Annotated in this window: 45 protein-coding genes (1 of these 45 running past the window's edge); 12 read left to right on the top strand and 33 right to left on the bottom strand. The window is 42.0% G+C overall.

The window, feature by feature from the left end; genetic code table 11:
- Positions 1-1,014, top strand: the 3' portion of a protein-coding gene (locus tag V5804_RS16370) for a cupin domain-containing protein (protein ID WP_369592482.1). The gene continues 171 nt to the left of window position 1, outside the view; the window shows 1,014 of its 1,185 coding nt (coding positions 172-1,185); its start codon lies off the left edge, out of view; its stop codon occupies positions 1,012-1,014.
- Positions 1,015-1,939: 925 nt separating this feature from the next.
- Here the strand turns inward: V5804_RS16370 and V5804_RS16365 are convergent.
- Together V5804_RS16365 and gcvH are read right to left on the bottom strand one after the other, a co-directional pair.
- Positions 1,940-2,335, bottom strand: a complete 396-nt coding sequence (locus tag V5804_RS16365) for a VanZ family protein (RefSeq protein WP_369592481.1) — start codon at positions 2,333-2,335, stop codon at positions 1,940-1,942.
- Positions 2,335-2,715 carry a glycine cleavage system protein GcvH gene (gcvH, locus tag V5804_RS16360; protein WP_369592480.1) on the bottom strand — a complete coding sequence of 127 codons (381 nt, stop codon included), beginning with the start codon at positions 2,713-2,715 and terminating at the stop codon, positions 2,335-2,337. The genes V5804_RS16365 and gcvH overlap by 1 nt, the downstream gene beginning before the upstream one ends.
- Before the next feature lie 494 nt (positions 2,716-3,209).
- Here gcvH and V5804_RS16355 point away from each other — a divergent pair, with 494 nt between their 5' ends.
- Positions 3,210-3,926 (top strand): YoaK family protein, encoded by a 717-nt coding sequence (locus V5804_RS16355; protein ID WP_369592479.1) that lies wholly within the window; start codon positions 3,210-3,212, stop codon positions 3,924-3,926.
- A gap of 270 nt (positions 3,927-4,196) precedes the next feature.
- The gene (locus V5804_RS16350; protein WP_369592478.1) at positions 4,197-4,775 is read left to right on the top strand and encodes a hypothetical protein; all 579 of its coding nucleotides are present in this window, start codon (positions 4,197-4,199) and stop codon (positions 4,773-4,775) included.
- 259 nt (positions 4,776-5,034) lie between these two features.
- Here V5804_RS16350 and sprA read toward each other — a convergent pair whose 3' ends face one another.
- The 14 genes from sprA to V5804_RS16280 form a co-directional block, all read right to left on the bottom strand.
- Entirely contained in the window at positions 5,035-11,952 is a 6,918-nt protein-coding gene (gene sprA, locus V5804_RS16345) for a cell surface protein SprA (protein ID WP_369592477.1), read from the bottom strand.
- Positions 11,953-12,109: 157 nt separating this feature from the next.
- Positions 12,110-12,697, bottom strand: coding sequence for a Holliday junction branch migration protein RuvA (gene ruvA / locus V5804_RS16340; protein WP_369592476.1), 588 nt, complete (start codon positions 12,695-12,697; stop codon positions 12,110-12,112).
- Between the two features lie 329 nt (positions 12,698-13,026).
- On the bottom strand, positions 13,027-15,315 hold the full coding sequence (locus tag V5804_RS16335) for an NADP-dependent malic enzyme (protein ID WP_369592475.1): 2,289 nt from the start codon (positions 15,313-15,315) through the stop codon (positions 13,027-13,029).
- Positions 15,316-15,403: 88 nt separating this feature from the next.
- Positions 15,404-16,861 (bottom strand): transglycosylase SLT domain-containing protein, encoded by a 1,458-nt coding sequence (locus V5804_RS16330; RefSeq protein ID WP_369592474.1) that lies wholly within the window; start codon positions 16,859-16,861, stop codon positions 15,404-15,406.
- A gap of 23 nt (positions 16,862-16,884) precedes the next feature.
- Positions 16,885-18,315, bottom strand: coding sequence for an Asp-tRNA(Asn)/Glu-tRNA(Gln) amidotransferase subunit GatA (gene gatA, locus V5804_RS16325; protein ID WP_369592473.1), 1,431 nt, complete (start codon positions 18,313-18,315; stop codon positions 16,885-16,887).
- 113 nt (positions 18,316-18,428) lie between these two features.
- A complete protein-coding gene (locus V5804_RS16320) occupies positions 18,429-18,653 on the bottom strand; it encodes a twin-arginine translocase TatA/TatE family subunit (protein WP_369592472.1) in 225 nt (74 codons plus the stop codon).
- A gap of 30 nt (positions 18,654-18,683) precedes the next feature.
- Positions 18,684-19,028, bottom strand: coding sequence for a twin-arginine translocase TatA/TatE family subunit (locus V5804_RS16315; RefSeq protein WP_369592471.1), 345 nt, complete (start codon positions 19,026-19,028; stop codon positions 18,684-18,686).
- Positions 19,029-19,083: 55 nt separating this feature from the next.
- Positions 19,084-20,349: a murein hydrolase activator EnvC gene (locus V5804_RS16310; RefSeq protein WP_369592470.1), complete on the bottom strand. Its 1,266-nt coding sequence runs from the start codon at positions 20,347-20,349 to the stop codon at positions 19,084-19,086.
- A 20-nt stretch (positions 20,350-20,369) separates the two neighbouring features.
- Positions 20,370-21,185, bottom strand: a complete 816-nt coding sequence (locus V5804_RS16305; protein WP_369592469.1) for a DUF4292 domain-containing protein — start codon at positions 21,183-21,185, stop codon at positions 20,370-20,372.
- Entirely contained in the window at positions 21,163-22,905 is a 1,743-nt protein-coding gene (locus V5804_RS16300) for a tetratricopeptide repeat protein (RefSeq protein ID WP_369592468.1), read from the bottom strand. Before V5804_RS16300 ends, V5804_RS16305 begins: the two co-directional genes overlap by 23 nt.
- Before the next feature lie 4 nt (positions 22,906-22,909).
- On the bottom strand, positions 22,910-23,344 hold the full coding sequence (dut, locus tag V5804_RS16295; RefSeq protein ID WP_369592467.1) for a dUTP diphosphatase: 435 nt from the start codon (positions 23,342-23,344) through the stop codon (positions 22,910-22,912).
- Positions 23,341-24,846 carry a lipopolysaccharide biosynthesis protein gene (locus V5804_RS16290; protein ID WP_369592466.1) on the bottom strand — a complete coding sequence of 502 codons (1,506 nt, stop codon included), beginning with the start codon at positions 24,844-24,846 and terminating at the stop codon, positions 23,341-23,343. The genes dut and V5804_RS16290 overlap by 4 nt, the downstream gene beginning before the upstream one ends.
- A 42-nt stretch (positions 24,847-24,888) precedes the next feature.
- On the bottom strand, positions 24,889-25,179 hold the full coding sequence (locus V5804_RS16285) for an acylphosphatase (RefSeq protein WP_369592465.1): 291 nt from the start codon (positions 25,177-25,179) through the stop codon (positions 24,889-24,891).
- Between the two features lie 67 nt (positions 25,180-25,246).
- Complete coding sequence (locus tag V5804_RS16280) at positions 25,247-26,440, bottom strand: amidohydrolase family protein (RefSeq protein WP_369592464.1); 1,194 nt, start codon at positions 26,438-26,440, stop codon at positions 25,247-25,249.
- A gap of 119 nt (positions 26,441-26,559) precedes the next feature.
- Here V5804_RS16280 and rlmN point away from each other — a divergent pair, with 119 nt between their 5' ends.
- Both rlmN and V5804_RS16270 read left to right on the top strand, forming a co-directional pair.
- Complete coding sequence (rlmN, locus tag V5804_RS16275; RefSeq protein ID WP_369592542.1) at positions 26,560-27,606, top strand: 23S rRNA (adenine(2503)-C(2))-methyltransferase RlmN; 1,047 nt, start codon at positions 26,560-26,562, stop codon at positions 27,604-27,606.
- A gap of 37 nt (positions 27,607-27,643) precedes the next feature.
- The gene (locus tag V5804_RS16270) at positions 27,644-28,342 is read left to right on the top strand and encodes a ComF family protein (protein ID WP_369592463.1); all 699 of its coding nucleotides are present in this window, start codon (positions 27,644-27,646) and stop codon (positions 28,340-28,342) included.
- Between the two features lie 448 nt (positions 28,343-28,790).
- On the opposite strand, the gene glyA is transcribed toward V5804_RS16270, so the two are convergent.
- The gene (glyA, locus tag V5804_RS16265) at positions 28,791-30,062 is read right to left on the bottom strand and encodes a serine hydroxymethyltransferase (protein ID WP_369592462.1); all 1,272 of its coding nucleotides are present in this window, start codon (positions 30,060-30,062) and stop codon (positions 28,791-28,793) included.
- Positions 30,063-30,367: 305 nt separating this feature from the next.
- Here glyA and dxs point away from each other — a divergent pair, with 305 nt between their 5' ends.
- Positions 30,368-32,296, top strand: coding sequence for a 1-deoxy-D-xylulose-5-phosphate synthase (dxs, locus tag V5804_RS16260; RefSeq protein WP_369592461.1), 1,929 nt, complete (start codon positions 30,368-30,370; stop codon positions 32,294-32,296).
- Between the two features lie 292 nt (positions 32,297-32,588).
- On the opposite strand, the gene V5804_RS16255 is transcribed toward dxs, so the two are convergent.
- Both V5804_RS16255 and V5804_RS16250 read right to left on the bottom strand, forming a co-directional pair.
- A complete protein-coding gene (locus V5804_RS16255; RefSeq protein ID WP_369592460.1) occupies positions 32,589-33,656 on the bottom strand; it encodes a hypothetical protein in 1,068 nt (355 codons plus the stop codon).
- An 89-nt stretch (positions 33,657-33,745) separates the two neighbouring features.
- Positions 33,746-34,912, bottom strand: coding sequence for a helix-turn-helix domain-containing protein (locus V5804_RS16250; protein WP_369592459.1), 1,167 nt, complete (start codon positions 34,910-34,912; stop codon positions 33,746-33,748).
- Positions 34,913-35,321: 409 nt separating this feature from the next.
- On the opposite strand from V5804_RS16250, the gene V5804_RS16245 reads away from it, so the two are divergent.
- Positions 35,322-36,305 carry a nucleotide kinase domain-containing protein gene (locus V5804_RS16245; protein WP_369592458.1) on the top strand — a complete coding sequence of 328 codons (984 nt, stop codon included), beginning with the start codon at positions 35,322-35,324 and terminating at the stop codon, positions 36,303-36,305.
- 5 nt (positions 36,306-36,310) lie between these two features.
- Here the strand turns inward: V5804_RS16245 and V5804_RS16240 are convergent, their stop codons facing one another.
- Complete coding sequence (locus V5804_RS16240; RefSeq protein ID WP_369592457.1) at positions 36,311-36,958, bottom strand: alpha-ketoglutarate-dependent dioxygenase AlkB; 648 nt, start codon at positions 36,956-36,958, stop codon at positions 36,311-36,313.
- 701 nt (positions 36,959-37,659) lie between these two features.
- Here V5804_RS16240 and V5804_RS16235 point away from each other — a divergent pair.
- The 4 genes from V5804_RS16235 to V5804_RS16220 all read left to right on the top strand — a co-directional run bounded on the left by V5804_RS16235 (position 37,660) and on the right by V5804_RS16220 (position 40,763).
- A complete protein-coding gene (locus V5804_RS16235; RefSeq protein ID WP_369592456.1) occupies positions 37,660-38,286 on the top strand; it encodes a hypothetical protein in 627 nt (208 codons plus the stop codon).
- Positions 38,267-38,569, top strand: coding sequence for a winged helix-turn-helix domain-containing protein (locus V5804_RS16230; RefSeq protein ID WP_369592455.1), 303 nt, complete (start codon positions 38,267-38,269; stop codon positions 38,567-38,569). Before V5804_RS16235 ends, V5804_RS16230 begins: the two co-directional genes overlap by 20 nt.
- Positions 38,570-38,990: 421 nt before the next feature.
- Positions 38,991-39,320: a DUF2809 domain-containing protein gene (locus V5804_RS16225; protein WP_369592454.1), complete on the top strand. Its 330-nt coding sequence runs from the start codon at positions 38,991-38,993 to the stop codon at positions 39,318-39,320.
- A gap of 345 nt (positions 39,321-39,665) precedes the next feature.
- Positions 39,666-40,763 (top strand): DUF6688 family protein, encoded by a 1,098-nt coding sequence (locus V5804_RS16220; protein WP_369592453.1) that lies wholly within the window; start codon positions 39,666-39,668, stop codon positions 40,761-40,763.
- A 355-nt stretch (positions 40,764-41,118) separates the two neighbouring features.
- Here V5804_RS16220 and V5804_RS16215 read toward each other — a convergent pair whose 3' ends face one another.
- The 13 genes from V5804_RS16215 to upp all read right to left on the bottom strand — a co-directional run bounded on the left by V5804_RS16215 (position 41,119) and on the right by upp (position 54,848).
- Positions 41,119-42,741 carry a gliding motility protein RemB gene (locus tag V5804_RS16215; protein ID WP_369592452.1) on the bottom strand — a complete coding sequence of 541 codons (1,623 nt, stop codon included), beginning with the start codon at positions 42,739-42,741 and terminating at the stop codon, positions 41,119-41,121.
- Positions 42,742-42,960: 219 nt separating this feature from the next.
- A complete protein-coding gene (locus V5804_RS16210) occupies positions 42,961-43,527 on the bottom strand; it encodes a DUF3109 family protein (protein ID WP_369592451.1) in 567 nt (188 codons plus the stop codon).
- 10 nt (positions 43,528-43,537) lie between these two features.
- A complete protein-coding gene (locus tag V5804_RS16205) occupies positions 43,538-44,323 on the bottom strand; it encodes a DUF3108 domain-containing protein (RefSeq protein WP_369592450.1) in 786 nt (261 codons plus the stop codon).
- Positions 44,324-44,347: 24 nt separating this feature from the next.
- Complete coding sequence (locus V5804_RS16200; RefSeq protein WP_369592449.1) at positions 44,348-44,869, bottom strand: DUF2480 family protein; 522 nt, start codon at positions 44,867-44,869, stop codon at positions 44,348-44,350.
- Between the two features lie 320 nt (positions 44,870-45,189).
- Positions 45,190-47,289 (bottom strand): SurA N-terminal domain-containing protein, encoded by a 2,100-nt coding sequence (locus V5804_RS16195; protein WP_369592448.1) that lies wholly within the window; start codon positions 47,287-47,289, stop codon positions 45,190-45,192.
- Positions 47,290-47,700: 411 nt separating this feature from the next.
- Positions 47,701-48,288, bottom strand: coding sequence for an LPS export ABC transporter periplasmic protein LptC (gene lptC, locus V5804_RS16190; protein ID WP_369592447.1), 588 nt, complete (start codon positions 48,286-48,288; stop codon positions 47,701-47,703).
- Positions 48,289-48,292: 4 nt separating this feature from the next.
- Positions 48,293-49,594, bottom strand: a complete 1,302-nt coding sequence (locus V5804_RS16185) for a hypothetical protein (RefSeq protein ID WP_369592446.1) — start codon at positions 49,592-49,594, stop codon at positions 48,293-48,295.
- Positions 49,591-50,331, bottom strand: coding sequence for a type III pantothenate kinase (locus V5804_RS16180; protein ID WP_369592541.1), 741 nt, complete (start codon positions 50,329-50,331; stop codon positions 49,591-49,593). The genes V5804_RS16185 and V5804_RS16180 overlap by 4 nt, the downstream gene beginning before the upstream one ends.
- A complete protein-coding gene (gene purQ, locus V5804_RS16175) occupies positions 50,331-51,023 on the bottom strand; it encodes a phosphoribosylformylglycinamidine synthase subunit PurQ (RefSeq protein ID WP_369592445.1) in 693 nt (230 codons plus the stop codon). Before purQ ends, V5804_RS16180 begins: the two co-directional genes overlap by 1 nt.
- Before the next feature lie 45 nt (positions 51,024-51,068).
- Positions 51,069-52,052 carry a DUF6427 family protein gene (locus tag V5804_RS16170; RefSeq protein ID WP_369592444.1) on the bottom strand — a complete coding sequence of 328 codons (984 nt, stop codon included), beginning with the start codon at positions 52,050-52,052 and terminating at the stop codon, positions 51,069-51,071.
- Positions 52,053-52,101: 49 nt separating this feature from the next.
- Positions 52,102-53,094: a glycosyltransferase family protein gene (locus tag V5804_RS16165; RefSeq protein ID WP_369592443.1), complete on the bottom strand. Its 993-nt coding sequence runs from the start codon at positions 53,092-53,094 to the stop codon at positions 52,102-52,104.
- A gap of 330 nt (positions 53,095-53,424) precedes the next feature.
- Complete coding sequence (locus V5804_RS16160) at positions 53,425-54,165, bottom strand: YjjG family noncanonical pyrimidine nucleotidase (RefSeq protein WP_369592442.1); 741 nt, start codon at positions 54,163-54,165, stop codon at positions 53,425-53,427.
- A gap of 38 nt (positions 54,166-54,203) precedes the next feature.
- Entirely contained in the window at positions 54,204-54,848 is a 645-nt protein-coding gene (gene upp, locus V5804_RS16155) for a uracil phosphoribosyltransferase (protein WP_369592441.1), read from the bottom strand.
- A 457-nt stretch (positions 54,849-55,305) separates the two neighbouring features.
- Here upp and uvrB point away from each other — a divergent pair, with 457 nt between their 5' ends.
- Positions 55,306-57,333, top strand: coding sequence for an excinuclease ABC subunit UvrB (gene uvrB / locus V5804_RS16150; RefSeq protein ID WP_369592440.1), 2,028 nt, complete (start codon positions 55,306-55,308; stop codon positions 57,331-57,333).
- Positions 57,334-57,671 lie beyond the last annotated feature (338 nt).

Raw genomic sequence — 57,671 nt, 5'->3', positions numbered from 1 at the left:
GTCCCCAACTTTCGCTGGTCGTTCGCCGACAGCCACAACCACCTTGAACAGGGCGGCTGGGGACGCCAGACCACCATCCGTGAATTGCCCGCCGCCACCACCATCGCGGGTGTCAATATGCGCCTCACGCCCGGCGGCGCAAGAGAAATGCACTGGCACACATCGGCGGAATGGGCTTACATGATCGCGGGCCAGGCGCGCATCACCGCCATAGACGAGAACGGCTGCACTTTTCAAGACGACGTGAAGGCAGGCGACCTGTGGAACTTCCCCGCTGGGATTCCGCACTCGATTCAGGGGCTTGAACCTGAAGGCTGTGAGTTTTTGCTTGTCTTTGACGACGGCAACTTTACCGAAGAAGGCACCTTTTTGCTCACCGATTGGCTCATCCACACGCCTAAATCGGTGCTTGCTAAAAACTTTGGTGTGTCCGAAAGCGTGTTCGATTCGCTTCCGGCCAAGCCCTTGTGGATTTTCCAAGCGCCTGTTCCAGGCACGCTCGAATCAGATCGGGTGGCAGGTGCCGGCCCGGTGCCCACAAGCTTTAGCTTTCACATGGAAGGGCAGGAACCGATTCGCACCCATAGCGGTTCTGTTCGCATCGTGGACTCAAAGAACTTTCCGGCCGCCACCACCATCGCCACCGCAATTGTGGAAGTGGAGCCGGGTGGAATGCGCGAAATGCACTGGCACCCCAATGCGCAGGAATGGCAGTTTTACCTTGAAGGCCAGGCGCGCATGACGGTGTTTGCTGCCGATGGTAGGGCGCGCACCTTCGACTATCAGGCGGGCGATGTTGGCTGCGTTCCGGTTCCGATGGGTCACTATGTCGAAAATACCGGCACCACCACGCTGCGCTTCCTCGAATGTTTCCGCTCAGACCACTATGAAGATGTGTCGCTTCGCCAGTGGCTGGCGTTTTCGCCCGCCGAACTGGTCAAAGCTCACCTGGGCTTCGACGCTTCGCAATTCGCGCCCGTCTCGACACACAAAACACCTGTCGTGCCTGCGTAAAATCGGGGACTTTTCCACCACATTGCTCTGGGCCTTTGTCATCAACACAAGCCCCCGTTCGTTCACCGAGTGGTGCTATGTGGAGAGCACAAGGCCGACCAGCTTTTACAAATAAAAAACCCAAGCCAAACCAAGAGACCGTATCATAAGTTATGAACGGCCTCTTTTTTTTCATCTATTCGGATACCATGTAGAATTTGTTTTTTTTAGACAATTCTTAAGATGTTTATCTTATTTTTGATACAGCCTCCCGGATTTTTTAAAATTAAAAGCTGTTTAACTTTTATCCTAAATATTTTTGATGCTTCTTTTATCCTATAAAAATGTATTTTTTCTATACCAATAAAATACAACGCAAATTTTTTAGGGATAAAAGAAGCATTGTTATTTTATTAAATATTAAATAGGGTTAATTACACTAAATATAACTGCTGAATATTGTGGGATAAGTTCTAAACATCAGTTGTTTAAAAATTTGAATGGTGCCCCGCTTAGTACTTTACCCAAACGAAGTGTTTATAATAAGAGAAAGAGAAAATTGTTCCCGTTTATAGATGGGTCGAGAAAAAAACTTGTTCAAAAACCAAATTTTGTCCAGGGTTATTTCATTATCAATTCTATGCCTTAGAGGTTTGTAAAAATGCCCATGCGGCAAGGAGTAAAATTTGTAAAGGGCGGGAAAATGCTTTTCCAAACCATGGGTTTAGTGCAGTGCAAAACTCCTAATGCACTACGGGTTATATTAATGTAAAAGAAGCATGCTTCTTTTATCGGCATAAAATTGTTGACCCAAAAATTTTAGCCAAAAAAGAATTAGGAATGCTGATAGGAATTGTAGCGAAAATGCGGACAATTGCATTTTTTGTGGAACAATCCGCAGGAAGAAAATAATGTTGCTGCCAAAAAAAATGCAGCTAAAATTCGCTTATTGTTTTTGAGCTTGTATGGCATGTGTAGTTACTAAAATACTGAAAATACCCATTAAAGAACCCAGCATATCGCAAAAAAGGTCGTCCCACTCGGCACTGCGGTAAGTAAAGACCTTCCATTGCAGAAGTTCTATCGCGCCACCAAACAAAAACATGCAAAACAGCACGACTACAAAAACCGGCCCGCTGAGGTTAACGCTTCTTTGTTTACGAAACAAACCGTAAAAAGTAAGCACCGTAAGCACAAAAAATAATCCGGTATGCGTTAATTTGTCAAACCCTTTAAAAAACAAGTGCGACTGCCCAACTTTGCCTAAAGAAACGCAACAGATGACTAAAATAAACAAAGCCCAAAGCAAAGTCAGGCTTTGATATTTTAAAAATTTTTGCATCAGGCGCCGATTAAAGCTTTGTAGTTTTCGGCTGATAACAATTCGTCCAGTTCTGCTGCATCTGTAATCGTGATTTTTACCATCCAGCCATCGCCAAAAGGATCAGAATTAACCAGCTCCGGGCTGGCATCCAGCGCAGCGTTAACTTCTAAAACCTGTCCGCTTACCGGCATAAATAGGTCAGAAACAGTTTTTACTGCTTCTACCGTTCCAAAAATACCTTCTTTGGCTACTTGTTCGCCAACGGTGTTGATATCTATGTAAACAATATCGCCCAATTCGTGCTGTGCAAAATCGGTAATGCCGATGTAAGCCGTATCGCCATCTATCCTCACCCACTCATGATCTTTGGTGTATTTCAATTCGGAAGGAAAATTCATGTTCTTATTTTTTTCTCCAAAAATAAATAAAAACATGGTTAGAAACTGAACAATGATTAAATGCGGGGATATTTATTTGAAAATGTTTTTGAGTTGTGGCCGATGCTTCTTTTACAGCATAAAAAACAAAACACAAATAACAGGAAAGCGCTTATACTATATAAAACTTGTTTAAACTTTTTTTCTGACCTTCTTTTTTAGGGGTTGATGCTTTTTTTACCCTATAAAAATTAGTGCCTGTATCGGCCTAAACAAATCAAAAACCGGGCAACACAAATTTTTATAGGGTAAAAGAAGCATTGTGTAAAGCACAAAAGAATAAGTTTAAACAAGTTCATACTTAATAAAATTAACCGCTACCAAAACCTTTAAAATAATGATTAAGAGGTATTAGCCTGTTTAAATGACGTTACCTCTTTTAAACCAAATCGTAACATTACTTTTATTTTTACTTATCAAGCAATAGCTTTTTAACTACAAAAAATAGATCCAAAATGGAAACACATAACAAAGTTGAAACTTCCAGTAAGGAGCAAGCTGCCTTACTTACGGCAAAAACGCAGGAAAGGCTGATTATCTGCCTTGCCATGATCGCTGGATTTATAGACGCCTACGGTTTTTTTCATTTCAAAACCTATCTGTCGTTCATGAGCGGCAATACAACACAAACAGGGTTTTCGTTAGGCCAAGCCAGATTTGCCAATGCGTTGATTTCTTTTGTAGCTATCCTGTTTTTCGTCATTGGTGTTTTTACAGGTTCTGTATTGTCAAAATTTAATTGGTACAAATCCCGTTGGGCACCTTTTACTGTTGTGGCATCGGTATTGGCGTTTTATGGAATCGCATCGTTTTTTTTCACGATAAACAATTATTGCAGTGTAGGTATCCTTAGCTTTTCTATGGGCTATATGAACACTATCCTATCCCATATTGGCAAACAATCTGTAAACCCTGACTTTGTTACCGGCACTTTAAATAACATAGCCCAACACTTTGCATCAATTATAAAAGACACACCTTTGCCGGATTCTCAAGGCACTTGGGACAGCCACCAACGACGCGCCATCGTATTATTGGTTATTTGGTTTTCCTTTTTAGCCGGTGCCTTGTTCTGTATAATAGCCACATCTTGGTTTGGAAAATGGAACCTGGCATTTCCTGTTGCTTTATTGCTGATTTCTCCTTTGTTAAGTTCAGGGAAAGTTCGTTAAATTTTTTGCAAAAAGATGCGTCATCTTGAAATACCACAGGTATTTAAAACAGGCAGAGAACAAAAATTTTTAATACTTTTTGTAAGATTAAAAAACATAAATAAAAGTTTTTAGGGATTAAAAGAAACATTCCTTTTTATGGAATAAGAACTTAAACCGCTTTCCTTATATGGCTGCAACAACGCTACTTTAAACAATTACATAATAATTAAAACTATACGCTTTCAAGTATTGTTAAAAGATTATTGTTTAACTATAATAACTACTACAATGAAAAAAATTACTTTAGCAGCAATTGCAATTTTGGGCCTCGTATTTTCTGCAAATGCACAGATTCAAAAAGGCAATGTTTTGATTGGCAGCGATTTGGCCAACTTACAATTAGGCTTAAGCAAGCCAACAAGTTTTACTGGTACTATTATGCCAAAAGCAGCATGGTTTATCAAGGATAACGTTGCTTTGGGCGGTTACGGAAGTTTTAGTGTGGCAACTTTAAAAGGAAACGGATCTGATATTACCTATGGCATAGGCGCATTAGGACGGGTTTACAGTGGTGCCGGAACAGAAATTGTTAGGCATGGCCGCTTTTTTGGCGAAGCAAACATTGGTATTGAAGGCCAAAATTATTCTGCAACCGGTGGTTCTACCAATGGTTTAGGTTTTGGCGTTGGCCCTGGTTTTGCTTATTTTATTACACCAAGTATTGGTTTGGAAACGTTGCTTAAATACAATGGCATCGTAGGTTTCGGCAGCAGCCCTTATGCAAACAATGTTAACCTGCAATTTGGCTTTCAGGTTTATTTGCCAGGAAGGGCTACAGCAAGAAAAGTTATCAGAGATGTAAAGTAACATTTCTGGTTTAATTATTACAAAAAGCATGTTTAGCTATAAACTGAACATGCTTTTTTTATGCCCCTAAATTTAGTGTCTTTTATTTTTATACAATGCACTTTGGTATTCTCAGGATTGATGCCAATGCTTCTTTTACCCTATAAAAATTGGTCTCTTTATCAACCTTAACAAATCTAAAAAAACATAGCATTTACCAATTTTAGGGTGATAAAAGAAGCATGGAAAATTTGATCAATAAAAGTTGAACAAGCTTTTTTTACTGAAACAACAGTTTTAAATTGATGCCAAAATTGGTAAATGCCGTGTTAAAGGATTGCGATGTATAAGGTTTGGTGATGTTGGAATCATAAAACAACTGCAGGTTAAAGCGTTCGTTAATTATATAATTTACCGAAGGCCGAACTGTAATATTTTTTGCGCCCGATGAAACATCCGCTTCCTGCACATCCGGCCTGAAAACAACTGTTTTGTTATCCGCGATAGCAAAATCAAGCTTAAAGTTCATGTCGTTTTTAAGCTGTAGGTTTTGAAACAAGCCAAACGGGAAACGGAAATTATTGGTGTGGTAGCCAAAACCAAAAACGACAGCGGTTTCATTTTGCTGCGTCAATTGGCTGTTGGACAAACTTAAACTCAAAGCCCGACTTTTACGGTATTCAAAATTGCCCGTCATGCTGTTTTTAAACCGCGCGCTAAAACCCAGCAATGGCACAAACTGCTCAAAAATAGTGATTTGTGCATATTGGTAATAAGGCAGAAAGTCGTTGTTGGCATCGCGCACATTTACGGCCCCGTTTGCTTCTGAATAACGCAGCAAAGTGTTGAAACCATTGACACTGTACGACGAACGGTAGCCATGCTGCATATCAAAAGAATCAAAAATATCTGCCAAAAAAGGCAATTTGTTTAAGCCATTATAAGTAATCTGCCAGTTTGGGATCGGTATTTTAGGAAAACTATTTGTGCCGATGCTTTTTGCATCTTTACCAGAATAAGCAGCCAGAAATGATGAAACCAGCACCTCCTGGTCGTTAGCACTGTAACCATCGGCAAAACCATTGGTTACATTGGTTGAATTTGGGTTTTGCCTGCCCAAACGTTGTGAAATAATGCTTCGGTTGTCTAAAAACTTTTGGAAAACAGCCGAAGTATTGTTGATGCCTGTAGTTTTTGAAAAAGCAGTAGGCAGGGTAAAATACGAAATGCTGTAATCGCCGGAAGTGATCGGACTCAAATTTTCAATGTCGTTGGTAACAGTTGAATATTTAAAGTTGGTTTGGTAGTTGAGGTTGCGTGTACGAAAAGCAGAAAGTTCAATCCGAAGGTCAGGGATTGGCTCCAACACGCCCCGAAAGCGCATGTCTTCATTTAGCGTTTTTGTAAACAATTGGTTTTGCAAAGTGTCTGTCGTAATCCATCCGTTGGCAAGTGCACGGCTTCGGATATCGGCCTGACTTCCCAGCAAAAACCCGATGCCGGGCGCATTGTAGTTTAAGTCTTCGCCAAAAAACTTGGTTTTGGGCAGATAGCCCGGCAAAAATGTTCCTTCGGTTCGCGTATAAGTTCCGCTTACGTTTTTTACACTGGTTAAAATTTGTAAAAATAAGTTGCCCAAACCGCCTTTGCCTGCTTCATTGGCATTGCGCAAAACCCCAAATTTATTATACAAACCAACAAAGTTTAAAACCGGGTTTAATTGAATGGTGCGGGAGTTTTGGATGGTATTGCCCACATTAAAAGCAGGGTTGCTTAAAGAAAATTGTGCTTGTGAATTCCAGTTAAACTGTGTGCTGTAACGTACCGTCATGTTCGTCCAGTCAAAACCAGGGATTTTATTGATTGGCGTAGTATAGTTAAAGTTGATGGTGTGCGTGTAATTAACCGTTCGGCCCAGCTTTTTCAGGTTGTTCCATAAAGTGTCTTGTTTTAAACCGTTGATACGCCCGGCAGGTTCGTCTATCACGCCCAGGTTGGTCGCATCAAAATCCATTTGTAAAGATTTGGTCAAAGTCCAGCCGATGCCATAAACACGGTTGATCAAAAAGTTTTTGTTATACGTTGTTGGTATCGCGATAAAATTTTCCGGGTCATTGTTGCGCAAGGTATTTTCAGAATAAAAACGGTTTACGCCAATACTAAAGTTTAACCGGGAAGGCAAAATGCTAAAGTTGATGTCTTTAAATAATTTAAGCCAGTTGCTTTTAACCAGTTTCTGAAAAGGGCTGTAAAACTTAGGCTGGTTGTTGTAAATGTAGTTTATGTTGGCTACATAAGTTTTTTGAAAGGCATTTTCTGTAATAAAATCATGGTGCTCGTATTGCGTGTAGATAAAAGTTGCGCTCAGGTTCTCCACATCCCAAAGGTGGCTTTTGGCGTTTGGTACTGTTTTTACCTTACGAATATTGGTGAGGTTGATGCTTTTTCTAACGGTATAATCTTCGGCTTCGTTCAGGATAGAGTCCTTTTTGGCTTTTGATACCTGTTGCAGTTCTGTTTTCAGTTCGATATCAGGAGATTTCGGGTCATACTGCGGCATGATAACCTGGTTGGAATAGTTGACATAAACAGGCAATTTTATGCCGGAACTTGTCGGGAAAAACTTGCCGAGTTCTACGTTAGCTGAAACATCAACCGATTGGTTATCGCTTCGGCTGCGGTCATTAATCCTGGAATCCAGCGTACCAAAACCGATGGTACTTTTACTGCCCGAAACACTGATATCGGCCAGATCGGCCAGTTTTGCATTAAACCTTCCGGTTGCCGCGATGCCGCCTTGCTCTTTAAAACCCGTCAAACGGAGTTCGTTAAACCAAACAATGGCAGATTTATCCAAGCCGTCATCCTTCCCCGGAGGGGAATTTCCTTTGTACGGGTTGCGAACGCCAAGCATGATGGTGCGAAGTCGGCTCAAATCCGGTTGCCCTTTGATGGTTACCCGGTTTGCGCCGTCCCTAAAAGTGTAAGGCAGGTTCAAAGGCCACGATACTCCGTTTAGCAGTGCATTGTTTCGGGCTGTTTTTGCACGGGTAAGCAGGTCAAGCTGCAAAGCAATACGGTTTGAAACCGGCCAAATGGCATCCGGGTCGCGGGTGCCGGGCTGTGTTATCTGTAAAGGGATTTCGTACTCGTAATAATTATCTACATAATCAGCACCCAAACGGATAAAAGCATTTACATCGCCGTTTATCAATTGCGGCCCTTCTGCATGGACAAACATATCTAACTGTTTGTACTGGCGCAAATCATTGCCAAAAGTTTTAAAAGTAGCTTTTGAGTAACCGTCGCGCAGGTTTTTGACCGTAACTTGCAATGCCTGCTCGTTCAGTTGCGTATTGGTAGTATAGTTGTTGTAATCGCGCTGGCGGGTAATGCCTGGCGGAACGACGTAAGGAATTGGCGTGCGGTTTCCGTTTTCTTCAATATTTACGGTTGATACATCAATGGTCGAATTATCCAGCGTTGGGTTAACGATGGCCGGATCAGCAATAATATTAGCGGTACTGTTTTCGGTGTTGAAAGCGCGCCATTCACCGCGGATCAGTTGCAGCCTTGCAAAACGCAGGATGGAGGTATCGGCAAAATTGGTCATGAACATCCGGATAAAACGGATGGCTTTAAAATCCTGGATGTTGCCAACTTTAGATTGGTAACTTTTTATCGGAACCCGAAACTGGTACCAGTTAACCGACTGTGTGTTTCCGTTGGCCAGTTTAACCTGAGAAGTTACTTTATCAGCAATAAAATTTTGTCCAACCACCATGTCCCGCGGCCGGATAGAAACTTTGTACTGAAAATATTCATCGGCCTGGCTCATGTTGTTGTCGCGGTTTACGTCTTCGCCATCAGGCAAAGAAGTAGAAGCCGAGTTGTCTAAACCCAACTCCGCTTTGGATTGCTCGGTTGTTTTGGAGTTGCCTTCTGTTCCGTTGTACTGACTGTAACGGCGCAAAATCCCGGAGTTCCCTTCATCGTATTGCGGCCCGCGGAAATACAAATAATCATCCGAAGAAGGGTCGCTGATAACTTGCGAAGCGGCCGAAGCATTTAAAACACCACGGATTTGCTGGATAAAAGGAGCATATTTCTGGCGTTCATCGGCATCGGCCAAACCATCCAAACCAACATCCTGTAAAGTGCGGGCTGAAGGATCATTATCAAAAGATTGCACCACGGGTTGTAGTTTTGGTATCCTTCCCCAAACCGTTTGATCTACTTTTGACGTATCACCATCAGCAGGCAAACCGTTTTCCAAACTCTTGCGCCCGTCTTTCAAAATATCTTCAGAGATACTGCCGAGGTTGAAATAAAGGTCTCCGCCGGGAGAAGCTGGTTTATAAATAAACGGATCTAAAACCCAAAACTCAATGTACTGCACATTCAGCGATTCAAAATCATTGCTGTCCATCCTTCTAAAAATACCGCCCCAGCGGCTTTGCGGGTTTTGCAAAGTACCATCCGCATTGATGCCGCTTGTGGTAAAATTATACGGGCCGCGCACTTTCGGATAAAAAGCCAAATCGAGCGTAGGCAAACTTAGCGGCTGACCGGTAGTGCTTTGTTTATAGGGGAAAACTTCTTGCTCTAAAACTTCGCGCACATAATGGTTGGAAAGCTCATTCCGCGAATCGGGCAAAGCCGGCGCTTGAGAATTGCTGCGGTTATAAAAAATCGGGTCAATGTTGTAAAAAGCCAAACGCGCGCGATTGTATCCATAAGACAAATCGTTGTCCAACTGCGATTCTGGGAACAATTGCGGTGTGCCCGAAAGCTGCCAATTGATCGCACTTTTTATATCAATCAATGAGCTGCTGTTTTCAAAATCGTCAAGATAAGCGGTTCCGTTTGAACCGGCAAAGTTTAAAGCAGCCGGATGGCCGGGCAACAATTGTGCAAACTCGCCGCTAAAGTTTACGGAGGAAGGTGCTTTGGTAGAGATAAAAGGCAACTTATCCACCAGCCGTGTCAGCAACCTGGAAGAGGAACTGTACGTTCCATCGAAACCGTAAATGGTGTTGGAGATGGATTCATCACCAATACTTACTTTTTGCGTAATGGGCTGCTCGGTCAAGTGCATCACGGTTGCGCCCAGGTTCAATTTGTTGTTCAGCTTATAATCAAACCTGGAACCGTACAATGATTTTTGCTGGATCCCGTACAGCTCGTTGCTTTCTAACTTAATGTTGATCGGCTGGCCGGAAGTTAACAAAGCCTGATTGATAATCCTGATCCGGCCAATGTTGTAATCCACCGTGTAGTCTGATCCTTCTGTCAAACGCAAAGTACCAGCCGTAACCACCACAGAACCTTGCGGAATATTGATGGCATTTAACTGAAACTCAGAACCGGATTGAGAAGAATACGTTCCGCGGATAACATAGCGGTTTAGCTGCGGGAAAAACTGCTGTGCAATCGTTTTGGTAGAATCATACAACGGCTGGTAAACGTAACGGTTGATCAGATCCTGCTCGGTTGCCGGGTTAAACTGCTTTGCCAAATCCGAACCAAAAGGCTCGACCACCGGAAACGTAATGCGGCCGTTTTGCGAATCTATCGTAATCCCTTCCAAAAAATCGAAATAACCATCGGGCTGTTTGGCACTTTGCTGGTTTAAATTATCCAGTCCGGTTAATTGCAGCCAAAGTTTACCGGTTGTCCGCTGCCCCTCGCCCATAATCGGTTTTTCGATGTTTGATTTATCGTCTAAACGCGCAATCGTCAACTTAAAATCGTTCGGACTGATTTGATAGGCACCCAACGTATAAATATTCTTCATCATTAAATTCCAAGTTGGCAATGCTGTTTTTAGCAGCTCATTTTTCAGCAACTTGGTGTATAAAACTTTCGGCGTGTTTGGGTCAACCGGAATATCGGTAGAAAACTCTCCAACCTGATATTCAGTCCCGTTGTAAGTATAACGGTAAGCAACGGCCAGCACTTCATCGTTGTTTAAAGGATAATTTAAGGAGATGTAACCCAATTGCGGATGCAGCACAAACTCTTTGTCGGACAGTTTTCGGGCATAAGTCAGCTTGCCGTAATTATCGTTTCTACCTGTGGATTGAAAGTAATTGGCCACATCGTTGGAGTTGGTCAAACGGGCATTGGCCGGCAAATTTTGTAATAAATTGTTGGATTGCTGTGTAAAACCAGGCCCTTGAAAACCGGCCGGTAAAGCAGAAAAACCAGGGCCGCCGCGAACCAAAGAAGTATTGTAAGGATTATACTCGCCCAAATCCAGGAAACCCAAAATATCCCTCGAATCTTTGGTGTTATTGCTCCGGTTGGTTACCCAAACTTCTATTTTGGTAATGTTAACGTTCGAGCTGATGATCGGGATATTGGCCAACGCACGGTTGTAGTTGTTGCGAAAATATTGCGACAAAAAATAATGCCGGTTGGCTTCGTAATCAGCAGGCGAAAGGTTAAAAGCGCCTTGCTGCGAACCATTTGAAATCGTAATCTGCCTGCTTTGGGATTGCTGCTGCGAAAAAATACTGGTTACGTTCAGCTTGCCAAACTGCAGCTTTGTTTTTATGCCGAACAATGCCTGGCTCCCGTTAATCAATGAAGTTGGCAAAGGCATGCTCACTGTTCCGGCTTCTATTTTTTGGATGATTTCGTCCGGTTTGCCGGTATAATCCAGCTTGATCTGGTTTTCAAACTGAAACTGGGCTTCGGTATTGTAATTGGTCGAGATTTTTAACTTATCGCCAATTGTACCGGTAACGTTCATTTGGATACGCTGATCGAAATTAAAACTGCCCTGGTTACGCTGCCTTGTGTTAAAAAGCGGGTTTTCGTTTTTGTTCAATTGCCCGGCAAAAATTACTTCTGCCGATCCTTGCGGACGGATGTCAATATTCGGGCTGCCAAAAATCTGTTCAAAAGTTTTGCTTCTGATCTTAATTTGCGGGATGAAACCGGGCTGCTGCGAATCTTTGGCGTACTGATCAGACAAATGCTTCCAGTTTTCCTTGATCTCGCCGCTTTGTTTTAAACGGAGGTATTCTGAATAAGTGAGGTAACGCGGCGGCCGGTAATTGTAATTGCCCACGCGTTCTGTTAAAATATAGCGGTTTGTTGCCGGGTCATATTCTACCGATTTAACCAAATTTGGCGGATCGGGAAGCAAATAACCTTGCCGCAACTGGTTGTTCCTGGATTGCTTATCCACAACCGGCGATTTGACTTTAACAGTATCGTTTTTACCCGAACCCACCTGGGCCTGCTGCCCATAAACTTTTATGTTACAACCAAAGGCTATAACATAACACACTCCGCACAACACCGTTCTGGTAAATATTTTCACCCTTTAAGCAAAAAAGTAGTAATTATAAGTTTTTCAAAGCAAATTTTATCAATTTTTCTACTGTTAAATTTTCTTCTTCTTTTTTAACAACCTGGTCAATCACTTTTTCGGCAGCATTTTTTGCGAAACCCAGCATCACCAACGCAGACAAAGCTTCCTCTTTAACAGTATGGTTTACCGGAACGGTTATTAAAGAATCTGGCCCTTCTTTTTTTAATTTGTCCTGCAGCTCCAAAATTATCCTTTGTGCAGATTTCGGCCCTATTCCCTTAATCCGCTGTATCAAAGGCACATCGCCCTTGATAATGGCTTGCTGTATTTCGGCAGGTGTGATGGAAGAAAGCATCATGCGGCCAGTGCTGGCACCAATCCCTGATACGGATATCAGGTGCAAAAACAGCCTTCTTTCGCCTTCATCTGCAAAACCGTACAGCGTATGTGCGTCTTCTTTTACGTGAAGCCAGGTAAAGAGTTTACAATTATTTTCGTTTACCGAAAGTGCAGCATAAGTATGAAGGGAAATATTGATGTGATAGCCCACGCCGCAGGCATCAATCACCACATAGGCCGGGCATTTAAACGCCAGTTTTCCCTGGATATAATCGTACATCTGTTGATCGCTTTTTTAAATTTTGCTGATAATATTCCTATGCTTCTTTTATCGCCTAAAAATTGGTGTGTTTCTGTTTTTGTCATGCCGAACTTGTTTCGGCATCCCACAAGATTAGTTTACTTTTCACGAGGGATCCTGAAAAAATTCCAGGATGACAAGTTCAATACTTCTTTTACCACCTAAAAATCAGCAAGTATTTAAGTTGATCCAACCACCAATTTTTAGGTGGTAAAAGAAGCATTGGTTTTTTCTTGTGTTGATTTCAAACAAACCCTAACTGTTTCTCGGGAAGCAAAAAAGCTGATACTGTTTTTACCGATATAAATTTAGTCTTGCGCCGCTTTTGTTTGTGCATCCACCACGGCAATGGTAACCACGTTTACAATCTCGCGTACCGAACTGCCCAACTGCAACACATGCACCGGTTTGTTCATGCCCAGCAAAATCGGCCCAACAGCTTCGGCACCGCCAATTTCCTGCAACAACTTGTAAGCAATGTTGCCCGATTCAAGGTTTGGAAAAATCAGCGTATTTGCCGGCGCGCCGTTTAAACTCGAAAAACCGTAGTTGTCTTTCAGCAAAGTCGGGTTCATAGCAAAGTTGGCCTGCATTTCGCCGTCAACCACCATTTCCGGATATTGCTCGTGTAAAAGCCGTACCGCTTCACGTGTTTTTTCCGGAACAATGCCTTCGTTTGAACCAAAGTTGGAGTAAGAAAGCATGGCCACACGCGGCTTTACATTAAACTGGCGAACGGAACGCTCGATCAGCACCGTAATATCCACCAATTGCTGCGCATCGGGATTGACGTTTACCGTGGTATCGCCAAAAAAGACCGGTCCTCTTTTCGTAATCATCATGTACATTCCAGCCACTATTTTTACGCCGGGTTCTGTGCCGATGACTTGCAAAGCCGGTTTTACCGTTGCCGCATAGTTTCGTGTCAGGCCGGAAATCAGCACATCGGCATCGCCAAACTGAACCATAGATGCGCCGTAATAATTTCGGTTCAACATCAATTTTCGGGCATCAAACAAAGTAATGCCCCTTCGCTGCCGTTTCTTGAACAAAAAGTTGGCGTACTTTTCAGATTTTTCTGTAATTAATAACGGGTTGATGATTTCCACGCCTTCCAAATCCAAATCATTGGCCAGCATAATTTCCCTGATCTTTTCTTTATTGCCCAACAAAATTGGCGTGGCAATACCTTCGTCGCGTACTATTTGTGCCGATTTTAAAATCTTGTAATTATCAGCTTCTGCAAAAACCACACGCTTCGGTTCTAATTTTGCCTTGCCCGAAATACTGCGCATGATTTTGTCTTCTTTTCCCAAACGGCTGATCAGTTCTTCGTGGTAAGCGTCCCAATCCAGAATATGCTTTCCGGCAATCCCCGAATCCATCGCTGCTTTAGCAACTGCTGTAGAAACAGTTGTAATCAGCCTCGAATCCACAGGTTTTGGGATGATGTAATCTTTGCCAAATTTAAAATTACGCGCGTTGTAAGCTAAATTTACTTCTTCCGGAACCGGCATTTTGGCCAGTTCGGCAATCGCTTTTACGGCTGCCAGTTTCATTTCTTCGTTGATGCCGGTTGCCCGAACGTCCAACGCGCCCCGAAAAATATACGGGAAACCCAATACGTTGTTTACCTGGTTCGGGTAATCGGAACGGCCGGTTGCCATGATCAGATCTTTTCGGGTTTCGGTAGCCAGTTCATAAGAAATTTCGGGAACCGGGTTGGCCATCGCAAAAACGATTGGGTTTTCGGCCATCGTTAGCAGCATTTCCGGCGTAACTACGTTTCCTGCCGAAAGTCCGATAAAAACATCAGCGCCTTTCATCGCATCGGCCAAAGTATTTACATCGGTTCGATCGGTAAAAAACTGTTTTCGGATATCGTCCAAATCGGTGCGGCCGTGGTGCAGCAATCCGTCTTTGTCAAACATCACCAAATTTTCTTTTTTTACACCGATGGCGAGGTACAGTTTTGAACAAGAAATAGCCGCCGCGCCTGCGCCATTGATCACGATCTTAATTTCCTCCAGTTTTTTATGCTGGATTTCAACTGCATTCATCAACGCCGCACCTGAAATAATGGCCGTTCCGTGCTGGTCGTCGTGCATCACCGGGATTTTCATTTCCTCTTTCAGCCGCCGCTCAATTTCAAAACACAACGGTGCAGCAATATCTTCAAGGTTTACGCCGCCAAAAGTTGGTTCCAGCGCTTTTACAATTTGTACAAATTCGTCAACATTCTTCGTATTTAGTTCCAGGTCGAACACATCAATATCTGCAAAAATCTTAAACAACAAGCCTTTGCCTTCCATCACCGGTTTGCTGGCCGCCGGGCCAATATCGCCCAAACCCAAAACCGCCGTACCGTTGCTGATGACGGCCACCAAATTGCCTTTGGCCGTGTATTTATAAGCATCTTCCTGGTTTTCGGCAATGCGCAAACAAGGCTCGGCAACGCCCGGCGAATAAGCCAAAGAAAGGTCGCGCTGAGATTGCGTAGGTTTGGTTGGGATCACCTGGATTTTTCCGGGCCTGCCCGAAGAATGATAATCCAGCGCATCCTGTTTACGGTTATCTACCTTGCTTCTTTTACTCATTGTTTTTTAGGTTTATCAATTTTTACAGGTAAAAAAAGTCCCGGTAAAAGAAGTACCGGGACTTTTTGACAGGCTTTGGTTTGAAAAATTAACTGCGGTTAATCCTAAGCGTCATGCCGGTATGCAAGCGGTTGCTCCTCAGCGTGTTTAATGCTTTAATGCTTTCAACCGAAGCATCGTATTTATCGGCAATCACATTCAAAGTATCGCCCCTTCTAACCTTGTAAGTATAGTAACTTTTTATTGGTTTTTTTTCGGGAGTAGCAATTTCTTTTCCCGATGCTTCTTTTACCAGCAACTTTTGGCCGGGCACAATCCCGCGGCGGTGCAAATGGTTCCAAACTTTTAAATCCTGCACTTCCAAGCCGTAACGGTTAGCAATGGAGGATAACGTTTCGCCCCTTCTAATCCGGTGGTATTTTATGCTGACGTCATTTGTTGCATCTTCCGGATTGGAAGCAAAAGATGGTTTTACCTCATCGTCCAAATCATTCAAAGCCGCATAAACATTGTTAAAATCAGAAGCTACCGTTTTAGGAAGGATCAAGCGTTTTGGTTTAGCGGCCGTGCCGTTTACAATGCGTTTTTTGTAAGATGGATTGAGGATTGCCATTTCCGAAAGTTCGATATTTAAGGCTTTGGATAAATTCCCCAGCGAAACAAATTTATTAACCAACACCGAATCTGTTTTGATAGAAAAATTGCATTCTTCAGGAATGATTTGGTGTTTGCCGTAAAAATTCATCACATAAGCGATGGCAATAAAAGCCGGAACATAACCGCGCGTTTCTGCCGGTAGATAATTTCTAATTGACCAAAAATCATTTCCGCCGGAACGTTGCATAGCGCGGATCACGTTCCCTTTTCCGCAATTGTAGGAAGCAATCGCCAGCAGCCAGTCGCCAAAATCATTGTAGGCATCCCGCAAGTATTTGGCGGTTGCGTAACTGGCCTGGATTGGGTCTTTACGTTCATCCACATAATTATCCATTTTCAAACCGTACAAACGTGCTGTTGCAAACATAAATTGCCAGGGGCCGGTTGCCCCAACCCTGGATACCGCGTTTGGGTTTAAAGCTGATTCTACCACCGACAAAAATTTTAACTCTTCAGGCATATTGGCATCGCGAAAAGCTTTTTCATAAATCGGGAAGTAGTATTTGGCCAGGCCAATGATTTTTGCCATCGAAGCTTTTCGCCGTTGTGCCGTATAAATATCAATATAGCTTTGAACGTACTCATTATAGTCCAACGGAATCTTTTTTTGTATAGAATCCAGGCGGTGTTTGTACACCATGTTTTGGTAAGAAGTCATCAAAAGCTCATCAACAACCGGAACAGGAACCAAAGTATCGCTGCGCAGAATAGTTGGAATAGTTTTTGTGGCCCGGGTAACAGAAGTCAGGTTGACTACCTGTTTAACTTTTAAGTTTATAGTTGTGTCTCTTTGCGGCAGGTTTATTTGCTGTGGGTTATTCTTTTTGCGTTGTGCCTGGGTTAAACCAGCAATCAATACACAACACGTAAGCACTATAAATTTCTTCATCCAAAAAAATTTTTGCGAGGCTTTTATGCCGATGCAAGTTTTAAAAAATATTCCGAAAATTCCAACAACTTGGCTTCAGCAAAAGCGGGAGCAAGTAATTGCAAACCTAACGGCAAATTTTGGGCATTGTTGCCTACAGGTAAAGAAATTGCTGGAATTCCAGCCAAAGATGCCTGGACTGTAAAAATATCTTCCAGGTACATCACAATCGGATCTTTTACAATTTCCCCGATTTTGAACGCTGCGGTTGGTGTTGTCGGCGTGAGGATGAAATCGTATTTGTTTAAAATCTCTTCTGTTTTTTCTTTGATTAAACGCCTCACTTTCTGGGCTTTGGCATAATAAGCATCGTAATAGCCCGAACTCAGCACAAACGTTCCGAGCATGATGCGGCGTTTTACTTCCTCGCCGAAACCTTCTGTCCGTGTTTTGGTGTAAGTGGATTCTGTATCAGTTGCATTTGGGCTGCGGTAACCGTAATGCACACCATCAAAACGGGAAAGGTTGGAAGATGCTTCGGCCGTAGTCAACACATAATATGTTGGAACCACATAATCCAAATACTCAAAAGAAACAGGCTCAACGGTGTGGCCATCAGCTTTTAACTGTGTGATCTTCTGGCGCATCAAATCTTTGATTGCCGGTTCAACGCCTTCATTTTCTAAAATTTCCTCGATGTAGGCAATGCTTCTTTTATCGGTACTTTTTAAGTGTTCGGTATATTTTGGAACGGGATTTAAAGCGGTGGTGCTGTCGTAATCATCGCTTCCGGCCATAATCTCCATCAATAAAGCAGCATCAGCAATGGAACGCGTGATCGGCCCAACCTGATCAAAAGAAGAAGCATAAGCAATAATGCCATGCCGCGAAACACGGCCGTAAGTTGGTTTTAAACCGATGACGCCGCAAAAAGAAGCCGGTTGCCGGACAGAACCGCCGGTATCTGTACCCAAAGCGGCCAGACAAAGATCAGCCTGAACAGCCACAGCCGCGCCGCCGGACGAGCCGCCCGATACTCTTTTTACATCCCTAAAATTTTTAACGGGGCCGAAATACGAAGTTTCGTTCGAGCCGCCCATCGCAAACTCATCGCAATTGCAGCGGCCGATGATGATTGCATCTTCTGCCAATAACCTTTCTAAAACGGTTGCCGAAAAAACGGAAACAAAGCCTTCTATGATGCGGGAAGAAGCGGTAACCTGATGGCCTTTGTAACAAATATTATCTTTGATGGAAATCACCATTCCGGCCAGGCGGCCAGCGGTTTTGCTGACTAATTTTTGGTCGATAAAAGAAGCATTGCGCAAAGCTTCTTCAGCAAAAACCTCATTAAAAGCGTTTAAATCCTGATGCTGGTTTATTCTGTCCAGATAGTATCGAACCAAAGCAACAACCGAGGTTTGGCCGCTGCTTAAATCCTCCTGAACTTCTTTGAGGGAAGCATAAAATTTCATAAGGTGCCAATATAAAAAAACTTACTGTAAATAAACCCAGGCTTATTGACAGTAAGTTAAATACACAGCTTGCGCTTATGCTAAATGTATGATGTTGGAAGAGAAAAAATGAACTACAAGGTAGTTCTCTCGTCCCTGTGTTCTGCGGTAGTTGTTGTTGCAGAAGGATTAACCGTAGTAGTTGTGGTAGATTTGGTTTCAGGTTCGTTGGAAGCGTCTTTAAACTCTTTTACGCCTTTTCCCAAGCCTTTCATCAGTTCAGGGATTTTCTTTCCGCCAAACAACAATAAAACTACTGCTAATATTAAAATGATTTCTGGTGCACCTAATCCACCCATGATATTTATGATTTAATGGTTAATAAACAATTATTTAATTTCGGTAGAAGTTGAATGCGGATGGTTTTCTGAAGGATAGGTTTGATGCGGCGTTATTTCAGGCTGATCAAGCGGCGTAACCTCAGCAACAGAAGTTGAAGTAGCGTTGGAAACAGGTGTATCATGGTTAATCTTCACCTCGTCAAAACTGTTGATCTGGTTGTGGATTTCACGCTTTACACCATCCGAAGCTTCTTTAAACTCACGGATCCCTTTTCCCAGCCCGCGTGCCAGTTCGGGCAATTTGTTACCGCCAAAAAGAAGCAGGGCAACACCCAGGATCAGAATCAATTCGGGCGTACCGATATTCAAAAACAAATACATTGAACTTAACATAACCGTTATTTTTTAATGAACAAATATAAACAATAATTAATATAACAATGCGGAGTTAATTTTCTGCAATCCAGCTTTGCGGGTTTTGCGGCGTAAAGCCTTTCCACAATTCAAAATGCACTTGTGTGTCTCCGCTTTCCGGGTCAACCCCTGCCGCGCCAATGCTTTGTTTCAAACTTACTTTCTGTCCTTTTGATACGCTGGCCGACCTTAAATTCATATAAGCCGTAAAGTACTCGCCGTGCCTGATCACCACCAAATAAGAACCATCTACATTTTCAACCTTGCTCACTTCCCCCGAAAAAACCGATCTGACCGAAGCCCCCGGGTTTGTTTTAATATCAACGCCTGTATTATCGGTTTTGATACCTTGTATAAAAGTTATTCCGAAACGTGCAACAATCGCACCATTTGCAACCGGCCAGGGCAAACGTCCGCGGTTCCCTAAAAAATCATTCGACATTTTTGCCGCTTCCGGTGTTGCCGACAACGCATCCGTTCCTTTTAACACCGGTTTTGCAGCCGCAGTCGGTTTATTTTCAGCCCTGGCTTTTGCCGCTGCAATCCGTGCTTCTTCGGCTGCTTTTCGTCTTTCTTCTTCAATTTCCCGGCGGATAGCTGCTGAAATTGACCTTGAAATTTGTGCAAGCAGTTTTTTCTGTTTTCCAATCTGGCTTTTGGTCAGCTTTTCCTGTTTGCTTAACGTGTTTACAACCTGCGCCTCGTTCTCTTTTTGTTTGCCTAACTTTTCTTTTTCCTTTTCCTGATCGAGCAAAATACTGTGCTTTTCCTGCTTATTGTGGTCAAGCTCCACTATTTTTACATGCAGCTCTTTTTGCGTCCCCTGTATATAATTGGCCTGCCGCTGCCGGTAATCGCCAAACTGCTGCATATATTTCAACCGTTTGTAAGCCTGGTTAAAATTGTTTGCCGCAAAAATAAACATCAACTTATTATAAGAACTCTGGTTACGAAAAGCAAACAAAACCATCGCCGCATACTCTTTTTTTAGCTGGTCTAACTGCGATTGCAAACTACGTACGTTATTACTGTTGTCGGAGATTTGATGATCCAGCAATCTAATTTCAGAATTGGCCGTTTTTATTTTTTCTTCCCGCAGATCAATCTGTGCTTTCAGCAGGCTCAATTGTTTTAACGAAGTCCTTTTGTCCCGCGAAATCCGGTCGTACTCATCGTTCAGCTTGTCCAGTTCGTTGGTAATTTTATCCCTGCGGCGTTTCAGTTCGGCACTGCTTTGTGAAAAACCGTGTATGGCAAAAACCACAAAAAACAAAAGCAGTACAATTTTTTTAAACGGCATAAATGCTTTGAGGTTGGTTTTTAATTGATCAAAGTATAATTTTTTGGCTCTTTAAACGGTGCATCAACCGTTTGGTCGAATTCTGTTTTGATGTAATGCAGATCCGCCTTGAAACTGTTTTGGCCAGCCGCAGAACTGATTGCAATAACCGAAGGCAAAATACGGTTATCAGCCTGAATAAAACTACTGTTGTTTACATCTAACTTTTGCGCAGAACGTTGGTTGCTCAGCCTCAAACTGGCAACTTTTAACTCGGCACTGAAAGTAGTCTGGTAAGCCAGTTCATTCAAAATCCCGGAAATAATGGTATTGTTTCCGTTGGATGAAACTTGGGCATCCGCATTGATAAACTCCGGGACTGCGTTGCCAACCACAATTGCTTCTACCGTCCCGTAATTAATTTGCCGGCCGGTGTACTGATACACGTAGCTGAAAGGTTTTTTCAGATAAACACTTTGCAATTTATTGATGATTTTGATACTGTCCGGCGTGATCAAAGCACGCGCAACTTCAATCCCGGCGATGGCAGTTATCGAAACCCAAATCTGTTTATTTTTTTGGATGCGAATATTCAACGTAACATCGTAACCTTTTCCATCAATTTCTAAACGTGTACGTGCTTTGCCCGAAAACGTTTGAAAATTAATCTGCCTGTTTTGTATCGCCGCCAGTTTTTCAGTCTTGCCATTATCGGTTTTAACTGACGCAGCAACAGCAGAATCTTTAACGGCAGGCGGGTTTACATTTGCCTGCACCAATTGCTTTTTTGCTTTACAACTAAACATTAAAAGCACAATTCCTGCAGCTAATATTTTATTCAGAATACTTCTTTTCATTAATTTTTCTTTCTAAAGCAACCGAATTGCTTCCAAGCTGTTTGGCCGTTTTCCAATATTTAACTGCCGATTCTGTATCATTTAAAAAGTACACAATATCGCCGTAATGTTCGGCCAAACCAGCGCTGTTTTTATTGTGGCTGATGGCTTTCTCAATCCAGGTCTTCGCTTCGGCATACTTCTTTTGCCTGAACAAAACCCAGGCATATGTATCTTCAAAAGAAGCCGTATTTGGTTGCAACTCGTTGCTATGGCGAGACATTTCGGCTGCGCGGTCTAACTTTTCTCCTCTTAACGACAAATAGTACGCATAATTATTCAACGTATACGCGTTATCCGGATTATTGCTGATGGATTGTTCGTAAGCCGCATCCGATTGCTTGTCGTCTTTCAACTGATGGTAACTGTCGCCGATGCCAGAATAAGCCTGGCTCAGCAAATCTTTATTGGTATTGCCGAGGGAAACTGCATTTTTAAAATAACCCAATGCTTCTTTTACCTTGCCTTTTTGGGCGTAAGCAACGCCAACCAGATAATTGGCAACAGCCTGGTTTGGAAAAAGTGAAAGCACTTCTTCGCCGTCTTTGATCACTTGGTCGAACTGGTTTTCGCCCAATTCCAGCCGCATCACCTGCTCCCAAACGGCATAAGTCTGATCATTCAAAGCAAGCGATTTTTTATAAACCGGAATGGCTTGGACATAAGAAGCATTTTGAACGAGCATATCGCCATAAACCGTAAAAGCGCGGGCATCGTCGGGATGTGTAACAGAAATAATCCGGCTTAATTCCAGCGCGCTTGATTTTGCTTCCGGGTCCGGGAACTTGGGAAAGTAGCCCGAAATGATGCGCAGCTTCTCCTCTATTTTAAGCGAAGGAAAAGCAAATGCTGTTTTTAGCTGGTTAAAACAGGCGGCGTAATCTTTTTTGTCGCGGTAAACATCGGCCAAAGCCAAATGGATTAAAGCGTCGTCAGGGTTGTTTTTTCCGGCATTCTCCAAAACTTTCAAAGCTTTATCGTTTTGGTTGTTGGAATTGTACAGTTCGGCCAATTGCAAATACGCGCGTGTTTCCGTCGGGTTTTCGCGGATCATTTGCTCCAAATCTTTTGTTGCCAAATCAAGTTTTCCTTGTTTCAGATAGATTTTTTGCTTGCCCGAAATCGTTTCTTCGTTTTTTCCGAAACGCGTTTCCAACTGATCGTAAGCCGTCAAAGCCTCGTCATATTTTTTTTCCATCGCCAAAGCGCGCGCCTGGTTGCTGTAATATTCCGGCTTTTCGGGGTTGATCCGGATCAGTTCTTTAAAAACGTTTTCCAGCTTCGGGATGTCGTTTATCTTCTCGTAATTCCCGGCCAGCGCCAGCCAGTACCATTCGTTTTCCGGGTCAACGGTTACCGCTTTTTCCAGCAGTTGGCGCGCTTCTTCATCTTTGTTTTCGCTGTTGCGGATGCGCGCCAGTTCGTACATTCCGGCCGTATTTGCGGGATCAATTTCTAAAACCTGGGCAAAAAGCGTGGCAGCATTCTTGCCGTTTTCCATCGTTTTTTCGCGCAAAGCCTGATAAAAAAGTTCGTCCACCACCACACTGTCGCGGCGAGTCAGTGGCTTTCCAACCACCATCACAATACTGTTTTTATCGGTGTTTTTTTTGCGCTGCGCGAAAGTAACCGACGGCAACATCATCCACATCAAAACAAAAAACACACAACTATTTTTCATGATTTTACTGTATGCCTGTATGGCCATAACCACCTGTCCCTCTTAATGTTTCGCTCAAAATCTCTACTTCGTCCCAATCCACTTTTTCGTGCCTGGCAATTACCATTTGCGCAATCCGGTCGCCATTTTGGATAGGAAAATCAACCTCCGAAAAATTAATCAGCAGTACTTTAATTTCACCCCGGTAATCCGCATCCACCGTTCCGGGGGAATTGACAATGCCGATGCCATGTTTAAAAGCCAAGCCGCTTCTCGGCCTGATCTGGGCTTCAAACCCGGTGGGCAATTCGATAAAAATCCCTGTAGGAATCAATTGCCGTTGCATCGGTTTTAAAACTAACGGCGTTTGCAAACTGGCTTTTAAATCCATTCCGGCTGCGTGCGCTGTTTCGTAAGCCGGTAAACTGTTGGTTGATTTGTTGATAATCCGGATCGTCATGATTTTTTTAGCATTAAAAGAAGCTCTTTGCGTTCGGTATATAAAGCGGCAGCGGCAAATAAAACCAACAACAGGTTTCCGATGATCAAATTTCTATGAAAAACCGTGAACGATAAATATACAATCACCGAAGAAGCAACTAAATAGCCCACGTTTTTTTTAAGCTGATACGGAATGGGGTAATGCTTTTGTCCGAGAATGTATGACAAAACCATCATCGTGGCATAAGCAATCAGCGAAATCCAAGCCGAAGCAACGTAACTGTATTTTGGGATGAAAAGAATATTCAGAATAATGGTTAAAATTGCACCAACACCGGAAATGTACAGGCCAAAACGTGTTTGATCGGACAGTTTGTACCAGATAGATAAATTCATGTAAATGCCTAAACTCACATAGCCAAATAAAAGTATCGGTACCACTTGCAGGCCTGACCAGTAAAGGTTTTGAAGAGCGATCGTTCTTCCACGAATAAAATATTTAAGCAATTCAATGTTGGCTGTTAATGCAACAGCTATCAGCGCTACTACGATTATAAAATAATTCATAATCCGCGCATAGGTTTCTTTAGCATTTTTATTTTTTGAACTGCTAAAAAAGAAAGGCTCGGCACCCAACCTAAAAGCCTGAACAAAAAGGCTTAAAAACAAAGCAATTTTAGCACAAGCACTATAAATGCCAACTTCCTGGTTACTAATACTGGGCGGTAGTAATTTATCCAGCATTATTTTATCCAGGTTTTCATTTATAATAAATGAAATGTTAGCTACTAAAATCGGCAGGCTATACAAAGCCATTTCTCCAAACAATTTAAAATCAAACCGAAGTTTCAATTTCAGGATTTCGGGAAGCAGCAAAACTAAGGTTAGCAAACTTGCCAGTAGATTGGACAGAAAAACATACCCTACCCAAAGCGGCCTGTACCAATGGACAATTGATTCTGCACCAAACAGATGATGTTTAATAATGTATGGTGCACCATACAGGAAAAACAAGTTAAGGACAATTACACAAATGATATTTAAAAATTTAATGATCGAATAACGCATTGGCTGCCCATCAGCGCGTATTTTAGCAAATGGGATTGCACATAAAGCATCAACAATTAAAATATAAATAAAGCACTTTACGTAAAAAACGTAATCGCTTGTGTTTTTATCTGTACCTGCATTTAACCAATTTGCAATACCATCAGCAGAAAAAAAAGTAAGCAAAAAAAACAGCAAAGCTGCCGTTGCTACTGTAATAAAAGAATTGCTGTAAACTTTTTCTTTGTTATCTTCCCGCTTATTCAAATAACGAAAAAAAGTGGTTTCCATACCGAAAGAAAGCATCGCATTGAGCAAAGATGCCCAGCTATACATTTTAGTAAACACACCATAAATTTTAGGTGATAAAGCATGAACTAAAATGGGGGTAAGTATAAAATACAGCGATCTGGAAATAATGGTACTTAAACCATAAATAGCCGTTTGGCCGGCAAATTTTTTAATCGTTGACAAATTTTGAAGATGGGTTAAGGCCGAAGCAAACTCCTGAAAAACTTACGACAGCATATTCTTTTTTACGGCTTCAAAATTACGATAGTTTTTCATTTCGCCTTCGCTGCTTTCTACGTTTGCTACGCGGGCTGCATCCGGCCCTTCTTGGCACCATTCTAAAAACTGTTCCAGCATAAAAGCATCGCCTTCGGCTTCAATATAAACCGAACCGTCCGCTTCGTTGGATACGATACCTTTGATGCCTAACTGATCGGCAACGGCCTTGGTCGTTACGCGGTAGGAAACGCCCTGCACTTTGCCCGTAACTTTTATATTGAGGTGTTTTTTGACCATGCTTCTTTTACCCTACTAATTTTACCCTGCTAAAAACAGTAGGCCAAAAATAACAAACCGTTTTTGATTAAGCCAGCTTTCGCACCTTTGATTCGGGCGTGATTTTTAAACGGTCTAAATCTGTAATCAAGTTCAGGCCCGGCGTTTTGCCTTTTTCCAGCGTCCCTTTTTCGTCATCAATCCCCAAAAATTTTGCGCCGTTATTGCTCGCCCAATCTACCATATCTTCCAGCAGCAGGTTTGGAAAATGCTTTTGCATTACCCGCATTTCTTTTAAAATACAAAGCTCGGTGTTGGAAGCTAGGCTATCCGTGCCCAAGGTAATGTTGAAACCATGATTGGTAAAGATGCTGACTTTGGGCAACGTGTTCTCGATGTACAAGTTGGCTTCGGGGCAAAAACACCAGTTTATTTTGCGGTCAAAACGTCGCGTAAAGTAAACGTCCTTCATATTGGTGTAGGTGTTGTGCACCATCAGCACGTTTTGCTGGTTGGTAAGCAAAGGGATAATAGACTGGATAGAGTTGCGCGCCTGCGGTTTAAAAAAGGAAATATCAATGCCTAAACGGTCATAAAAATCCAGGAAACTACCTTGCTTGTACCGGTAAAGTTTGTTTTCCTCGTCGGTTTCCTGGTTGTGTATCGTAAGCACAGCGTTTGTGGTTTCTGCTTCTTTGCGGATCAGTTTAAACAATTCTTTGGAAACCGAATAAGCGGCATGCGGCGTGATGGACGAAGCCAAGGGTTTAAACTGCTCCTTCACCAATAAAGCATTGCTAAAAACAGCATCGGCATTTTTGGGGTCGAAACCATAAACCTCTATAAAGTTGTGGTAATACAGCCTGCTTTTCATTTTTACCGAAGCGGTAACGGCAGTGTTGGAAATATCGCCAACGGCAACAATACCGTTCCGTTCCATTTCTTCGTCGGCTTTGGCGGCCGCTTCTTTCACTTCGCCTTTATCGGCTTTGCGCAGCTTTTGTACGTTGCCAATAAATTCGATCAAACCTTGCCCGGCCGGCACTTTGCCTTTTAAATGCGACAGTTCTAAATGGCAATGTGTGTTGACAAAGCCCGGTGTTAAGGCACCGCTTAATTTTTCGGCTGGCAAATCCCGGTAAAAGGTTTCTTCGGGCGTAAACGGAGGGTTTTCCGGGTTTTCAACTTTCAAGATTTTTCCGTTATCATCAACAATAACGCTTCCGTTTTTGATCGGGCTGCCACAGGCAGTCAAAACATAATCAGCAGTGAACTTTTTCATTTAACAATTTTCGGCTTGGTAAACAACATCAGGATAAGCAGGCAAAAGGTATTCGTAGTAGTGTAATAAAAATCAAAACCTATTTACTACTGTTTTTATAGTAGTATTTTTGTAGGGTGATAGCAACAGATAAAAAAATTGACGTACGCAGCCTGACACTGGAAGTGCTGGAAAAAATTTTCGTCGAATCAGGCGAAAAAGCTTTTCGGGCAAAGCAGGTTTATAGCTGGCTTTGGGAAAAATCAGCTGCTGATTTTGACCAGATGAGCAACATTTCCAAAGAGTTACGCCAGAAGTTGAAAGAACAATTTACGATTAATGCAGTAAAAGTACATAACTCACAGTTTAGTAACGATAAAACCATAAAAAATACTTTTAAATTATATGATAATAATTTAATTGAAGGTGTTTTGATCCCCGCTCCGGAGCGGATGACGGCCTGCGTATCGTCCCAAGTTGGCTGCAGTTTAACCTGCAAATTCTGCGCAACGGGTTATATGGAGCGGAAACGGAACCTGAACCCAGACGAAATTTACGATCAGGTGGTGCTTTTGGACCAGCAATCCAAAGCCAATTACAACCAGCCGTTGACCAACATTGTGTATATGGGCATGGGCGAACCGTTATTGAATTATGCCAACGTTTTAAAATCCATCGAACGGATTACGGCAGAAGATGGCTTAAATATGGCTGCGCGAAGGATTACGGTTTCTACCGCGGGCATCGCCAAAATGATTAAAAAGCTGGGCGATGACCAGGTGAAATTTAACTTGGCCCTTTCGCTTCATGCGGCAAACGATAAAAAGCGCAACGAAATCATGCCGATCAACGAGCAGAATTCGTTAAAAGCGTTGGCCGAAGCGTTGAAATATTACTTCGCCAAAACCAAAAACCCGGTTACTTACGAATATATTTTGTTCGATAACTTTAACGATGGACTCGAAGATGCCGCAGAGCTGGCCTCTTTTTGCAAACATTTGCCTTGCAAAGTAAACATCATCGAATATAACCCAATCTCTTTTGCCGCTTTTACAAACACTGCCGAAGATAAAACCGATGCTTTTGCCGCTTATTTAAGGAAGCAGGGCATCAACGTCAACATCCGCAGAAGCCGCGGCAAAGATATTGATGCGGCTTGCGGACAATTAGCCGTAAAACAGCAGTAAACACCAATTTTAGGCCGATAAAAGAAGCATCAGCAAAATGAATTTACAACATACTTATTTTGCTGATTTTGTTTCGCTCATTTTCCCGGAGCTTTGCCAGGCTTGCGCCAAAAGTTTGTACCGTAACGAGGAGTTGATTTGCGCCGATTGCCTCTACCATTTGCCTTATACCAATTTCCATTTGCAACCGGACAACACCGTTGCTCAACAATTTTGGGGACGTGTTAATTTAGAAGCTGCCGCTGCTTTGTTATATTTTAGTAAAGGCAGCCGTGTGCAAAACCTGATGCACCAGCTTAAATATAAAAACAAACCTGAAATTGGCGTTTATTTAGGCAAACTGGCGGGAAAGCGTTTGCTGGAAAACCAAATTATTTCTTCTGCCGATGTGATCATTCCCGTTCCGTTGCATAAGCAAAAACAGTTAAAACGAGGCTACAACCAAAGTTTAAGCTTTGCAGAAGGGCTTTCAGAAAAATTATCAATTCCGGTTTCAATTAACAATTTAGTTCGAACAACCAGCACAGAAAGCCAGACCAAAAAATCCAGGATTTCCCGTTATGAAAACATGAAGGAAGTTTTCTCCATAAAAAATCCAACACAACTAACCGGAAAGCATATTTTGTTGGTGGATGATATCATCACCACCGGCGCAACTTTAGAAGCTTGTTGTGGTGTTTTGCTGGAAGTTCCCGGTGTCCGCATCAGCATTGCAAGTATTGCTGTTGCAACCTGATGCTTCTTTTAGCACCTTAAATTTAGTGTGGTAAAAACAGCAGTAATACAATCCATATAGAACTTTTATATTTTTGGCTAAAGCCAATTGCTGCTCCCTTTATCCACGGCCTAAAGGCCGTGGCAATGAATAATTGGATTATGTTTGAGCCTGTTTAAATTTCTGTCATAAAAATTTACAATGCTTCTTTTATGCCTATAAATTTGGTTTGCGCGGATATTTTACAGGCACAAAACCACAAAAATACAATGATTTTTATGCGGTAAAAGAAGCATGGCAAATAAGTTTAACAAAATCTAAACAGGCTTTTTGAAGATGAGATATTATCAGCAAGTACAAAAAACTTGTAAATCGAAGTGGTTAAATTGCCACGGCCTTTAGGCCGTGGGATATGTAAATTCGGTTTGGCTTTAGCCAAAATATGATTAGATGAAATTAAAACAAGCTCTCACAAATACAAAGGAAACTTCTTCGTCAGCTCGTGTACCTGCTTTTTAACTTTTTCGATGTGCGCTTCATCTTCGATATTAGTCAGCACAGAATCAATCAGTTCCACAATTTTTTTCATCTGCTTTTCTTTCATGCCACGCGTGGTAACGGCCGGCGTGCCTACACGGATGCCTGAAGTAACAAACGGCGATTTGTCATCAAACGGGACCATATTTTTGTTGACAGTGATGCCCGCTTTATCCAAAGCCGTTTCCGCCGCTTTTCCGGTTACGTTTTTGTTCCGGAGATCAATCAGCATCAAATGGTTATCCGTTCCGCCCGAAATAATTTCATAGCCCAATCCGACGAAAGCTTCGGCCATAGCGGCGGCGTTTTGTTTCACCTGCACAATGTATTTCATGTATTTATCGCTCAACGCTTCGCCGAAGGCAATGGCTTTTGCAGCAATAATATGTTCCAGCGGCCCGCCTTGCGTTCCCGGAAAAACAGCCATATCCAAAACAGACGACATCATGCGTGTTTCGCCTTTTGGTGTTTTCAGGCCGAACGGGTTTTCAAAATCTTTTCCCAGCAAAATCAATCCGCCGCGCGGTCCGCGCAAAGTTTTGTGCGTGGTGGTGGTTACGATGTGGCAATGCGGAAGCGGATCGGCCAGCAAACCTCTGGCAATCAAACCGGAAGGATGGGAAATATCGGCCAAAACCAAAGCGCCAATTTCATCAGCCACTTTTCGGATAAACGCATAATCCCAATCGCGCGAATAAGCCGAAGCGCCGCAAATAATCAACTTCGGTTTTTCGCGGTGTGCAACTTCTTCCAACTGTTCGTAGTTGATCAAACCGGTTTCCTTTTTCACGCCATAAAAAAATGGTTTGTACAATTTCCCCGAAAAATTAACCGGCGAACCGTGCGTTAAATGTCCGCCATGAGATAAATCAAAACCTAAAATTTTATCGCCCGGTTGTAAACAAGCCAGCAAAACAGCAGCATTTGCCTGCGCGCCGGAATGTGGCTGCACGTTTGCCCACTCGGCATTGAACAGTTGTTTGGCACGCTCGATGGCGATGGTTTCAATCTCGTCCACAATTTCGCAGCCGCCGTAATAACGTTTGCCGGGCAAGCCTTCGGCATATTTATTGGTTGCTGCCGATCCTGCCGCTTCCATCACTTGTTTGCTCACAAAATTTTCGGAAGCAATTAATTCGATCCCGTTTTCCTGCCGTTCCTGTTCCTCGTCTAAAAGCCTGAATATTAATTTATCTCTTTTCATGGTTTGATTTATGCACGGCCAAATTTAGCCATATTTTAATCCTATGCATCAAATTTCGGTTCAAAACTTTATGCCGGTAAAAACAGTATTCTGTTTGAAAAAATATTTGTCAAACCTGATGCTTCTTTTACCGGCATATTTTAAGAATTTAGTATTGCCGGTGGTTTTTCTTTATAAGGATGTTTAAATGCTTCAAAGAAAAATTTAAACACTCAAACATAAACCGCCATTGCACGTAGAATCCTTATAATGGTTATTTGAGCAAATAACCTAAATTTGTGTATTGAAAAAAGTTTACCATATAGATGAAAGTACAGGCGGGCAACCTTTTAGAACAGATCAACTACCCTTCTGATTTAAAGAAATTTAATGAAGAAGACCTCACCGAAATTGCCAACCAATTGAGGCAATATATTATTGATATGGTTTCGGTAAACGGCGGCCATTTTGGTGCCAGTTTGGGTGTGGTTGAGCTGACCGTTGCCTTGCAGTATGTTTTAAACACACCTTATGACCAGTTAGTTTGGGATGTTGGCCACCAAGCTTACGGGCATAAAATTTTGACCGGCCGCCGCGAAGTTTTTGATACCAACCGTAACTATAAAGGGATCAGCGGTTTCCCGAAACGTTCGGAGAGCATTTACGATACGTTTGGCGTCGGCCACTCTTCCACTTCCATTTCTGCGGCTTTGGGCATGGCCGTGGCTTCGCACCGAAAAGGCGAGCACGACCGCCAGCATGTTGCCGTAATTGGTGATGGCGCAATGACCGGCGGAATGGCTTTTGAAGCGTTGAACCATGCCGGGATCGAAAACTCCAATTTGCTGGTTATTTTGAACGATAACTGCATGTCTATTGACCCGAATGTGGGCGCATTAAAAGAGTACCTCACCAATATTTCTACCTCGAAGCCTTATAACCGTTTCCGCGATGAAGTGAGCCATATTCTGGCCAAAATTTCTTCTTTCGGTCCGGATGCTTTTCAAATTGCCAAAAAATTAGAAAAAAGCATTAAAGGCACCTTGCTCAAAAACAGCAATTTGTTTGAGTCTTTGCAGTTCCGGTATTTTGGCCCGGTTGACGGCCACAATGTAAAGCAATTGGTCAAGGTTTTAAAGGATTTGAAAGATATTCCCGGCCCGAAACTGCTGCATTGCATCACCGTAAAAGGCAAAGGCTATGCTTTGGCGGAGAAAGACCAAACGATATGGCATGCGCCCGGCCTTTTTGATAAAATTACCGGGGAGATAAAAAAACCGGTTTACGATAAACCCAAACCGCCAAAATATCAGGATGTTTTTGGGTTGACAATTATCGAGCTTGCCGAAAACAACCCTAAAATAATGGGCATTACACCTGCCATGCCTTCCGGTTCTTCCATGAATTTGATGATGAAGGCCATGCCCGAACGCGCTTTTGATGTGGGCATTGCCGAGCAGCACGCGGTAACTTTTTCGGCAGGCTTGGCAACGCAAGGCATGGTGCCGTTTTGTAATATTTATTCCAGCTTTATGCAGCGCGGCTACGATCAGGTAGTTCACGATGTGGCGATACAAAAACTCAACGTTGTTTTTTGCTTAGATCGTGCCGGTTTGGCTGGTGCCGATGGGCCGACGCATCACGGCGCTTACGATCTGGCTTTTATGCGCTGCGTCCCGAATATGATTGTTTCGGCACCGATGAACGAAGAAGAACTGCGCAACCTGATGTTTACGGCGCAGCAGGAAAATATGGGTCCGTTTTCTATCCGCTACCCGCGCGGCAACGGCGTGATGGTGAACTGGCAAAAACCAATGAAAGCCTTGCCGGTTGGTAAAGGCCGAAGGATTTGCGATGGCGAAGAAGTAGCCATTTTAACCATCGGAACCATTGGAAATGAGGCGGTAAAAGCAGTACAAACTTTAAACAACGAAGGCATTTATCCGGCGCATTACGACCTGCGTTTTGTAAAACCGATAGATGAAGAAATGCTGCACGAAGTTTTCCAGAAATACGACAACATAGTTACGGTAGAAGACGGCTGCCTGCAAGGCGGAATGGGCAGTGCCGTAATTGAGTTTATGGCCGATCATGGTTATGCGGCAAAAGTCATCCGTCTCGGTATCCCCGACCGTTTTATTGAACACGGCGAGCAGCCCGAACTTTGGGCCGAATGCGGTTACGATGCAGCTTGGATATCCACCCAGGTAAAAAAACTAACGGTAAAAAGAGCAACGCAGACGATTGCTTCGTGATGCTTCTTTTAGGGCATAAAAATTAGTGAACCTGGAATTTATCTGTTTTATTTCCGTGTTTAGGGGGTGTTTAATTTTTGTTCAAATTACTTCATATACTTCTTTTATCACCTAAAAAATGGTAAGCATTTGGTTTTTGATTGCGTTAAATTGATACCAGCATCAATTTTTATAGGGTAAAAGAAGCATCATGATTAATCCAATCTTGGACATATTGAAGGGTCTTGTGTATTGTTGCTGTTTGGTACTCCATATAATTTAAGCGAACCTAAAAGCCGTAGAGCTTTGCTGCTCAATTTACCTTTTGCATTTTGATAACCATCTTTTGATTACCCAACATTCCTGAAAGAACCCGGATGTTATTAGGTTCACCGGGGCTTATTTTAGCAATAAGCGTATCCTGTACGGTTAGCGGGTATCGCCATACCCCTTTGACCTGCCCGCTTTGATTGTTATAAGTATAGCTTCCAATAAACCTATTACGGTAAGTGCCAAAATCAAAAACAATATCATTACCGTCAAAAAAAACTTTCGTTAACGTATCGCCCGGGCAGGAATCCGCTTTCGGAAACAGGTTTCGCGTGCTGCTTTTAACCTCATACTTTCCGTTCAGCATCGTGTTAGTTATAGGAAAATGGTAGCAAGCCATAAGTATTAATGGAATGACCAGAGCGGAAAAACGGACTATATTTTTTGTGGCATTTTTTTGAAAATTAAATACAGGAAGGTTACTTTTTGTGATAAAGAAAAACTCCTTTAACCGTTGGTATTCTGTCAGTAAAAGATAAACGGCAGCACAGGTGAGTAAGGTAATGTACAAGTTTACCACCAGGCCTAAATCATAAAACCAGTCCAGTAAAAATATATTGAAAAGAATAGGCAAAAGTAAGATGATGGCAAAAAGCCTTGTCCTGCTAAAAAGCAACAGCACCGCACTTGCAATTTGCAAACTGGCTATGATTAAAGTAAAAGCATAGAATTTTCCATAAAACGCCCAGATCAAGTCCTCACCGCTTAAACTGCTGAACGGGTCATCGAGCCTGGCCATTGGGATAGCAAACTGAAGATGAAAAACCTTTTGCAAGGCAAACATAATCATATCCATTGCGAGGAAATACCGGGTAATACCTTGCCAGAAAGCAAAAGTAGCTTCTGAATCAATCTGCGAGCGTACAGCCTTTCTTTTCCAGATAAAAATAAAAATAACTACCCCGGTCAAATAAATAATGGCCAAAGCGATCAGCAAAACATAGGGTACTACCGGTACAAACCTTTTTCCTATCCGTAAAGCAACAATCGAACTGGTAATGCCGGCAACGATACATGCGAGTGCATTTTTGAATGGAAATTTTTGTGTCATCGTGTTTTAAATTATGACACAATAGTATGGAGGCGAGAAACAATGGTCGTCCGGTTTTATCCAACCGAACATGTTTTAAAGGTATAGGTTTACCTTTTTACAGTTGTTACCTGCGAAGAATCAGCTTTTAACGTCTGTATAAACTGCGTTGGCGACAAGCCAGTTTCTTTTTTAAAGGCCGTATTAAAAGTGGTTTTTGAATTAAATCCGGCACTATACGCAATACCCAGCATGTTAAGCTGCTTGTACTGGCCGGAAAGCATTAGCTGTTTTACTTCTGTAATGCGGTAGGAATTTACAAACCCGAAAAAACTTAACCCAAAGCCTTCGTTTAACACGAACGATAGGTCATGTGTGGAAATATCCATCAGTTTTGCAAGGTCCGGCAGGCTCAGTTCATTGTCGAGGTATGGTTTGTCAGTGGTCATCAGTTGCCCCAATTGGGTTTTCAACTGATCTAACTTGTCTTTTGGAAACCTTACCGTTTTGGTTCCGGCATTGTTGGTTGGACGGATGATCTCACTAATTTCTTCCAATTCGGGTTGTTCAAAAGGGTAAACTTCCTTTTGAGCAATTAGAAAGTATCCTGTTATAAGAACGCCTGCAAGGTAAAATATAGGGCTGTAAAACGCTATCCATCCCGGCTTAAACACTGATCCTGCAATCGATATGATAAGCATTAGTGCTATACCATAAAGCAGGTATTGCAGCCATTTTAAATTGATCTCATTAGTTGCCGCATTGATTAATCTGATGTTTTTTTGGTGTTGTTTTAGATTATTATAAGCCATAGCCCAATAACACAATAATTGAAAATTAAGAGTTGCCGGGAGTAGAAATGGCCACCATAACTTTATGAAACCAGGTAGATAGCCGCTAGTATTGCTTAAATTATAATTTGTTACAATTAGGTAAGGCAACATGTAAATTAAGAACAGTAAAAACGGAATAAAATGCAGATAGTCTAGTGCTTTCAGTCCTTTATCAGGCGAGGTAAAATGCCTCACGCTCAGGAATAGTGCGGGCGCAATTAAAAATCTGGACAATTCATTAAAAGCGATCAGTTCCTTATAGTTTGCTTCCGCCCCTGCCTGGTAAATAAATGCGTTCAGCATCATACATCCTGCAGAAAAGGAGAACAGGCCGAACCAGTTGTTTGCAACAGGGTTAACCTTTCCGGGATTAAAGTATGCAATTAGTGCCAACTGGAAAAAGCTGATGCAGGTAACACTGGTTAAAATATTTGAAACTACCATCGAAATGTTTGTTATTGATGGCAATTTAAGGACTTTATTGGTAAGTAAAAGCTATAAATCAGTTCTTGTAAATTTGAAGGAGCTATAACTGATCTCAATTGCAAATTTCACTGGTAGAATAAATCTACCTATATTAACTTGTACTCTTAATACTTGAATTAAAATATTTTTTAAGGAAATATACCTAATTAACATAACCCTAATCATAAGGCAACTCTTTTAAACTTCAAAGTATTAAACCGATTCCGATTTTTATTAAAAAAGATGAAATTAATTTAGACAAACGAAAGTCCAAATATTCTGTTTTCTAAACTTTGACAAAGTTATTGGCAGTACCGAAAACCCTACTTGCGAGAGATAACCGCATTAAATAAACCGGTTCACACTTGCTTTTTTTACCTTTGAAGCGATGATCACTGTTGTAAAAAAACTTCCGGTTGCTACTTACGTGTTGGATACCTACTGGAAGTTGGCAGCAGAACGCCAGGAAATCTTCTTTAACCGGATTGCAGGGAAAACGGTGCTGACGAATGACCCGACATTGCTTAAATATAAATTCACAAACGCTTATCGTGCTGCCGATCGTGTAAGTCAATACTTAATAAGTAGGGTCATTTATCATGGCGATCAAAGCCCTGAGGAGGTTCTGTTCCGCATTTTACTGTTTAAGTTGTTTAATAAAATAGAAACATGGGAAATGTTGCTCCACGAATTGGGCGCGTTAACCTGGGAAAGCTATTCCTTTAAATCCTACAACCAAATTTTACATCAGGTGCTGCAAGCAGGTGAGGCCATTTATTCGGGCGCGTATATGATGGCATCCGGAAGAAGCTCTTTTGGCTTCAACAGAAAACACGAGAACCACCTGAAATTGATTGAACAAATGATGCACGGCCATTTAGCGGAAAGGGTTCAGGAAGCAGCCTCGCTTGAGGCCGTTTACCGGCTATTGTTAAGTTTCCCCTTGCTGGGGCCGTTTTTAGCCTACCAATACGCCATTGATATCAACTACAGCAACCTTACCAATTTTAGTGAAATGGATTTTGTGGTGCCGGGCCCTGGTGCAAAAGACGGTATCCGAAAATGCTTTAAAAGTTTAGGCGGTTATACCGAAGCTGATATAATCAGGTATGTAACCGAACGGCAGGAACAGGAATTTGAGCGCCTGGGTATCAATTTTAAGGATTTATGGGGCAGGCCACTTCAGTTAATTGATTGCCAGAACCTGTTTTGTGAAACGGACAAGTATGCAAGGGTAGCCCACCCCGAGGTGGGCGGACTTTCTGGCAGAACAAGGATCAAACAGCTTTACGCAAGTAATCAGCGTGCTATTGACTATTTCTTTCCGCCCAAATGGGGCTTGAATGATCTACTTCGCAGAAGCACCGGATAACCGGCTTATCTCTGATTTGTTATTAGTTCAGGGCTTATGTTAAATTTCTCTTGTAGTAGTTTGGCCACTTTGCCTTCAGGATTGATAGGGTGTACTTTTCCTGGTTTCACCTTGCGGTAAGTAATGGATACCCTTCTTTCCCTATGCTGTACATTTCCATCTACAACATCTTTCTTTCTGGGCGGTATGCCATGCTTCCACTTCTTCCGGGCATCATCCTGCATCACATACATAGAACGCCTCGGGATTTCCACATCAATCACCTCCAGGTTCTTCCCTTTAATGAAACGCATGATGCAACTGCTTCCCAAATTTACACCGCAAATCTGGTTTTCGTAATAAGCCCTGTCCTTATGCGGTTTGATGCCTTCTCCCGGAACATACTCGTTAATGATAACCTGGTCGGGTTGGTTGATTAAAATTTTTTGCCCCACAATTTCCTGTGATAACTGGTAGATCAAGGGAGGCATAGCAACCGGAAATTCGATCAGGTCATAAGGCTCGTCCAGCTCATTGCGGTAACCATAATATTGCAGCCTTCTTGCATAATCAACCACCCAAATTTGATTGTCAATTTCGTTTAACAACTGCTCCTCACGCGTTTCATTAATAAAATCAGGATAGAGTAACAAACCTGGTAATGCTGTTTCCATTTTCAAATAATTAAAATTGCTTTTGGTATAAAATTAAAAGCAAAAGATTTTTCAAAGGGTAACAATTTGCGTTTGGTTAAGTTTAAGATGTTCAATAACATTTTTTTAGAATGCAGTTACGATGCGGCTTCCATCTCCAACCAAGTAAAAAACTAACGGTAAAAAGAGCAACGCAAACGATTGATCCTTGATGCTTCTTTTATGGGGTAAAAGTTAGTGAAACTGGAATTTGTCTGTTTTATTTCTGCGCTTAGGGCTGTTCAAATTATTTTCGATACTTCTTTTATCACCTAAAAAATGGTAAGCGTTTGGTTTTTGATGGGGTTAAATTGATGCATACACCAATTTTTATAGGGTAAAAGAAGCATTGTTGTTAATTCAATCATTACAATTAAACCCCCTAAAAACTATGCTCAGTGTAATGCAATTCGTGCAAGAGTTTTATGTAATGGTTAAAGAGTAAAAAAACCGGGTTTTAACCGGCAAATTCTGATGACACGAAAACATTCGTTTGAATGTAATAAGGAAACATTTCTTTTAAAGAAAAAGTAAGTTATAACTTAACGTTTAGTATTAAATACTTTAATCGCGGCAACCATCTGGCTTTATTCTATTAAATGCTCATGATTTTATTATTTAAAATAAAATTTGCAAAGTCAAATATTTCTCTTTTACTTTGAATTACAAAGTACTTTACATCAATGGAAGATAAAGACCTATTAGCAGACATCAGTTCGATCAAGAACATCATGGAGCGATCTACCCGGTTTATTTCCCTGAGCGGCCTGTCAGGAGTGATGGCTGGTATATACGCTTTAGTTGGTGCCGGGCTGGCTTATAAACAGATTTATATGAACGATGGAGCAGGAGTGTACTCAGATCACGACCAGAACTTGCCTAGAAAACTTTTCTTCATTGCTTCCGCTGTACTGGTGCTGTCTATTGCAACAGGTATCTGGCTTACTTTTCGTAAAGCGGCAAAAAATGGGCAGCGTGTTTGGAGCCAAAGCAGCAAATCTCTGATGATTAGCGGCGCACTGCCACTGCTAACCGGCGGGTGTTTTGTACTGATACTTTTTTCCCAGGGAAGCTATGGCATCATTGCTGCTGGATGCCTTATTTTTTACGGACTAGCCCTGGTTGCTGCGAGCCAGTACACATATGGTGATGTGAAGTGGCTGGGCATTTGTGAAATAGGATTAGGCTTACTGTCAACACTTCTTCCCAGCTTTGGCATTTACTTCTGGGCAACAGGTTTTGGCTTGCTGCATATTTTATATGGTACGATCATGCACTTTAAATACGACCGTGAAAGTAGCACTAACTAATTTTGATAAAGCTTTTGAGAACCGCGTGCGTCTGCAGGCCATGAGCGTGTTGGTAGCCAACGAAAGTTACGATTTTAACTCGCTCAAAGACTTACTGGAGGTGACCGATGGAAACCTGGCCTCACATCTGAAAGCACTCGAAAAAGAAGAATACATTACCGTAAGTAAATCTTTTTTAGGCAGGAAACCCAATACGCGTTACCAGGCATCCGCTACCGGGATCACCGCATTCAAAAAACACCTCGTAGCACTTGAAAATTTAATCAAACAACAGAAAACATAATTTTTTTATCTCTTAACTTTGAAATACAAAGTACTTTTAAATGACGAATCTAAATAGAAAATAAAAGAATTAATTTATAAATCTTTAACATCATAATGGACATGCAACAAACCGAACAAGACCGTGCTGCCAAAAACTGGCTCGGCGAATCAGCCTTAATCAAACTAACCGTAATTACAGTTTAACGTTGCTACCGCTTATTCATGATGTTTCTTTCAGCCAGGATCGATTGGAACAAGGAATCATCCGCAGAATTGGCTGTTTAGCTTATCTTTTAACCGGGGAGGAAATACCTTTATGTGCTACTTCCTTAATACCGAAATCTTTTCTAAAGTAAATCAACAACATGTTCAGTTTTCATAAGAATTACTTCGTTTTAACCATTCTACTTCTGTTTATCGAGGTGCTAATCGGCGTTTATATGCACGATGCCCTAATTCGTCCCTATGGGGGTGACTTTTTAGTAGTTATCCTGCTGTATTGCCTGATTAAAAGTTTTTCTAACCTTCGGGTCTGGACTGCTGCAATTGGGGTGCTGCTATTTTCCTACCTGGTCGAGACCCTGCAGTTTTTCCATATCGTCAACCTCCTGGGGTTTGAAAAATCAAGGATCGCCTGTATCATTATCGGAACCTCCTTTACCTGGAGCGATCTTGTTGCCTATACGCTGGGCATCTTGGTCGTACTGGCTGCTGAGGGGATGTTTAACGAAAGGGTGAACGATGCAAAAAACAACACTATTTATAGTTAAAAACCAATAGCAATATCTGAATGCCGGATAGCCAGAATATATTCTTTTAATCGTAATAGGGTATGGTAACTTGAAAGCGATTTGAGCCGTAATGATACTAAAATTACATCGTGCTATATTCTCGCAACAAGGTTGCGCTTTCACACCTTACAAGCTTATTTGAATAAGCTGCAGCAAAACAAAAAGCGAATTGTGCACTCCGTATTGCTAGTTTTTTGACAATACAAAAAAGCGCAATAAGCATTAGGGTCTGAACAGAATTAGTTATTGAAGTGTGTGCCGAAATAGCTTAAGTTAAAGATGCCCTCAATTCAAGAGATATAAAGAGCATCGCAATATATTTAAATGGATAATAATATGTTATTTTTTATTTTAATTCTGATTGGAGCAACTATTGTAATAGTATTTAAAGGAAAGAAAAATATTATAGAATTTTTATTAATTCTTATTAATTTGATTTTTAACCTTACATTTTATACTGAATTGTCATTCACGCATAACTTATCATATGAGCAGGTAATTATTTATGGAGAAAATAATGAAATAGGATGTTACAGTCCGTTTGCATATCAATATGAATTAACCCTATCGTTATTTTTATTCGCATTTCATTTCAGCATTTTAAGTGTTTGGGCATGTAAAAAATCTCTTTCACCCATATCATTGTCTTTGTCCCTGATCTTTATACTAATCGGACTGACAATTAATATTTTTATCGTCTTACAATTATCACAACATGATATTGGAATTCTAAGTGATTATAATACAAAGCATATTGGTATATCTGCATTGATTCCACTATTTAACATTTTAATAGGTCTATGGTTTATCTATAGAGGAATTACACAAGAAATCGACAAGACTTTTAACAGAAGTTACAATAACAAATTTCTGGATTATTTAAACAGTTTTTTGGCTAAAAGGGGTAGAAACCCTTTATGGTTAATTCTTTTAAGTCTACCTGTTTTTTTTATTTTTACGTTGATTTTAATTTTATTCGGCCAGGAAACTACATCCATCGTTAAAGTATTTACTGAGACAGCGACATGGCGGTTTTCACAACATTCTTTTCCTCATCCAATTCCTGCTGTACCTAGTAGTGGTGGTCATTATTTATGTACTGTTGCAGTAGCAGGAGATCCTAAACTTGTCAAACCATTAAGATTTGGAAAGCGGCACGGTAAAATCATAGTCGTTAATAGGCAATTATTAATTGCAAATGCCTTTGAAGAATTGCTACAGGATTTTTCACCCAAACTTCATTTTATCATTCGGAAAAATTATGATAAATATGGATTTAACATTTCAAAAAAGATAAATTCTGCATTCTGGTCAAATACGGTGTACCTTTTAATGAAGCCTATAGAATGGTTTTTTCTAATAATTCTATATTTATTTTGTACTAAGCCAGAAGACAAAATTAACGCTCAATATACTTTATGAAAGCACTAAAAAAAGAAGTGGAACGATGTGATCGAACTGTCGGGGGTGGAAAAAATCAATGGCTTATAACGGCAAATTTGTGCAAAGATGGCTTACGTTAGAGCAAGGTTATAAACCTCTTACTTAACATAAAGGTAATTATAGGAAATCACCTACAAGCAACAAAAGAGAAAAGATACTTTATATCATAAAATCTATCATGCTTCTTTTATGCCTATAAATTTGGTGTGCCAGGATATTTACAGCTACAAAAACCACAAAAAGACAATGGTTTTTATACGGTAAAAGAAGCATAGCAAATAAGTTAAATAAATTTTAAACGGGCTTTTACTGTTTTTAGTTATTTTCTTCACCCTCAAAAATCATAATACAAGTTCCTGAAACTGCTGCGCAGGCCGAAAGTAAACATGGCTGTATTGCTGATCGTTTGTGCATTGGCCTCGTGCCGAAGGATGCCGCCAACTTCTAAACGCAAATTGTATTTTGGGTTTAAGATGTACGAAACCCGGCCTTCGCCATAATATAAATTGGTGGTCAGCCCTTGGCCGGTATAGTTGCCGGTAGGATTTGTGCCCTGGTCGTAAGGTTTAAAAATATCCTTGCCGTAATTATCGCTCAATGTGGCATCCAAACCATAATGCCCAAATTCGCCTTGCCCGTAAAAGTTAAAACGGCCGATCGCATAATTTAAAATCCCGACAACCTCACGAAAATTGGCACCAAAAGGGTGCGCCAAAGGTTCGGTGTTTTGCGAATAATTGATGATCTGAACAACTTCGGAATAAGTATAAGGCTTGGCATTGTTAAATTCCAGCAGGTAATTCAATCGTTTCACACCTAACAAATCTGCACCGCGTGTGCCCAACTGCCAGGCATATTTATTTCGGATACTGCCGGTGTTGGAAAAAAAATCTTTCGCCACAAACTCATCCAAAGCAAACTGGCCATAAACAGCAGCTTTATCTACAAACTTATATTTTCCGGTAAAACCGATCAAGGCATTATCGCCGGAACCATTGTTGGCTTCGAGCGGGCGCAGGAAAATAAGTGGGTTACCGTAGTTAAAATCAAAGCCGCGCTTGTTGCCCGCTTCGTCTTTATCGCCCCAAATAATAGAATCAAAAAAGCCTAAAGAAACTTTATTGCTGACGTTCCAATCCAAATAATGGAAAACGCCCCACTTGCGCCGGTAATCGTCCTGGTAAGAAAATTTTGGCGCCGTTGGGTCTTGCATGTACGCCCACATCGCCATATAGCGCACGTTTCCTAACGTGCCGGTCAACTTTAAAAAAGGATAATTAGAGGCAAAATCCGACAATAAAACCGAACGGTAACCATCGCCGATAAAGGTTTTGTCCTGGCCTAAAGCAATGTTTAAATACTTAACAGGCGTGTAAGACAATAAGGCCGTTGAGTAAGACCAATCACGAATCCTTTTTCCAAAACTCCTGTCGTAAGCTTGCCCTGGGACAATGTAAATCACGCTGTTTGCCGTCCGGTTGATGTATTTATCCACATAATCTGCAAACACGGCCTGGTTTTCGTAACCACTGGTGTAAAAGGAAAATTTGCTGCCGATGGTGCCGCCAACCTGGTAACCACGCGTATTTAACCAGGTGGTTTTACTGTTGGAAAAATCCCGGCCTAAAGTCAGGTCGGGCAGATAATCTACATAAGCGGTGAACCCTTTTTCTTTGATGTCAACCAAATGCTCGTTAAATATTTTGCGGTGCAGCCAGCTTCTTTTACTTATAGAATCTACACCGGCATTCATTAAAGATTGGTATTGCCGGCTGATTAAAGTATCATCAACCAAAAAAGGCTTCATGGAACTGTGAAACCTGGATTTGTTGGAGTAAACGCTCGAATCTAACTTTTGGTAAAACTGGTAAGCATAAGGCAGGTAATTGGACTGTGCCTGCGCATTTATATGGCATAAAAACAGTATGATAACTATACCAAGTAATTTTCTTTTCATAAAATAAAGTGGTTGGAATAAAGCTGAAAGAAACAAACAGATTTTGATGGCGCAACAAAATCCGGCAAGGTTGGCAGCATATGGTTTTTTATGTGGTAAAAACAGTATCGGCAAAAAATGATTGCAAAAGGCATTGCCTCAACTTAAATCAATATTTGCATTTTCATTTATACGGTGCAAATATTAAAATAATTACAGAAAAGAAAATTTATTATCTGTTTACTTTAAAGCGGCCGCTTTTTCTTCAAGTTCGCTGTACCAATCCGCGCCGTATTTTCGAATCAGCGGATCCTTCAAAAACTGGTAAACGCTCACTTTCAGCTCGTTTCCGAAAGCGCAGGCCGGGCTGCAAATGCTCCAACGGTCGTAATACAAAACCTCAAACTCCGGGTATTTGGTTAGGCGGATGGGGTACAAATGGCAGGAAATAGGCTTTTTCCAATCGGTTGCGCCTGCTTCGTATGCTTTTTCTATGGCACATTTGGTGATGCCGTTTTCCCAGGTTACGTAAGCGCATTCTTTATTGCCATCCACACAAGGAGTGGTGTAATCACCTTCAAAATCAACAACCGAAGTCCCAACCTGTTCAATAGTTTCGATGCCTTTGGCTGTCATATAAGGTTTTACGGCCGGATAGATTTTTTCCAGCACGTTCAGCTCGTCCAGGTTTAGCGGCGCGCCCGAATCCCCTTCCACACAACAAGCGCCTTTACAACGGTTTAAGTTACAAACAAAGTTCTCCGCAACCACATCCTCGTGTACCAGCGTATTTTTAACTTCAATCATTTTTTTTGTTTTATTCCTGAGGGATGCCTCCCAAAGGAAATTTTAAATTTTTTGCACCTGAGATTTCCAGCGTAACCGTGCCCACCAAAATTTCTACCTGTGCTTTGATCGGAATGCGGTTACCGTCGTTTGTAATCCACAAATACAATTTGCTGTCTTTTCTGAAAATACGGCCGGCAATAATAGAAGGGGAAAATTTCAGACAGTTAAAAGTCCCTAATGCGCAGGTGATGGTTTCTTTTCCCAGATAAGTGATGCCCAAATTTTCTACTTTATTTTCCGAAAAATATTGCAAGGTCAGCTCCTCGCCTACTTTAACTTTTGAAAGATCCAGTTCCCGCGCAAAATAATAAGCTGAAGGCAAATCAAATAGCTGGCCTTTAAAAGGGTAAGTCCCGCTTTGGGCCGTAATTTTTTTTGCATCATGATCAAAAGCAACTTTATCCATACGGCGGTATTTTCCTTCGCGGCGGTTTTCAGTATAATAATAAGGCGTTAAAGTGTTGCGGTCAATAAAGCTTTCGTAACGGTTGCGCACTTTAAAAAAAACATCAAAACTCCCGGACGTCCGGCCGTCAATTACAATATGGTAAGTTGGTTTATTGTTAAACTTAATGCCGCTTTCTTCAATCCTTAAATTGGCTTCGGCACCGGTAAAAATGCCGTATTTTAAACGATAACTCAACTGCTCGCCGTCTTTAAATGCCAAATTACTTTTTTTGGCCAGTTCCTGGGCAGATACAAAATGATGAAATAAAAAGGTCAGCGCGACAAATACCCATAATTTTTTAGCCATAAGCGGGAAGACAGGATTTATTGTTTATACAACCTCTTTACGTTTGTAAACAGGAACAGTTGAGCAAGGTTCGCCATAAAGAATACTTTTTACGATGGGCGTAAGGCGAAAAGTTAAACTGACATAAGCGGACTGCGGCACGGCAACATCGCCGCAACCTTTGATCACCACGCGCTGGTCCCGAAACTTTTCCAAATCCAGGTTGCTGATTGCTTCTTCAAATAAAACGGTTTCCAATGTGTTCAAATCCCCAAAAACAACTTTATTGGCGATGGAAGAAAGTTTATTGGCCAACAACATATAAGCCCAGGTTGGCACAATCGCATCAACCGAGCAGGTAAGAGCCAGGTATTTTTCCTGGTATTGCGCCCAGTCGTGCTGTTTGATAAACTCCCTGAAATCTTTTTCGCGCAGCATCAAACCCATAAAAAGGTTGTCTTTGATATCGTACAAAACCCGCTCGCCTGTTGGATAAAGGCTGGCCGGGTCAAAAGTAACCAAACCACTTTGCGCAACTTTATTGATTATGTTTTCCTGAATCTCCATGTTGATAAAATAACCTGTTTAAACTTTATTTCCGGCCTTCGTTTTTTGGTTGATGCTTCTTTTACCACCTAAAAAATCTTGACCCTTTGGTTGTTAAACGCTACACACCAATTTTTACCTGGTAAAAGAAGCATTGTAAATTTTCGTGATAGCAATTGGTTTATCAAAATACACACACCAATTTTTACCCGGTAAAAGAAGCATTGTGAATTTTCGTGATAGAAAATAAACAAAGCCCTAAAAAGTTTAAACTGCCCCAAATAAAAAAATCCGGAAACAAGATACTTATTTCCGGATGCAAATTTAGGTTAAAGCTTTGTTTAAAAGAACTTTGCCCTGTAATCTTTTACGTTCGCTTTGTCTTTTAACACATTAAATACGTCGGTATCCAAACGTTGCAGCACCGCTTGTGCAATTTGCTGGCGGTCTTTTAAAGCATTGTTTAAAGCCGGCGGATTATTAAAACTATCTACTTCAAAAACATAAACGCCGTTTTGGCCTTCAATTGGTTTTGAAACTTTGTGCAGCGCCGAACCGAAAACTGCGCCAACCACTTTGTTTTCCTGCGCAATGCCCGGGATGATCGGGTTTGCAAAAACAATATTTTGTACCGGCACAACTTTGCCGCCCACTTGTGCCGCAACTTTGTCCAGTCCGGCTGCCCCTTTTAAGGCATTGTTTAATTTTTCTTCCAGTTGTTTTGCTTTCACCTGGTTGCGCACGGCCGGTTCGATTTGTTTTTTAACCATATCCAATGTCAAAATCCCTTTTGGTTTGATGGCTTCCAGTTGGGCAACCACATACTGGTTCCCTAATTCAAAAACCTGGTTTGACACATCGCCTTTTTTAGCGCCGTAAGCCCATTTTACCACATCGCGTGCGTTTTCCAAACCGGTTACGGCTGATGCACTTGCCGTTACATCGTCTGCCGTTTGTTTTTGCAGCTTATCTGCTTTTATGGCATCTGCAAAAGAACCTCCGGAAACTTTGCTTAAAAACGATTGTGCTTTGGCATAAGCTGCAGATTGTGTTTTACTGCTTGGCGTTAATGGCTTATCAACCACGGCAACTTTAACCACTTTGGATGACCCTTTTTGGTCTTCAATTTCGATCAAATGGACACCAAACTGGGAAGTAACAATTTTCAGGTCGCCTTTTTTGCCATTAAAAACAGCATCTTCAAAGACAGGCACCATCGAGCCACGCGCAAAAGTGCCCAACTCGCCGCCTTTTGCAGCAGAACCATCAATAGAATAGGTTTTTGCCAGATCAGCAAAAGATTTTCCGCCCTGGATCAGTTTTCGCAAAGAATCTGCCTTGGCCAAAGCTTTGTCTACGCCGCCTGCCGTTGCCGGGTTAATTAAAATATGACGTGCTTGTACCGAATCCGGCCCAACTTCTGTGTTGATTAGTTTTGCAATTTTATAAGCGCCGTTCGAGAAATAAGGGCCATAAACGAAGCCCGTCGCAGCATTAAACATCACCGAATCCAACGTTGGCTCTAATTGTCCTTTTTTCTGATAAACCAAAGGCGCAGGCGTAGCGGCATTAATGGCCACAAAAAGCGAATCGTTTTTGCTGGTTTTAAACCCGTCAAGCAGTTTATTGATCTGCTCTTTTACCGCAGCGGTATCGGCTTTGGATGGCGCCGCATTAAAAACCACGTAATCAAAAGCACGCGTCTCTTCCGGGTTTTTAAACTCGTTTTTGTGTTCGTTGTAATAGGAATTGTAATCGTCGTCGGTCAGTTTTACCTGGTTGTCAGGCACCGAAGCATAATCCAAGGTTACATAACTAAAATTGGCAATTTTGTTGCGCGCTTCGTAATCGTCTTTTGCTTCCAGCGAGTTTACATAAAGCCCGTTGCGCACCAACGACAAGTATTTTTCTGATTTTTTGCCTTCGATAATCTGGTTCACAAAAGTTGCCCACTGGTCGCGTGTTGCAGGGTCGGCTTTTGAAGAACTGATGTTGCTCAAAAAACCCATCAATTGTTGGCGGTCAAACTGCCCGGTTTCGCGGTTGGTAAATGCCTGCACAATTTGCGGGCTTGGGTTGTTTCCCTGGATCAACGCTTTGCTTTCGTTATCGCCAACAGCAATGCCCAGTTTGCTGATTTGCTTTTGCAGGATGATCTGGCTGATGGCCTGGTTCCAGGTAGTTTGCTGCACATAACTGGCCATCTGCGGGTTTAAGTTGGCCTGGTTGGATTGCTGCTTAAAATTCCGGATGTTTTGTTCCAGCTTGTTGTTAAAGTCATCGTAATTAATTTTTTCGCCTGCCACTTCACCAATTGTGGTACGGTCGCCGTTCATAAAAGAACTTCCGTAATGCACCACTTCCCCAATAATAAACGCAAAAAGCGCCAAACCGATCACCACAACCATAATCACACCCAACCGGTTCCGCAAAAAACTCATTATTCCCATAAAAAATCAATCTATTTAAATGCTTAAAAAAGAGGGCGCAAGATACAAATTTTGATAAAAAGCCGATACATGAAATTGCGCAATTTGTTTTTACTTTTTTTGAGAGGTTTATTTGAATTTTTCCTGATAAAGCTTTATGCTTCTTTTACCACCTAAAAATTGGTAAGCTTTTTGTTTTGTCATGCCGAAATTTTTTCGGCATCCCATCAGAAAGACTATTATCTTGCAAGAGGGATCCTGAAACAAGTTCAGGATGACAGGTCAATGCTTCTTTTATCGCCTAAAAATCAGTGTTGTTTTTAATTTATTTAAACCAGTACCTACACCAATTTTTATAGGGTAAAAGAAGCATTGCATAAAATCCTGCCCTTGTTTAAAAATTAGATAGAAGTTTAACCAGGCCTATGGGTTTAATCCCTCTTTTACATTTACAATTCCGGTAGCTTGGTTGAACTCCGGTTCGGTTAAATCTTCGTTACACCTGAAAGTGCTGCCACTGATCACGTTGCCATCCATCGTTTTTAAAGTAGAAAACTGGTTGGAGTAAAACCTTTTGCCGGCCTGGTCCCAAATCAATTCTTCGGATTTAAACGTATCGCCTTTATCGTTCACCACCACCACGTTTCTATGTAGTTCAATAATTTTGTTGAGGTTTTTGGTGATGGCATATTCTGCTGTAACCGTGCTGGTCAGCTTCAGCTTCGGGTCGTAAAAATCAATATGCACGCCTTTTGGCATCTCGTAATAAGACTTTTCGGCTTTGGCTGAGGTATGGTTAAGCATTACCGGCGCCGTCATCCGGGCTTTTACTTTGGCCGAATCACTGTAGATCACATCAACGCCAATGGTGGTTTCAACCGGGTTGTTTACTTCCTTGCTGGAGATTTGCCTTACTTTTTTCAGGTCGTTTTCGCAAGACCAAAAAAACACCGGTAAAAGAAGCATCAGCCATTTTAACGCAGGTTTTTTTTGGGGAAACGGCCGCTGCATGTTTTTAATCAAACTTATACTTCCTGAACCAGGTATCGTTCAGCAAAAAACCCAGCCTGAAATTGACATAGTTTTCTTTCACCAAATTATTTTGAAGCGTGCCTCTCCTGCCAACTTCTGCCGATAAGTTTACTTTGTAAAAAACAAGACGGCTTTGCGAACGGATGGGCAAACCTACGCCAAACGAAACCGCAGATTCATTGATATCGGTGCCGGAAGTATGCACATAAGTTTTGTTCAACTGATAGCCCAGGCGGTAATCCATCGCAGCCAAATAACTGTTCAGCGCGTTTATATTTGGGGTGATCTGCCCGCCGATGTGGTAAGACTGCGTGTTTTTAAGCCCCTGGTTTACGCCGTCAATAACTAAAGCCGACCAGTTTCCCGTGCTGTAATCCGCCCCGATCAAATAATGGTTCAGCTTTTGGTACGAGATGCCAAAATGCTGCTCCATCGGCAGGTTGATTTTTGTATTGCTGCCTGTGCGCGAATAAGTAGTGTCTCTTGCAAGGTCAACCTCTCCGGTTGTCGGGTCGGTAAGGTATTGGGTAGAAATGTATTTGCTGGTCGAATTTAAGGTTGATTTTAAAGTCCCCGAATAACCCAAAACAATGCTGGACGTTGTGGACAGATCAAATTGGTACTGCAAACCATAATCATAACTTAAACCCTTAATACTCTGGCTGTTTTCAATTTGGGTATTAAAAGAAGAAGCCACATAATTAGGTATTTCAACCGAACTGGTTTTGCGCAGGTTCCCAAAAATATAGCCTACGTTGAAACCTAAATTTAAATGTTTGAACAGGTTGAAGCCATAACCGATATAAGCTTTTGACAAACCGCCATCGCCCGCGTAAATACTGTTGACCGTATTGGTATCAATTTTGGTAACCTGTTTAAAGTTGTAGCCCAGATCGCTGTAAGGCAGCAGGCCAAAACTGAAAGCAGAAGTTCCTCGGGTAATCGGGATGGCAAAAGCAATGTGGTTCAGCCTGAAATCAGAGCCAGTTTGCTTATCCGAACTGTTGCTTAACGTGTTAATTGTGCCGTAAGCGCCAACATCAATGGTAGTTAACGTAATGGCCGAATACGAAGCTGGGTTCAGCATATTGATGTTGTTGTAGCCGCCAGCAGTACGCACACCGGCAGCAATGCCGCCCATGCCCATGTTTTGCGGCAAAGTTTGCTCCTGTAAAAGACCCAAACCATACTTGGAATATGGCGAACTGGTAGTAGCCTGGCCGGAAACCTTGTATGCCGAAAATATAGAAAAAAGTATAAGTAAAATTTGGGTACGATTAATCATTCTTGCTGATGTATAACTGCGTTTAATCCTTTCAGAACTAAATAAGGTTCGGGCTTAACGTAAGCGGCAAAGATGCTACTTTTCAAGTGAGTATCAAAAAAATTAAGGTCGCCGCCGGTTAGCAGGATATTGGTTTGTGGGTCTTGTTCTGTTTGTTTTTTTATAAAGCCTTCTGCTTCAAAACGCAACCCGTTTTGCACGCCCGAAATAATTGCTTCTTTAGTATTGCTGCCCGAAACCTGGTCAAATCCTGTTTCTGCTTCAATTAAAGGCAGTTTTTTGGTGAAATGCTTCAACGCTTTAAACCTCATTTTTAATCCCGGCGAAATACTGCCGCCGTAATAATTCCCTTCGGCATCAACTAAATCGTAAGTAACGCAAGTGCCGGCATCAATCACCAGGTTACTGTTTTTAGGGTATAAAAAATGGGCACCAACTACGGCAGCCAGTCGGTCTAAACCTAATTTTTCGGGATTTTGATAATGGTTTTTGATGGATTTTGCCATTTGATGATGAAACCGAAACGTTTTTAACTGCTGCTCCAGCATCGTTTCCCACAAAAAAATTTTGTTTTGCACCGAAGAAATAATGGCCGTTGCCGGTTTAAATTTTACGAGGATTTGTTGGAGCAGTTTTTCGGTGATTTGCCGGTAACGTTCCGTCCACAAAATATGTTGTTCCTCAAAAACAGCAACTTTAGAAAAAGTATTGCCGATATCAAAAACCAGGCTGACCATCAAGCGTTGGCAACCGATAAAATGGATTCAAAGATAGCCAGCCCGTCCTGGTTGGCCAGCAAGCTGTCGGCGGCACGCTCCGGGTGCGGCATCAAACCAAAAACATTTCGCGCTTTATTGCACACGCCGGCAATGTTTTGGATAGAACCGTTTGCGTTGGCTTCATCCGTATAGTTTCCGGCGGCATCACAATAGCGGAACAGGATTTGGTCGTTCTGCTTCAACTCTTCAATACTGTTTTTATCGGCATAAAAATTGCCTTCGCCATGCGCAACCGGAATTTTTAATGCTTTGTTCAGGTCAACCTGTGAAGTGAGCAGCGAATTATTGGTTTGTGCTTTGATGTACGTATTTCGGCAGATGAATTTTCGGTTTTTGTTGTGTAGCAAGGCTCCGGGAACCAAACCGGCTTCGGTTAAAATTTGAAACCCATTGCAGATGCCCAAAACATAACCGCCTTGCCCGGCAAAACGAATCACTTCCTGCATAATCGGAGAAAAACGCGCAATGGCACCGGAACGCAAATAATCGCCGAAGGAAAAACCGCCCGGCAAAACGATAAAATCTACGCCCTGCAAATCGTGGTCTTTGTGCCACAAACGAACCACCTGCTGCCCCATAATTTTTTCAAGCACGTAAATGATGTCTTCATCACAGTTGGAACCAGGGAAAATAACGACGCCGAATTTCATTCTACAAAACTAACAGAACTGTTTAAAAACCATTGTACCTAAAAGTTAAAAATTGTTAAACTGAAAATACACGATGCCAAACAGCAGCAGTAAATACAAACTTTCGTAAAACCATTTTTTGGTGGCGTATAAAAAGTAATAAGCCGAAAGCGCGGCAATTGGCACTGCGCCGAGCAAAAAATGATTAAAGTTGAAGTCGGTTTTTATGAAACTTGCGGCGGCAACCAGCAGGATGATAAAAAGCAGCGATTGAAAGGTTTTTCGCACCATCACCATACTCTTCAAAAAATTGTTTTGCAGCCGGAAAAGTGCCAGGATAAAAATGAAAACCAGCGGAACCAACACTAAATAATGATAAGGATGGCTGACATCAAACTTAGGGATTTGGGCATCAAAAGAAAGCGCCAGGTTGTGGAAAGCAAACGTATGATCGGTACAATAATAATAAACCGACAGGAAGAAAAGTACGGTTAAAAAACCCATCAAACCCGACATCCATTCGTGCCAGTTGAACGGGCGAAAAATGAGCAAGCCGATCCAAATTATCAAAAAAAGTGCAATAAACGGGAAATAGATTAAGGTGCCGATGCCAACAATCAAACCCAAATCATAAGCGGTTGACGTTGCTTCTTCCGTTTTATAGAGTTCAAACAGTTTTTGCAATACCCAAATCATCAAAAAATTACAGATCAGCGGCGCGCTTAACGTGTAAAACGATGTGAACAAACCGGAAACGGTAACGAAAAGCAAAGCCGGCAAAAACGAAGGCTTGCCCAGCAAGTTATGGTTGTTGACGATGTAATTGAACCAAAGTGCCTGTATCAAAATGATGATGCTGGCATAAAAAACATTTCCGCCAGGCGTAAAAGTTTTGGTTGGAAAAGCAACCAGCAACCTTGAAAAAAGGCCGGTAAAAGAAGCATCCAAATTTTGCGGCAGATGAAAGACCAGGCCCATCCGCAGCAAAAACAAAAGCACCACAAGCCAGAAAATGTTGATGGGGTTGTGCGACCGAAAAATCTGGATCATGTAGGACTCTTTTGCGCAATATTAGCAGAAAAACAGAACAAGCCGAAACTTAACGCGCTTTGCCGTACCGGGAAACGATTTCGGAAACGATCTGCGCGGTTTTATCAGGGAAATCAACTTCGATTTTTGAGTTTGATGAAAGCCATTTTTTTAAATGCTCAACAAAATTTCCATCAATCTTTCCGATAACCGGAACACCTAATTTTGCCGCTGCAATGGCGTTGCATTGCTGCTCGTACTGGCCTTTCATTGGTATCATCATCACTTTTTTGCCCATAAACAAAGCTTCGGCCGGGCCTTCAAAACCGCCGCCGGTAAGCAAACCGGCACTGCTGGCCAGGCTTTGGTTAAAAGCTTTGTTTTGAATGGGCTTTACCTGGACGTTTCCTTCAAAATATTCTTTTGTAGTGTGTTTTGAAAAAATATGCCACGATACTTCTTTTACCTGCCTAAAATATTGCAGCAAAAGCTGGTCATCATAAGCAGGAAGGTAAACGGTGTAATGCCCCAGGTTTTGCGTTTCCATTTGCCGAATTTCACTTCGGATAACCGGCGTGTGGATAAAACCGGCGTAACGTTCAAAATGAAACCCGACGTGATGCGTGGTTGGCGCGTAATGTTTAAACAACAACTCGGCATAGTTCCAGTTTTTAGGCCGAGGCGTGTTTGGGGAGATGAACGAACATTGATGGCTTAAAGCAACAGATTCCAGCTTTTGCAATTTGCAGGACCAAGCCGAGACCGGTTCAAAATCGTTCACAATCAAATCGTATTGTTTTAACGGAAGCGAACGCACATCGCGCAGCAATTGGCGCAAATTCATGGTTTTGTAGGTTTTCCAGTAATCTACGCCGCCTTTTTTTCCGAAAATAAAACTGAAACCGTGCAACCGATAAGTTAAAGACTGCGAAAGGGAAACATCGGCCTGTGTGCCGCTGACCAGCAAATCCAGTTCACCGTATTGTTGCAGCAAAGGCACAATTTCGCGGGCGCGGCTGATGTGGCCGTTGCCAGTCCCTTGTATGGCAAATAATATTTTCATGCGGTAAACAAGGGCGCAAATTAAGGAAAACCGTTTTGAAAAAACCTTTGTTGTATTTGCTACAATTTCAAAAAAGGATTAACGCAGGCTGAGGCTGCTGATTTTTTGCCGGTAAAAGAAGCTTACTCGTCGTCCTCGTCGTCGTTCACGCTCAATTCAAACGGGCTGAGGTAAAACAGGAACAACAGCAAAAACAAAATGCTCCATGCAAGCAAATGATAGTACTCAAAATCCATAACTATTTTATCAATTGCAAGTTCTGACTGCAAAGTGAACTGAAAGTTACGCGAACGTTAAAAAAATAATATAGTTGCCATACTGTTTTTATGCCTATAAAAACAGCATCAGCTCATTCAAATGATGGATTTGCACCGGCACGTTTTCAGGTTTTTCGGTTTTGTTTGGGTTGAAATAAATGGCATCCATACCAAAATTTAGCGCACCGTAAACATCGGCTTCCAAACTATCGCCAATCATCAAACTTTCCGGTTTTTGTGCATTCGCGATTTCTAAAGCGTGTTTAAAAATTGCAGGATCAGGTTTGTTAACGCCGATCACTTCTGAAATAAAAACGTGCTCAAAGTATTGTTGGAGATTACACAAGCAGATTTTCATTTCCGTAGATTCTTTAAACCCGTTGGAAATTACGTACAATCTATATTTGGATTGCAGATATTGCAGCGCTTCATGCGCATAGGGAGAAAGGTTGGTTTTAGTTGGGCAAAGCTGCACGTAAGCATCTTCAAAACCCGCCGGAATAACGGTTTCGTCCAAACCCAATTCTAAAAAAGTGTGTTTGAAACGGGCTTCGCGCAAAACTTCTTTGCTGATCTTTCCCAAATGGTATTCGGCCCAAAGGCGGTGGTTGTTGCGGGTATAAGTTTCGATAAAAATATCTGGCGCGGCCAAACCTAAATCTTGTAGTTTATGCAGGATGAAAAGTTCGTGCAGTGCTTCTTCGGCATTTTTATCAAAATCCCAAATGGTATGGTCAAGGTCGAAGAAGAGGTGTTGGTATGGCATTTTCGTTGTCAGTTTCGTGTTGTCAATTGTCGTTTTAGGTTGAAGCATTCGGGAAAGATGCTTCTTTTATGCCGATAAAAACAGCATCAAATCTTTTCCCCAAAACTCAAATCCCCGGCATCGCCCAAACCCGGAATAATATAGGAATAATTGTTCATTTCCTGATCGACCGAACCAACCCAAATATACGCTTCGGGCAAATTTTCCTGCACATATTTTAAACCCGCAGTGCTGGCGATAACGGCGGCAATATGCAGTTCTTTTAACTGGTATTTTTCCTGCAAACGCTTGCAAACCTGTACGATACTTTGCCCGCTGGCCAGCATTGTATCGCATAGAATGACGGTTTGTCCGTCTAAATTCGGACTTGAAATATGTTCTACCTGAATGGTAAAATCGTGGTTTTCGTCCGTCTTTCGGTAAGCCGTAATAAATGCCGAAGCGGACCGGTCAAAAAAGTTTAAAAATCCCTGGTGAAAAGGCAAACCGGCACGTAAAATAGTGGCCAAAACAGGTTGTTCTTTGGCGAGGTTTATTTTGGCAATTCCCAACGGCGTTTTCACTTCGGTTTCCTGATAATCTAAGTTTTTGCTGATCTCGTAGGCCAAAATTTCGCCCAAACGCGTTTGGTTATGCCGGAAACGCTGCGGGTTTTGCTGCGTGTGTACATTGCGCATTTCGGCAATAAAGCGGTTGGCTACCGAGTTGGTTTGATCGAGCTGGAAAATCATGCAGCGAAAATAGGTCTTTTTTTATGGGATAAAATTTAGGGTGATAAAAGAAGTATGCGTTATTATGAGTAGCGGGTTATGATAATTTTTGGTAAATTGTTATATTTTGTGATAAATTATTACATTTGCCTAAAGCTCTGTAGCTCACGAACGCCTAAGTTCCACTTGGGAAATTGATGTAGTGAGAATGGAGCTTTTTTTGTGGGATAAATTCATCAATTATTTTCTCTTTTATGCGTTCTTTTTGCTTGATCAAAAAGAACCAAAAAATCAAGAATGCCGGATCGCCTCCGGGCGGCATTCAACCCCTCGCGCCTGGATGGCTACCTTTCTAACGGCCTTTCCAACGTGATAATAATTACAGAATTCAACATAAAAATTCCTGACAAAAAACAAACATCCCAAAGCTATATTCCTTAGCATTTCAAAACACAAAATCCGTACTTTTATCTTCTCAATGGATTTTAAATTAACCTCACAATACAAGCCGTCCGGCGACCAGCCGGAAGCCATCCGCCAGTTGGTGCAAGGCGTAGAAAGCGGCGAAAATTACCAGACTTTACTTGGTGTAACCGGCTCCGGTAAAACGTTTAGTATTGCAAATGTGATCCAGCAAACGCAAAAACCAACGTTGGTTTTAAGCCATAATAAAACCCTGGCGGCACAGCTTTACGGCGAATTCAAGCAGTTTTTTCCGGAAAATGCAGTCAACTATTTTGTTTCCTATTACGATTATTACCAGCCGGAAGCGTTCATTCCTTCCTCCAATACCTACATTGAAAAGGATTTGCAGATTAACGAAGAAATCGAAAAATTGCGTTTACGCACTACTTCTGCTTTGATGTCGGGCCGCCGAGATGTCATCGTCGTTTCGTCCATTTCCTGCATTTATGGGATGGGCAACCCGGAAGATTTTTCGAACTCTGTTTTCCGTTTTGCGGTTGGAACACGCATTACCCGAAATGCTTTTTTACATCGTTTGGTGGAGATTTTATATGCCCGAACGACGGCCGATTTTAAACGCGGGACTTTCCGTGTAAAAGGCGATGTGGTGGAAATTTATCCGGCTTATCTGGATTACGCATACCGCATCAATTTCTACGGTGATGACATTGAAGAGTTGAGCACTTTTGATGTAACGAACGGAAAAACAATCGAAAAAATGGAGAACATGGTTGTTTTTCCGGCCAATTTATATGTGGCGCCGCGCGAGCGTTTTCAGCAATCGGTTTGGGCAATCCAGGAAGAACTGGAAACGCGGAAAACGCAATTTATCAGCGAAGGTCGTTTTTTGGAAGCCAAACGTTTGGAAGAAAGGGTGAATTACGATCTGGAAATGATCCGCGAGTTGGGTTATTGCTCGGGCATCGAGAACTATTCGCGCTTCTTTGACGGTCGGAAACCGGGAATGCGCCCGTTCTGCCTGCTCGATTATTTCCCAAAAGATTATTTAATGGTGATTGATGAAAGCCACGTTACCGTTCCGCAAATCCGGGCGATGTATGGCGGCGACCGTTCCCGCAAAATATCTTTGGTAGAATATGGTTTTCGTTTGCCTGCGGCGATGGATAACCGTCCGCTTAACTTCCAGGAATTTGAACGTTTAGCGCCGCAAACCATTTATGTAAGCGCCACTCCGGGCGATTTTGAACTGGAAAAATCGGAAGGCGTGGTGATTGAGCAGGTGATCCGGCCAACAGGTTTGCTGGATCCGGTGATTGAAGTTAGGCCTGTTATTAACCAGGTGGATGATTTGCTGGAAGAAGTTGACCAAACCATTAAAAAAGGCGACCGGATTTTGGTTACCACTTTAACCAAACGCATGGCCGAAGAACTGGCCAAATACATGGACCGCCTCAACATTAAATGCCGTTACATTCACTCCGAAGTAAAAACATTAGATCGCGTAGAGATTTTGCGCGGTTTGCGTTTGGGCGAATTTGATGTTTTGATTGGTATCAATCTTTTAAGGGAAGGTTTGGATTTGCCCGAAGTTTCGCTGGTTGCGATTTTGGATGCCGATAAAGAAGGTTTTTTACGCTCAGAACGTTCTTTGATCCAAACCATTGGCCGTGCTGCGCGGAATGATCGTGGGCGTGTCATTATGTATGCCGATAAAATTACAGATTCGATGCAGATCACAATGGACGAAACCAACCGCCGCCGCGACAAGCAAATCCAGTATAATTTAGAGCACGGCATTGTACCGAAAACAATCGGCAAAACACGCGAAGCGATAATTGAACAAACATCAGTGATGGATTTTAAAGGCGGCGTGCAGCAGGCTTATGTGGAACAGGATGTTGCCGATAACATTGCTGCCGACCCAATTGTGCAGTACATGAGCAAACCGGAACTGAAAAAAGCCATCGAAAATACCAAAAAAGAGATGCTAAAAGCAGCAAAGGATATGGATTTCCTTGGCGCGGCCAAACTGCGTGATGAAATGTTTGCCTTAGAAAAAATGATGACGGAGAAATTTTAAGGTGGTAAAAGAAGTATGATGCTTCTTTTACCACCCTAAATTTTACCAAATTCGTTCTATTTCATACTGATCAAACCATTCATCCGAACTTACAATTGGTATTTGTTCGATAGTAGCTTGGGCAATTAGTAATCGGTCAAAAGGGTCGCGATGATGAAGTGGAAGTTGCTGGGTTTGGTAGATATGAAGTAAGGAAATGGAGTTGCTACATTTGAATGGACATTGAGTTAAGGGAAAGACTTAACTTTATGAATATGTCAAAAATCAGAAAACAGTATGACCGGGAGTTCAAGGTGATGGCTGTAGAATTAAGCAAGGGCCGTTCGGATCTGAGCGTG

The organism is Mucilaginibacter sp. (assembly GCF_041088075.1).
Lineage (GTDB): Bacteria > Bacteroidota > Bacteroidia > Sphingobacteriales > Sphingobacteriaceae > Mucilaginibacter_A.
Note: the sequence above shows the minus strand (reverse complement) of the source record. Positions and strands in the feature narration are given on the sequence as shown.

What these genes read in the sequence shown, in the direction of transcription:
- V5804_RS16210 (WP_369592451.1), bottom strand. Translation starts at nt 43,527, where the DNA reads ATGATTGAAGTTAAAAATACGCTGGTACACGAGGATGTGGTTGCGGAG.
- V5804_RS16215 (WP_369592452.1), bottom strand. Translation starts at nt 42,741, where the DNA reads ATGAAAAGAAAATTACTTGGTATAGTTATCATACTGTTTTTATGCCAT.
- V5804_RS16315 (WP_369592471.1), bottom strand. Translation starts at nt 19,028, where the DNA reads ATGTTAAGTTCAATGTATTTGTTTTTGAATATCGGTACGCCCGAATTG.
- V5804_RS16280 (WP_369592464.1), bottom strand. Translation starts at nt 26,440, where the DNA reads ATGAAAAAGTTCACTGCTGATTATGTTTTGACTGCCTGTGGCAGCCCG.
- ruvA (WP_369592476.1), bottom strand. Translation starts at nt 12,697, where the DNA reads ATGTACGATTATATCCAGGGAAAACTGGCGTTTAAATGCCCGGCCTAT.
- V5804_RS16285 (WP_369592465.1), bottom strand. Translation starts at nt 25,179, where the DNA reads ATGGTCAAAAAACACCTCAATATAAAAGTTACGGGCAAAGTGCAGGGC.
- gatA (WP_369592473.1), bottom strand. Translation starts at nt 18,315, where the DNA reads ATGAAATTTTATGCTTCCCTCAAAGAAGTTCAGGAGGATTTAAGCAGC.
- V5804_RS16185 (WP_369592446.1), bottom strand. Translation starts at nt 49,594, where the DNA reads ATGATTAATCGTACCCAAATTTTACTTATACTTTTTTCTATATTTTCG.
- V5804_RS16225 (WP_369592454.1), top strand. Translation starts at nt 38,991, where the DNA reads ATGCACGATGCCCTAATTCGTCCCTATGGGGGTGACTTTTTAGTAGTT.
- glyA (WP_369592462.1), bottom strand. Translation starts at nt 30,062, where the DNA reads ATGAAAAGAGATAAATTAATATTCAGGCTTTTAGACGAGGAACAGGAA.
- V5804_RS16170 (WP_369592444.1), bottom strand. Translation starts at nt 52,052, where the DNA reads ATGATCCAGATTTTTCGGTCGCACAACCCCATCAACATTTTCTGGCTT.
- V5804_RS16270 (WP_369592463.1), top strand. Translation starts at nt 27,644, where the DNA reads ATGAATTTACAACATACTTATTTTGCTGATTTTGTTTCGCTCATTTTC.
- V5804_RS16180 (WP_369592541.1), bottom strand. Translation starts at nt 50,331, where the DNA reads ATGGTCAGCCTGGTTTTTGATATCGGCAATACTTTTTCTAAAGTTGCT.
- dxs (WP_369592461.1), top strand. Translation starts at nt 30,368, where the DNA reads ATGAAAGTACAGGCGGGCAACCTTTTAGAACAGATCAACTACCCTTCT.
- V5804_RS16235 (WP_369592456.1), top strand. Translation starts at nt 37,660, where the DNA reads ATGGAAGATAAAGACCTATTAGCAGACATCAGTTCGATCAAGAACATC.
- V5804_RS16200 (WP_369592449.1), bottom strand. Translation starts at nt 44,869, where the DNA reads ATGGAGATTCAGGAAAACATAATCAATAAAGTTGCGCAAAGTGGTTTG.
- V5804_RS16240 (WP_369592457.1), bottom strand. Translation starts at nt 36,958, where the DNA reads ATGGAAACAGCATTACCAGGTTTGTTACTCTATCCTGATTTTATTAAT.
- V5804_RS16335 (WP_369592475.1), bottom strand. Translation starts at nt 15,315, where the DNA reads ATGAGTAAAAGAAGCAAGGTAGATAACCGTAAACAGGATGCGCTGGAT.
- purQ (WP_369592445.1), bottom strand. Translation starts at nt 51,023, where the DNA reads ATGAAATTCGGCGTCGTTATTTTCCCTGGTTCCAACTGTGATGAAGAC.
- V5804_RS16300 (WP_369592468.1), bottom strand. Translation starts at nt 22,905, where the DNA reads ATGAAAAATAGTTGTGTGTTTTTTGTTTTGATGTGGATGATGTTGCCG.
- V5804_RS16330 (WP_369592474.1), bottom strand. Translation starts at nt 16,861, where the DNA reads ATGAAGAAATTTATAGTGCTTACGTGTTGTGTATTGATTGCTGGTTTA.
- V5804_RS16255 (WP_369592460.1), bottom strand. Translation starts at nt 33,656, where the DNA reads ATGACACAAAAATTTCCATTCAAAAATGCACTCGCATGTATCGTTGCC.
- V5804_RS16245 (WP_369592458.1), top strand. Translation starts at nt 35,322, where the DNA reads ATGATCACTGTTGTAAAAAAACTTCCGGTTGCTACTTACGTGTTGGAT.
- upp (WP_369592441.1), bottom strand. Translation starts at nt 54,848, where the DNA reads ATGATTTTCCAGCTCGATCAAACCAACTCGGTAGCCAACCGCTTTATT.
- lptC (WP_369592447.1), bottom strand. Translation starts at nt 48,288, where the DNA reads ATGCAGCGGCCGTTTCCCCAAAAAAAACCTGCGTTAAAATGGCTGATG.
- V5804_RS16355 (WP_369592479.1), top strand. Translation starts at nt 3,210, where the DNA reads ATGGAAACACATAACAAAGTTGAAACTTCCAGTAAGGAGCAAGCTGCC.
- V5804_RS16195 (WP_369592448.1), bottom strand. Translation starts at nt 47,289, where the DNA reads ATGAGTTTTTTGCGGAACCGGTTGGGTGTGATTATGGTTGTGGTGATC.
- V5804_RS16205 (WP_369592450.1), bottom strand. Translation starts at nt 44,323, where the DNA reads ATGGCTAAAAAATTATGGGTATTTGTCGCGCTGACCTTTTTATTTCAT.
- V5804_RS16250 (WP_369592459.1), bottom strand. Translation starts at nt 34,912, where the DNA reads ATGGTAGTTTCAAATATTTTAACCAGTGTTACCTGCATCAGCTTTTTC.
- V5804_RS16320 (WP_369592472.1), bottom strand. Translation starts at nt 18,653, where the DNA reads ATGGGTGGATTAGGTGCACCAGAAATCATTTTAATATTAGCAGTAGTT.
- V5804_RS16305 (WP_369592469.1), bottom strand. Translation starts at nt 21,185, where the DNA reads ATGAAAAGAAGTATTCTGAATAAAATATTAGCTGCAGGAATTGTGCTT.
- V5804_RS16160 (WP_369592442.1), bottom strand. Translation starts at nt 54,165, where the DNA reads ATGCTTCAACCTAAAACGACAATTGACAACACGAAACTGACAACGAAA.
- uvrB (WP_369592440.1), top strand. Translation starts at nt 55,306, where the DNA reads ATGGATTTTAAATTAACCTCACAATACAAGCCGTCCGGCGACCAGCCG.
- V5804_RS16365 (WP_369592481.1), bottom strand. Translation starts at nt 2,335, where the DNA reads ATGCAAAAATTTTTAAAATATCAAAGCCTGACTTTGCTTTGGGCTTTG.
- V5804_RS16165 (WP_369592443.1), bottom strand. Translation starts at nt 53,094, where the DNA reads ATGAAAATATTATTTGCCATACAAGGGACTGGCAACGGCCACATCAGC.
- V5804_RS16350 (WP_369592478.1), top strand. Translation starts at nt 4,197, where the DNA reads ATGAAAAAAATTACTTTAGCAGCAATTGCAATTTTGGGCCTCGTATTT.
- V5804_RS16220 (WP_369592453.1), top strand. Translation starts at nt 39,666, where the DNA reads ATGGATAATAATATGTTATTTTTTATTTTAATTCTGATTGGAGCAACT.
- gcvH (WP_369592480.1), bottom strand. Translation starts at nt 2,715, where the DNA reads ATGAATTTTCCTTCCGAATTGAAATACACCAAAGATCATGAGTGGGTG.
- dut (WP_369592467.1), bottom strand. Translation starts at nt 23,344, where the DNA reads ATGACGATCCGGATTATCAACAAATCAACCAACAGTTTACCGGCTTAC.
- V5804_RS16310 (WP_369592470.1), bottom strand. Translation starts at nt 20,349, where the DNA reads ATGCCGTTTAAAAAAATTGTACTGCTTTTGTTTTTTGTGGTTTTTGCC.